The 56,352-nt window shown below is 69.1% G+C and carries 53 protein-coding genes, 1 tRNA gene and 3 pseudogenes (1 of these 57 only partly in view); 36 read left to right on the forward strand and 21 right to left on the reverse strand.

The features are described from left to right. From AN215_RS06015 to AN215_RS06025, 3 genes are all read left to right on the forward strand, one after another. The coding region (locus AN215_RS06015) for a glycosyltransferase family 4 protein (protein ID WP_070031117.1) at positions 1-1,122 on the forward strand (1,122 nt) is incomplete at its 5' end. A gap of 25 nt (positions 1,123-1,147) precedes the next feature. Next, on the forward strand, positions 1,148-2,119 hold the full coding sequence (locus tag AN215_RS06020; RefSeq protein WP_338057908.1) for a glycosyltransferase: 972 nt from the start codon (positions 1,148-1,150) through the stop codon (positions 2,117-2,119). After that, positions 2,116-3,084, forward strand: coding sequence for a hypothetical protein (locus tag AN215_RS06025; protein WP_245694272.1), 969 nt, complete (start codon positions 2,116-2,118; stop codon positions 3,082-3,084). The genes AN215_RS06020 and AN215_RS06025 overlap by 4 nt, the downstream gene beginning before the upstream one ends. A 105-nt stretch (positions 3,085-3,189) precedes the next feature. Here the strand turns inward: AN215_RS06025 and AN215_RS06030 are convergent, their stop codons facing one another. Then, positions 3,190-4,092, reverse strand: coding sequence for a cellulose binding domain-containing protein (locus AN215_RS06030; RefSeq protein ID WP_070009826.1), 903 nt, complete (start codon positions 4,090-4,092; stop codon positions 3,190-3,192). Between the two features lie 270 nt (positions 4,093-4,362). Continuing rightward, entirely contained in the window at positions 4,363-6,243 is a 1,881-nt protein-coding gene (locus AN215_RS06035; RefSeq protein ID WP_070009825.1) for a LamG domain-containing protein, read from the reverse strand. Between the two features lie 413 nt (positions 6,244-6,656). Between AN215_RS06035 and AN215_RS06040 the strand changes: the two genes are divergently transcribed. The 6 genes from AN215_RS06040 (at position 6,657) to AN215_RS06065 (ending at position 12,911) form a co-directional block, all read left to right on the forward strand. Continuing rightward, complete coding sequence (locus AN215_RS06040; RefSeq protein WP_070009824.1) at positions 6,657-8,000, forward strand: MFS transporter; 1,344 nt, start codon at positions 6,657-6,659, stop codon at positions 7,998-8,000. Positions 8,001-8,067: 67 nt separating this feature from the next. After that, on the forward strand, positions 8,068-8,979 hold the full coding sequence (locus AN215_RS06045; RefSeq protein WP_070009823.1) for a LysR family transcriptional regulator: 912 nt from the start codon (positions 8,068-8,070) through the stop codon (positions 8,977-8,979). A 304-nt stretch (positions 8,980-9,283) separates the two neighbouring features. After that, positions 9,284-10,549, forward strand: a complete 1,266-nt coding sequence (locus AN215_RS06050; protein WP_070009870.1) for a flavin-containing monooxygenase — start codon at positions 9,284-9,286, stop codon at positions 10,547-10,549. 148 nt (positions 10,550-10,697) lie between these two features. Continuing rightward, positions 10,698-11,114, forward strand: coding sequence for a RidA family protein (locus AN215_RS06055; RefSeq protein ID WP_070009822.1), 417 nt, complete (start codon positions 10,698-10,700; stop codon positions 11,112-11,114). Beyond that, positions 11,111-11,782 (forward strand): DUF1028 domain-containing protein, encoded by a 672-nt coding sequence (locus AN215_RS06060; RefSeq protein WP_070009821.1) that lies wholly within the window; start codon positions 11,111-11,113, stop codon positions 11,780-11,782. Before AN215_RS06055 ends, AN215_RS06060 begins: the two co-directional genes overlap by 4 nt. Then, entirely contained in the window at positions 11,775-12,911 is a 1,137-nt protein-coding gene (locus AN215_RS06065; protein ID WP_070009820.1) for a M20 family metallopeptidase, read from the forward strand. The genes AN215_RS06060 and AN215_RS06065 overlap by 8 nt, the downstream gene beginning before the upstream one ends. Positions 12,912-12,940: 29 nt before the next feature. Here the strand turns inward: AN215_RS06065 and AN215_RS30740 are convergent. Continuing rightward, a pseudogene (locus tag AN215_RS30740) lies at positions 12,941-13,216 on the reverse strand (putative immunity protein); the annotation flags it as partial. Positions 13,217-13,331: 115 nt separating this feature from the next. On the opposite strand from AN215_RS30740, the gene AN215_RS06070 reads away from it, so the two are divergent. Beyond that, a complete protein-coding gene (locus AN215_RS06070; protein ID WP_216093810.1) occupies positions 13,332-13,817 on the forward strand; it encodes an SRPBCC family protein in 486 nt (161 codons plus the stop codon). A gap of 50 nt (positions 13,818-13,867) precedes the next feature. Here the strand turns inward: AN215_RS06070 and AN215_RS06075 are convergent, their stop codons facing one another. The 6 genes and pseudogenes from AN215_RS06075 to AN215_RS06100 form a co-directional block, all read right to left on the reverse strand. After that, positions 13,868-14,989, reverse strand: a complete 1,122-nt coding sequence (locus tag AN215_RS06075; RefSeq protein WP_070009818.1) for a M20 family metallopeptidase — start codon at positions 14,987-14,989, stop codon at positions 13,868-13,870. Then, on the reverse strand, positions 14,986-16,299 hold the full coding sequence (locus AN215_RS06080; protein ID WP_070009817.1) for an MFS transporter: 1,314 nt from the start codon (positions 16,297-16,299) through the stop codon (positions 14,986-14,988). The genes AN215_RS06075 and AN215_RS06080 overlap by 4 nt, the downstream gene beginning before the upstream one ends. A gap of 173 nt (positions 16,300-16,472) precedes the next feature. Then, a complete protein-coding gene (locus tag AN215_RS06085) occupies positions 16,473-18,194 on the reverse strand; it encodes an alkaline phosphatase D family protein (protein ID WP_070009816.1) in 1,722 nt (573 codons plus the stop codon). A gap of 214 nt (positions 18,195-18,408) precedes the next feature. After that, positions 18,409-18,858: pseudogene (locus AN215_RS06090) on the reverse strand (LuxR C-terminal-related transcriptional regulator); the annotation flags it as partial. 193 nt (positions 18,859-19,051) lie between these two features. Continuing rightward, a complete protein-coding gene (locus AN215_RS06095) occupies positions 19,052-19,318 on the reverse strand; it encodes a hypothetical protein (protein WP_420856115.1) in 267 nt (88 codons plus the stop codon). A 160-nt stretch (positions 19,319-19,478) separates the two neighbouring features. After that, on the reverse strand, positions 19,479-19,886 hold the full coding sequence (locus AN215_RS06100) for a DUF5997 family protein (RefSeq protein ID WP_070009814.1): 408 nt from the start codon (positions 19,884-19,886) through the stop codon (positions 19,479-19,481). A 58-nt stretch (positions 19,887-19,944) separates the two neighbouring features. Between AN215_RS06100 and AN215_RS06105 the strand changes: the two genes are divergently transcribed. The 3 genes from AN215_RS06105 to AN215_RS30825 all read left to right on the forward strand — a co-directional run bounded on the left by AN215_RS06105 (position 19,945) and on the right by AN215_RS30825 (position 23,067). After that, positions 19,945-20,694, forward strand: a complete 750-nt coding sequence (locus AN215_RS06105) for a LysR family transcriptional regulator substrate-binding protein (RefSeq protein ID WP_079122733.1) — start codon at positions 19,945-19,947, stop codon at positions 20,692-20,694. 383 nt (positions 20,695-21,077) lie between these two features. Then, the gene (locus AN215_RS06110) at positions 21,078-22,382 is read left to right on the forward strand and encodes a phospholipase D-like domain-containing protein (RefSeq protein ID WP_070009812.1); all 1,305 of its coding nucleotides are present in this window, start codon (positions 21,078-21,080) and stop codon (positions 22,380-22,382) included. Positions 22,383-22,740: 358 nt separating this feature from the next. Then, the gene (locus AN215_RS30825) at positions 22,741-23,067 is read left to right on the forward strand and encodes an EF-hand domain-containing protein (RefSeq protein WP_420856117.1); all 327 of its coding nucleotides are present in this window, start codon (positions 22,741-22,743) and stop codon (positions 23,065-23,067) included. 22 nt (positions 23,068-23,089) lie between these two features. Here AN215_RS30825 and AN215_RS06120 read toward each other — a convergent pair whose 3' ends face one another. Further along, on the reverse strand, positions 23,090-23,401 hold the full coding sequence (locus tag AN215_RS06120) for an Imm50 family immunity protein (protein ID WP_070009811.1): 312 nt from the start codon (positions 23,399-23,401) through the stop codon (positions 23,090-23,092). A gap of 321 nt (positions 23,402-23,722) precedes the next feature. Further along, positions 23,723-23,872, reverse strand: a pseudogene (locus AN215_RS06125) (IS5/IS1182 family transposase); the annotation flags it as partial. 73 nt (positions 23,873-23,945) lie between these two features. Between AN215_RS06125 and AN215_RS06130 the strand changes: the two are divergent. From AN215_RS06130 to AN215_RS06140, 4 genes are all read left to right on the forward strand, one after another. Beyond that, on the forward strand, positions 23,946-24,755 hold the full coding sequence (locus AN215_RS06130) for a hypothetical protein (protein WP_070009810.1): 810 nt from the start codon (positions 23,946-23,948) through the stop codon (positions 24,753-24,755). Positions 24,756-25,454: 699 nt separating this feature from the next. Further along, on the forward strand, positions 25,455-25,772 hold the full coding sequence (locus tag AN215_RS06135; protein WP_070009809.1) for a hypothetical protein: 318 nt from the start codon (positions 25,455-25,457) through the stop codon (positions 25,770-25,772). Between the two features lie 2,003 nt (positions 25,773-27,775). Beyond that, positions 27,776-29,041 carry a PIN-like domain-containing protein gene (locus AN215_RS29485; RefSeq protein ID WP_141743618.1) on the forward strand — a complete coding sequence of 422 codons (1,266 nt, stop codon included), beginning with the start codon at positions 27,776-27,778 and terminating at the stop codon, positions 29,039-29,041. A gap of 389 nt (positions 29,042-29,430) precedes the next feature. Beyond that, positions 29,431-29,991: an HD domain-containing protein gene (locus tag AN215_RS06140; protein WP_070009808.1), complete on the forward strand. Its 561-nt coding sequence runs from the start codon at positions 29,431-29,433 to the stop codon at positions 29,989-29,991. A gap of 6 nt (positions 29,992-29,997) precedes the next feature. Here the strand turns inward: AN215_RS06140 and AN215_RS06145 are convergent, their stop codons facing one another. Together AN215_RS06145 and AN215_RS06150 are read right to left on the reverse strand one after the other, a co-directional pair. Further along, positions 29,998-30,468 (reverse strand): NUDIX hydrolase, encoded by a 471-nt coding sequence (locus AN215_RS06145; protein WP_070009807.1) that lies wholly within the window; start codon positions 30,466-30,468, stop codon positions 29,998-30,000. A gap of 31 nt (positions 30,469-30,499) precedes the next feature. Then, positions 30,500-31,231 (reverse strand): helix-turn-helix domain-containing protein, encoded by a 732-nt coding sequence (locus AN215_RS06150; RefSeq protein ID WP_070009806.1) that lies wholly within the window; start codon positions 31,229-31,231, stop codon positions 30,500-30,502. Positions 31,232-31,390: 159 nt separating this feature from the next. Here AN215_RS06150 and AN215_RS06155 point away from each other — a divergent pair, with 159 nt between their 5' ends. The 10 genes from AN215_RS06155 (at position 31,391) to AN215_RS06200 (ending at position 37,593) form a co-directional block, all read left to right on the forward strand. Next, entirely contained in the window at positions 31,391-31,741 is a 351-nt protein-coding gene (locus AN215_RS06155; protein ID WP_070009804.1) for an SCO3933 family regulatory protein, read from the forward strand. Positions 31,742-31,743: 2 nt separating this feature from the next. Next, complete coding sequence (locus AN215_RS06160) at positions 31,744-33,096, forward strand: FtsK/SpoIIIE domain-containing protein (protein WP_079122736.1); 1,353 nt, start codon at positions 31,744-31,746, stop codon at positions 33,094-33,096. A gap of 37 nt (positions 33,097-33,133) precedes the next feature. Next, entirely contained in the window at positions 33,134-33,808 is a 675-nt protein-coding gene (locus AN215_RS06165; protein WP_070009800.1) for a DUF2637 domain-containing protein, read from the forward strand. A 12-nt stretch (positions 33,809-33,820) separates the two neighbouring features. Further along, complete coding sequence (locus AN215_RS06170) at positions 33,821-34,015, forward strand: mobile element transfer protein (RefSeq protein WP_070009798.1); 195 nt, start codon at positions 33,821-33,823, stop codon at positions 34,013-34,015. A gap of 12 nt (positions 34,016-34,027) precedes the next feature. Beyond that, a complete protein-coding gene (locus AN215_RS06175) occupies positions 34,028-34,222 on the forward strand; it encodes a hypothetical protein (protein WP_070009797.1) in 195 nt (64 codons plus the stop codon). 15 nt (positions 34,223-34,237) lie between these two features. Then, positions 34,238-34,576, forward strand: a complete 339-nt coding sequence (locus AN215_RS06180; RefSeq protein WP_070009796.1) for a hypothetical protein — start codon at positions 34,238-34,240, stop codon at positions 34,574-34,576. 92 nt (positions 34,577-34,668) lie between these two features. After that, the gene (locus tag AN215_RS06185) at positions 34,669-34,854 is read left to right on the forward strand and encodes a hypothetical protein (protein WP_070009793.1); all 186 of its coding nucleotides are present in this window, start codon (positions 34,669-34,671) and stop codon (positions 34,852-34,854) included. Beyond that, on the forward strand, positions 34,851-36,242 hold the full coding sequence (repSA, locus tag AN215_RS06190) for a replication initiator protein RepSA (protein WP_070009791.1): 1,392 nt from the start codon (positions 34,851-34,853) through the stop codon (positions 36,240-36,242). Before AN215_RS06185 ends, repSA begins: the two co-directional genes overlap by 4 nt. Beyond that, positions 36,239-36,427, forward strand: a complete 189-nt coding sequence (locus AN215_RS06195) for a helix-turn-helix domain-containing protein (RefSeq protein ID WP_070009789.1) — start codon at positions 36,239-36,241, stop codon at positions 36,425-36,427. Before repSA ends, AN215_RS06195 begins: the two co-directional genes overlap by 4 nt. Then, a complete protein-coding gene (locus tag AN215_RS06200; protein ID WP_070009787.1) occupies positions 36,427-37,593 on the forward strand; it encodes a tyrosine-type recombinase/integrase in 1,167 nt (388 codons plus the stop codon). The genes AN215_RS06195 and AN215_RS06200 overlap by 1 nt, the downstream gene beginning before the upstream one ends. Positions 37,594-37,648: 55 nt before the next feature. Here the strand turns inward: AN215_RS06200 and AN215_RS06205 are convergent. Next, positions 37,649-37,722, reverse strand: a tRNA-Pro gene (locus AN215_RS06205). Between the two features lie 209 nt (positions 37,723-37,931). On the opposite strand from AN215_RS06205, the gene AN215_RS06210 reads away from it, so the two are divergent. Further along, positions 37,932-39,320, forward strand: a complete 1,389-nt coding sequence (locus tag AN215_RS06210) for an NAD(P)/FAD-dependent oxidoreductase (RefSeq protein WP_171904134.1) — start codon at positions 37,932-37,934, stop codon at positions 39,318-39,320. A gap of 299 nt (positions 39,321-39,619) precedes the next feature. Further along, on the forward strand, positions 39,620-40,687 hold the full coding sequence (locus tag AN215_RS06215) for a glycosyltransferase family 2 protein (RefSeq protein ID WP_070009786.1): 1,068 nt from the start codon (positions 39,620-39,622) through the stop codon (positions 40,685-40,687). Between the two features lie 109 nt (positions 40,688-40,796). Here AN215_RS06215 and AN215_RS06220 read toward each other — a convergent pair whose 3' ends face one another. Beyond that, positions 40,797-42,074, reverse strand: a complete 1,278-nt coding sequence (locus tag AN215_RS06220; RefSeq protein WP_070009785.1) for a 4-hydroxybenzoate 3-monooxygenase — start codon at positions 42,072-42,074, stop codon at positions 40,797-40,799. A gap of 166 nt (positions 42,075-42,240) precedes the next feature. Here AN215_RS06220 and AN215_RS06225 point away from each other — a divergent pair, with 166 nt between their 5' ends. After that, positions 42,241-43,281: an NAD-dependent epimerase/dehydratase family protein gene (locus AN215_RS06225; RefSeq protein ID WP_070009783.1), complete on the forward strand. Its 1,041-nt coding sequence runs from the start codon at positions 42,241-42,243 to the stop codon at positions 43,279-43,281. A 155-nt stretch (positions 43,282-43,436) separates the two neighbouring features. On the opposite strand, the gene AN215_RS30260 is transcribed toward AN215_RS06225, so the two are convergent. Then, on the reverse strand, positions 43,437-44,756 hold the full coding sequence (locus AN215_RS30260) for a sensor histidine kinase (protein ID WP_245694275.1): 1,320 nt from the start codon (positions 44,754-44,756) through the stop codon (positions 43,437-43,439). After that, positions 44,749-45,537, reverse strand: coding sequence for a response regulator transcription factor (locus tag AN215_RS06235; protein ID WP_070009782.1), 789 nt, complete (start codon positions 45,535-45,537; stop codon positions 44,749-44,751). Before AN215_RS06235 ends, AN215_RS30260 begins: the two co-directional genes overlap by 8 nt. Positions 45,538-45,661: 124 nt before the next feature. Between AN215_RS06235 and AN215_RS06240 the strand changes: the two genes are divergently transcribed. The 3 genes from AN215_RS06240 to AN215_RS06250 all read left to right on the forward strand — a co-directional run bounded on the left by AN215_RS06240 (position 45,662) and on the right by AN215_RS06250 (position 47,792). Beyond that, positions 45,662-46,336 carry a glycosyltransferase family 2 protein gene (locus AN215_RS06240; protein WP_070009781.1) on the forward strand — a complete coding sequence of 225 codons (675 nt, stop codon included), beginning with the start codon at positions 45,662-45,664 and terminating at the stop codon, positions 46,334-46,336. Positions 46,337-46,455: 119 nt separating this feature from the next. Then, the gene (locus AN215_RS06245) at positions 46,456-47,076 is read left to right on the forward strand and encodes a TIGR04282 family arsenosugar biosynthesis glycosyltransferase (protein WP_070009869.1); all 621 of its coding nucleotides are present in this window, start codon (positions 46,456-46,458) and stop codon (positions 47,074-47,076) included. After that, positions 47,073-47,792: a class I SAM-dependent methyltransferase gene (locus AN215_RS06250; RefSeq protein WP_070009780.1), complete on the forward strand. Its 720-nt coding sequence runs from the start codon at positions 47,073-47,075 to the stop codon at positions 47,790-47,792. Before AN215_RS06245 ends, AN215_RS06250 begins: the two co-directional genes overlap by 4 nt. Here AN215_RS06250 and AN215_RS06255 read toward each other — a convergent pair. Together AN215_RS06255 and AN215_RS06260 are read right to left on the reverse strand one after the other, a co-directional pair. Next, positions 47,779-49,302 (reverse strand): hypothetical protein, encoded by a 1,524-nt coding sequence (locus tag AN215_RS06255; protein WP_420856113.1) that lies wholly within the window; start codon positions 49,300-49,302, stop codon positions 47,779-47,781. The genes AN215_RS06250 and AN215_RS06255 overlap by 14 nt on opposite strands. Positions 49,303-49,354: 52 nt before the next feature. Further along, entirely contained in the window at positions 49,355-50,269 is a 915-nt protein-coding gene (locus AN215_RS06260; RefSeq protein ID WP_070009779.1) for a LysR family transcriptional regulator, read from the reverse strand. 71 nt (positions 50,270-50,340) lie between these two features. On the opposite strand from AN215_RS06260, the gene AN215_RS06265 reads away from it, so the two are divergent. Further along, entirely contained in the window at positions 50,341-51,585 is a 1,245-nt protein-coding gene (locus AN215_RS06265; protein ID WP_079122738.1) for a M24 family metallopeptidase, read from the forward strand. Positions 51,586-51,695: 110 nt separating this feature from the next. Next, positions 51,696-52,883 (forward strand): mandelate racemase/muconate lactonizing enzyme family protein, encoded by a 1,188-nt coding sequence (locus AN215_RS06270; protein WP_070009778.1) that lies wholly within the window; start codon positions 51,696-51,698, stop codon positions 52,881-52,883. Positions 52,884-52,897: 14 nt separating this feature from the next. Here the strand turns inward: AN215_RS06270 and AN215_RS06275 are convergent, their stop codons facing one another. Beyond that, complete coding sequence (locus tag AN215_RS06275) at positions 52,898-54,334, reverse strand: lipase maturation factor family protein (protein WP_070009777.1); 1,437 nt, start codon at positions 54,332-54,334, stop codon at positions 52,898-52,900. Between the two features lie 143 nt (positions 54,335-54,477). On the opposite strand from AN215_RS06275, the gene AN215_RS06280 reads away from it, so the two are divergent. Further along, positions 54,478-55,485 (forward strand): acetylxylan esterase, encoded by a 1,008-nt coding sequence (locus tag AN215_RS06280; protein WP_070009776.1) that lies wholly within the window; start codon positions 54,478-54,480, stop codon positions 55,483-55,485. Positions 55,486-55,533: 48 nt separating this feature from the next. Here the strand turns inward: AN215_RS06280 and AN215_RS06285 are convergent, their stop codons facing one another. Next, positions 55,534-56,352 carry the 3' portion of an acyl-CoA synthetase gene (locus AN215_RS06285; RefSeq protein ID WP_070009775.1) on the reverse strand. 672 nt of this gene lie beyond the right edge of the window, so 819 of the gene's 1,491 nt are visible here — the last part of the coding sequence; its start codon lies beyond the right edge, outside the window; its stop codon occupies positions 55,534-55,536.

Here is a 56,352-nt window from a genome sequence, read left to right on the forward strand (position 1 = left end):
CAGCATGAGGTGGAGGTTGTGTCGGTCTTCCGGTACCGGGACCGGCCGTTCTTCGATCCGGGGCCGCGGGTGCGGCTGCGGTCGTTGGTGGATATGCGGCGGCACAGCTCCGGCTTTGAGGGGGGCGATCCGGAACATGCCCTGCCGGCGCGGGTGTTCCCGCGTGGTGACGGGCGGTTTCCGCAGTACAGTCCGCTGACCGACCGGCGTATCGGTGAGGATCTGCGGACCACGGCTGCCGATGTGGTCATCGGCACGCGTCCGGGGCTCAACGCGCACATCGCCCGGCAGACCCGCCGGGGTCCGGCGCGTGTGGGGCAGGAGCATTTGACGCTTGCCACGCATCCGGCGCGGCTGAAGCTGATGCTCCGTGGTACGTATCCGCGGCTGGATGCGGTCACGACGGTGACGGAGGCCGACGCGCGTGATTACCGCAGGCTTCTGCGGCTGCCGGGGGTGCGGATCGAGGCGCTGCCCAACAGCGTTCCCGAACCGGACGTCCGTCCTGCGGACGGCACGGGGAAGTGGGTTGTGGCGGCGGGGCGGCTTGCTCCGGCGAAGCGGTATGACGTGTTGATACGTGCTTTCGCCAGGGTTGTGGCCGAGCGGCCCGACTGGGGTCTGCGTATCTACGGCAGCGGGCGTGAGCGGGAGAAGCTGCGTTTGCTGATCGGTGAACTGGGTCTCTACAACCATGTGTTCCTGATGGGGCCGGCGCATCCGATCGAGGCGGAGTGGGCCAAGGGGGCGATCGGGGCGGTCACGTCGAGTCTGGAGTCCTTCGGGATGACCATTGTCGAGGCGATGCGGTGCGGGTTGCCGGTCGTGGCGACCGATTGTCCGCACGGGCCGGGTGAGATCATCCGTGACGGTGTCGACGGGCTTCTGGCGCCGGTGGGGGATGAGTCCGCGATCGCGGGCGCGCTGCTGCGGCTGATGAACGACGACGCGCTGCGGCAGCGTATGAGCCGGGCTGCGCTGGCGGCCTCGTCCCGGTTCGACCCGGCGCAAGTGGGCGCGCGTTACGAGGACTTGCTGACCGCCCTCGTCAACCGCCGCGGCGGCGCCGTGCACAGGGCACGCGGAGCACTGCTCGGCGGCGCCTACGCNCCCGCGTGGTGACGGGCGGTTTCCGCAGTACAGTCCGCTGACCGACCGGCGTATCGGTGAGGATCTGCGGACCACGGCTGCCGATGTGGTCATCGGCACGCGTCCGGGGCTCAACGCGCACATCGCCCGGCAGACCCGCCGGGGTCCGGCGCGTGTGGGGCAGGAGCATTTGACGCTTGCCACGCATCCGGCGCGGCTGAAGCTGATGCTCCGTGGTACGTATCCGCGGCTGGATGCGGTCACGACGGTGACGGAGGCCGACGCGCGTGATTACCGCAGGATTCTGCGGCTGCCGGGGGTGCGGATCGAGGCGCTGCCCAACAGCGTTCCCGAACCGGACGTCCGTCCTGCGGACGGCACGGGGAAGTGGGTTGTGGCGGCGGGGCGGCTTGCTCCGGCGAAGCGGTATGACGTGTTGATACGTGCTTTCGCCAGGGTTGTGGCCGAGCGGCCCGACTGGGGTCTGCGTATCTACGGCAGCGGGCGTGAGCGGGAGAAGCTGCGTTTGCTGATCGGTGAACTGGGTCTCTACAACCATGTGTTCCTGATGGGGCCGGCGCATCCGATCGAGGCGGAGTGGGCCAAGGGGGCGATCGGGGCGGTCACGTCGAGTCTGGAGTCCTTCGGGATGACCATTGTCGAGGCGATGCGGTGCGGGTTGCCGGTCGTGGCGACCGATTGTCCGCACGGGCCGGGTGAGATCATCCGTGACGGTGTCGACGGGCTTCTGGCGCCGGTGGGGGATGAGTCCGCGATCGCGGGCGCGCTGCTGCGGCTGATGAACGACGACGCGCTGCGGCAGCGTATGAGCCGGGCTGCGCTGGCGGCCTCGTCCCGGTTCGACCCGGCGCAAGTGGGCGCGCGTTACGAGGACTTGCTGACCGCCCTCGTCAACCGCCGCGGCGGCGCCGTGCACAGGGCACGCGGAGCACTGCTCGGCGGCGCCTACGCGAGCAAGGAAGCGGTCCGGCTGGGAACGGGATACGTCCTCAGAGGAGCACGGAGATGACCGGGCACTCCCCGGGCACCGCGTTGCGCGGTGCGACGGCGACCGCCACGCCGGCGGACGGTTCGCCTTCTCGCCGCGCACGTGCCGACTGCACCGCCGACCGCGCCGGAGGCCTCACCTTCGACGTGCGGCTGACCGGCAGGCAGGCGGCACGCCCGCCTGCCGACGCGGCGCTGCTGCTGCGCCTGCGCAAACGTCAGGGACCGGCGGACACCGTACGGCTGCCGCTCGCCCCCGCCGCTGCGGACGGCAGACTGCGTGCCGTGCTGCCCGGCACGATGTGGCTCCAGGAGGGGCGCTGGGACGCCTGCCTCGTCCTCGGCGACGGGAAGCCGCGGCGGCTGCTGCCCGGGGTCCACGATCTGCGTGCCCTCATCGACCGTGTGCCCTGCGGGGAGCGCACCTGGCTGGGTGTGCGCATTCCGTACGCCACCAAGTACGGGAATCTCACCGTCCGTTCCTGGCTGCGCGAGCCCCACGCGGAGTGCGGACCACTGCGCGTCGCCGACGGGAGCATGGTCCTGCGGGGCACGCTCCACGGCGCCCGGCTCTCGCCCGGCGCATGCCTGGAGGCGCACCCCCGCGACTCGGCGGCTCCGCCCGTGAGCGTGCCGGTGCCGCTGGACGGGCAGGACGCCGCAGCCGAGAGCGCGCCGTCACCGGGACGAGGCTCCGGCGAAGTCGTCACCGGCAAGCGGCGGCCGGCGTCGGTCTTCACCGCCCGGCTGCCGCTCGACGCGCTTCCCCCAGGGCGCCGGGTGTGGAACCTGTGGCTGCGTCCGTCCGCCGATGAGGGACCGGTCCGTCTCGCGCGGATACTCGACGACGTCGCGGACAAGAAGCGGATCTTCAGCTATCCGCCGCAGCACGTGACGGGGCCCGGGGGTTCCACCCGCTCGGTCAGGCCGTACTACACGCTCGACAACGACCTGTCGGTGCGCGTGAGTTGCGAGGACCAGGGATGAGTGTCCCCGGAAGCGGGCGCTGAGCGGGAAGGGGCCCGGGTTGTCCGGGGCCCGGCAGGAGCGCGTGCCCGGTCGCGATCCGGGCCAGTGTCCCGGTCCGCGTTCTCACAGGACGCGGCAGGTTAGCTGCGGCGGGGGAGTGCCGCTGCCGGTGGCCTCGAAACCGAACGAGGCCTCGCCGGTGGTGGCGATCTCCGCGTTGGTGTCCACGTTGCGGGCCGTGACGGACTTCCCCGACTCCCGCATCTCGGCGTTCCAGTGCTTGACCAGCCGCTGGTCGCCGTTCCAGGTCCAGCTCACCTCCCAGCCGTCGATGCGCTGCCCGGAGTGGTTCGTGATCCTCACCGTCGCGCTGAAGTTCTCCCACTGGCTGTCGACCTGCCAACTGGCCGCGCAGCCCGGGCTGCCCGTCTGCCCGCCGCCCGCCTCGCCGGGGGCGGGTGTGCCGGGGCGGGGCGGCGTGGCGCTCGGCCGCGGTTCACCGGTGTGTCCGGCCTCGCGCTTCTGCTCAGGGGACTTGGACGGCTCGGGCTTCTTCTTGTCGTCGGTGGCACGGCCGGACGGCGCCGCGTCGGTGCCGCCGTCCGGAGGCGGGAGGGGCAGCCTGGCGTCGGGAACGGGAGCGGCGGCGCCGGTGTCCCGGGCGAAGGGCCACGCTCCGGTCTGATGGAGGACGACCCCGGTGAGCAGGAGCACCGCCACCGCACCGCTCACCGGCACGACGAGAGCCGTGTGGCGGCGGCAGCGCTGCCCCATGCGGGCCGTCCAGCGCCGCAGCGGGGAGAACCGGGACAGTGGCTCGCTGCCCCCGCCCGGCCCGTCTGCCCCGGCCGGAGAATCCAGGACCTCGCGCACCGACCCCGTCAGGACGGCGGGTGCCTCCACCATGTGGGCCGGTATGTCGGCGTAGGGGCGCACGAGCGGCGGCTCGGACGCCTGGGGTGTCGTGTTCCCCTCGCCGTCCTTCCCGTTGGCGACGGCGGGGGTTTCGGAGTCTTCCGTGCTCAAGGGGTCTCCCTCCGATGACGTTCGCAGAAACACCGGCGAGGAACCATCCGCGGGTCGCGGGGAGACTCCCTTCGGGGTGGAGCAGATTACTCCGGGACTCCCCTTGACTGGCTGGTTACCGATCAGTGTCCACAGCACTGGAATTTCCGACCGGAAACTGAACACCGCAGCGGCGTGGCCGGGGAAGCCGTGACGATGAAGCCCGGCACTCGAATCCCTGACGCCCGGGGCTCTGACGCCCGAATCCCTGAACGCCGCCTGCGAGCCGTATCAGTCCTTTCCGTCTGCCAGTTCCTTGGCCTCCGCGCCCGTGAGCGCCCGGGGGTACGCCCGCACCTCGGCGATGGTCCCTTCGAAACCGCGGATGAACCGGTCACCCAACTGGGCTTTGCCCACGGCGAATTCGCCCTCCGAGCTGCTGTCGCCCTCGCGGGCGACGGAGCCTTCGAGGTCCCCGTCGACGTACAGGCGTATTCGCTCGTCGGCTGCGTCCCAGACGCCGGTCAGCGACGTCCAACGGCCCGCGCGGGGAGCGGAGTCGGACTCTGCCTCGTCGGCGGGGGAGGTCTGGGAGTCCGCCGTGTGCATGCGCATCTCCCAGCGGTCCTCCAGCGCGTCGTACTGGAGCTGGAAGGAGCTGATCTCGTCTCCGTCCTGGCTGGCGACGGTCTGGTACGCGTCCGTGTCCGCCAGCTTCACGCGAGCCGACACCGAGAAGCTCTTGTCGGTGTCGAGGACGGGCCCTGGCGAGGTCACCGACTGCTGCCCGAAGAACTCCAGCCCGCCGTCCTTTAGCGGCTTCGGCCGAGGGTCGCCGGCGGGTGTCCCGTCATGGCCGTTGCCCGAACGGTCCCCGGCCACACCGCCGTTGCCGTCCTTGCCGTCGTCGAAGAGCCACTCCAGGGCCGCGCCCCGTACGGAGGGCGAGGGGGCGGGGGAGGAGGGCTGCCGGTTCCCCTTCCCGTCGCGTGGCGGCCCGACGTCACCGTTCCCCGGCTCGGACGGGGACGGTGACGGGGAGTCCTCTCCGGAGCCCGACGGCCCGGGATCGCGGGGCTCGGAGGGGGACTGGGCGTCCTTCGAAGGCACGTCACCGGCGAGTTCCGACAGCTTCGGCCCGACCCCCTGCGCGTACGCGAACGCCACCGCCGCGGAACACACACCCACGGCGGCGACCGCCTTCGTGAGCCGGCGGCCCCGCATCCGGTCCCGGCTGCGCATCCGCTCCCGGCCGCGGACCCGCGCGGGAGCGACGGTCCCGGCCGTGGCTGACGCCGCGGACATGTCGACGCGGCGCCTGCCTGCCCGTCCGATCACCGGTATCTCGATGGTCGTGGACGCCCATTCGCCGCGCCGTGACTCGGCGTACTGCGGACCGCCCCAGGGCAGCAGCGCATGCGAGAGGAGGCCGCCGAAGTCCGTGTGCATACGCTTCAGATCGGCGACGGCCCGGGCGCAGTACCCACACCTGTCCAAGTGCTCGATCACATCGTCCGTGTTGCCGCCCCGCTGGTCGGCGTAGGCCATGACCATGCGGTGGAAGTGGCGGCAGTCGTCGGCCATTCCGGACAGATGGATCTGCTCGTATGCGTAGTAGAAGTCCCTGTGGGCCCGCCGGATCAATACGGGCACTTCCTGCGACTCCGAAGAGCCGGCGCCCAGCAGCCGGCCTGTCTCGTCGCCGCCGGCGCGCTCCACGAGGTGATGCCACAGCACCGTCTGCAGGCCGGCCGAGAGCGAGCTGAACGTGCGGGCGGTCGCGGAGCCGCGGTGGAGGAAGGGGACGGCACCGCCACGCCACGGGGGTTCATCGGGAGAGGGCTGCGCCTGCGCTGTCAGCCACACCGCCAACTCGGGGTCGAGCAGGCCACCTTGCCCTGCCTCCGCCATCCCGGCCGCGGCCCACAGCACCGTCGCGAGAACCTGTGGGCGTACCGCTCCGATCGAGATTCCGCCGGGAGAAGCCGCCAGATGCCAGGTGCGGCGCGCGAGTTCGTCCGCGAAACCGGAATCTCTCAGACACAAGCCCGCGAATTCGTGCACGGCGTCGAAGTGCCGCTCTTGCACTGCAGCAATCGCGGCGCCGGCCGGCTCCCCGCCGTAACGGGCGAGCTCCACGAGCTCAGCGTCAGAGAACCACTCGAATTCCATGCCGTCGATCCCCCATCGGCCAAGGCGCCACAACCGCGGCGGAACCCCGTGGCCTCACACAGACGAGTGGGTGAGGCTCCGGGTCCGAATCGACCGGCCCGGCGAGTCCTACCAGGCCGGCGGACCGCATCGTCCGCACGCTGCCCTCCCCACGCTAGTGCAGCCTTCCGCCTCCGGCCCGTCCCGGCAAAGGATTTGGCACACCCCGACAACTCCTCTCACCACGCACAGCGCCCCATACGGGCACGTACTGCCATTTCCCGGCCGGGGCCGAGCCGGCCCGGCTGCTCGCCGGCAAGGCATCGATAAGACCGTGGGCACCATCGATTTTTTCCTCTGGTTGGGACCGGAACGGCCACCTACGCTGCTGCGCACTCCCGGCTACCGGGATCCCCGCCGATGTAGGAGCACCGATGGCAGCCACGCTTGCGGATGACCGGACGACGCAAAAAGGTCTACGACGCAGTGTCATCGCCGGGTCCATCGGCGTCCTCGTCCACTGGTTCGACTGGGCGGTCTACGCCTACATGGCCACGACGATGGCGGACATCTTCTTCCCCAACCAGGACGGCACGGCCAGTCTTCTCTCCGTTTTCGCCGTCTTCGCCGTCGCATTCTTCGTCCGGCCTCTCGGATCGGTCATCTTCGGACACCTGGGCGATCGCTACGGCCGCAAGAAGACTCTTTCTCTGGTCATCATTTCCATGGCCGCCGGAACTCTGCTTCTCGGTCTGATTCCGAGCTACGACACGATCGGTCTGCTGGCACCGGTGCTCCTCGTCGTCGCCCGGATCATCCAGGGTCTCGCCGCCGGCGGTGAGTTCGGGTCCGCGGCCGCCTTCCTCGCGGAGTACGCGCCGGCGAAGCGCCGCGGTCTGGGGACCTCCTCCATCGAGATCGGCTCCGTCCTCGGCTTCCTGCTCGCGTCCTTCGTCGTGTGGGCGCTCCACACGACGATGAGCGAGGCGGCGATCCTCGACGACGGCTGGCGCATCCCCTTCCTCCTGACGGTTCCGCTGGCCCTCGTCGGCCTGTACATCCGCCTCAAGGTCGAGGACACCCCGGAGTACCGCGCTCTGGAGGAGCTCGACACCGTCCCGGCGTCGCCCGTCACCGAGGTCTTCAAGAGCAACCGCAGGCAGTTCTTCCAGACCATCGGCATCGAGACGTTCATGAACTGCACGTTCTACGTGGTGCTCGTCTACCTCCTCACGTACCAGGAGGAGATCGTGGGGCTGCACGCCGATCAGGCCGCCCTGCTGTCGACCGTCGCGTCACTGGTGGCCATCGCTCTCATCCCGCTGTCGGGCGCCGCCTCCGACCGCGTCGGGCGCAAGCCGGTCCTGCTGAGCGCCGCCGTGCTGCTCATGGCGGGGGCCGTACCCCTGTTCCTCCTCATGCGCCAAGGCTCCGGGTCCGCCGCCTTCGCGGCGACCGCCGGCCTCGCCGCCATCCTGGCGGTCATCCTCGGCACGCACTCCGCGACCGTCGCCGAACTCTTCCCCACGCGCACCCGGCAGAGCGGCCTGTCCATGGCGTACGCCATTGCCGGAGCCTTCTTCGCCGGCACCCTGCCGTACCTCAACACCTGGCTGATCTCGGTGACGGACGACCCGATGGTCCCGGCGTACACCCTCATCGTCGTCGGCATCGTGGGCCTCCTGACCGTTCTGACGATCCCGGAGACCAAGGGCACCGACCTCCTCCACGAGTCGGACAAACCATCAGGAGAGCGACTTTCCGCACCTCTAGACTGAGCAGCACCGACAGGCGGGCCGGCAGCCCGGCCCCCCGGCCGGTGCACCGTGACGGACGGGAGTGCCCATGCTCAGCGTGACCCTGCGACAGCTCGACTACCTGGTCGCAGTCGCCGAGCACGGAACGGTCACCGCCGCGGCGCAGGCACTCCATCTCTCGCAGTCGACGGTTTCGACGGCGATCGCCGACCTCGAGCACATCCTCAAGATCAGCCTCTTCGTGCGGCACCCGCGCGGACTCTCGCTCACCCGTGACGGCGAGATGGTCCTCGCCGAGGCCAGGCGCCTGCTGCGGGACGCGGCGAGCCTCGAACGGCGTGCGGCCGGCCTGAGCGGGGAGTTGGCGGGGGAGCTGCACATCGGGTGCTACTCGACGATCGCGCCCCTCCTCCTTCCCGCCGTCGTCACCGAGTTCATGCTCCATTACCCGGCCGTGGACGTGAACTTCTCGGAAGGGTCGCAGCACGTGCTCCTGGAACAGATGGACCAGGGCAGAAGCGACGTGGCGGTCATGTATGCGTACCGCTTCCGCAACCACCTGACGGATCTCGGCCACACCGCCACCAAGCTGACGGCGGTGCCTCCGTACGTCCTGCTGCATCCGGAGCACCGCCTCGCCCAGGCGGAGTCCATCGCCTTGCGTGATCTGGCCGAGGACCCCTACATCCTCTTCGACCTGGAGCCGGGCGGGCAGTACTTCCTGTCCGTCTTCGACGCGGAGGGCGTGAACCCCGATATCCGCTTCCGCACGCCCAATTCCGAGCTCGTGCGCTGCCTGGTCGCCAGGGGCGCGGGCTACTCGTTGCTGAGCCAGCGGCCGAAGACGACGGTCAGCTATGAGGGTCTGCCGTACGTGACCAAGGAACTCAGCGCCAGACACGAGGGACTGGACGTCGTCGCGGTCACGCCGGGAGACCGCGTGCGCAGCAAGCGGGTCGTGGCTTTCATCGAGATGGCCGTGGGTCTCCTCAGGCCGTAGGTATTGAGGTAACCGAAGGGACCTACGGAAATCCGTTCTGGATGACGGGACCCCTTCCTCCATACGGTGGTGAACGGCTCCCCGGGGCGACGTCTTCGAGGCGGAGAGGTGCCACGTGCTGCGCAAGCGGCAGAGCTCGTCGAGTTCCCGGGTGCCGGGACGTCCGCACCGCCGGGCAGGCCCGGACGGCAGGCGCCCCTCACTCCACCTCGCCTCTGCCGTCGCCGGTGGCGACACGAAGTGAGTTCCTCCCGTACGAGTCGCCGGCCGGCGGGTGCAACCGATGAACCGAGTGGAGGTACGGATGTCGAGCACAGCGACGGAAGTTCTCGTCGTGGGCGGAGGCCAGGCCGGGATCGCCATGAGCGAGCACCTCGGCAACCACGGCGTCCCGCACATCGTCGTGGAGCGGGACCGCGTCGCCGAGCGGTGGCGGACGTCCCGCTGGGACTCTCTCGTGGCCAACGGCCCTGCGTGGCACGACCGCTTCCCGAACCTGGAATTCCGGTGCGACCCCGACGCCTTCCCCACGAAGGACGAGGTGGCGGCCTACCTCACGGAGTACGCGGAGAAGATAGACGCTCCGATCCGCAGCGGGGTCGAGGTCACCTCCGTGACCAAGAACCCCGGCGAGCCCGGATTCCGCGCGGTGACGTCGGAGGGCACCATCGACGCCCGCTACGTGGTGGCGGCGACGGGTCCCTTCCAGAAGCCGGTGATCCCACCTGTCGTACCCGGCTCCGCGCCCGTCCACCAGATCCACTCCGACGCGTACCGCAACGCGCGGCAGCTGCCGGAAGGGGGCGTCCTCGTGATCGGGGCCGGGTCCTCCGGGGTGCAGATCGCCGACGAACTCCGCCGCTCGGGGCGCGAGGTCCACCTCGCCGTCGGCCCGCACGACCGGCCACCGCGCAGCTACCGCGGCCGTGACTTCGTCTGGTGGCTCGGAGTCCTCAACAAGTGGGAGGCGGCGACTCCGCCCCAGGGCGCCGAGCACGTGACCATCGCGGTCAGCGGCGCCCATGGCGGCCACACCGTCGACTTCCGCGACCTCGCCGAGGACGGCATCACGCTGGTCGGGAGCGCCGAGACCTACGAGGACGGGAAGATCCGGTTCGCTCCGGACCTCGGGCAGAACATCGCTCAGGGCGACGCCAACTACCTTTCACTGCTGCGGGAAGCCGACGCATACGTCGAGCGCAACGGCCTCGAACTGCCCGGGGAGCCGGAGGCCCACCGGCTCCGGCCCGACCCGGAGTGCGTGACGAATCCCCTGCCCGGGCTGGACCTCGCCGAGGCGGGCGTCGCCTCGATCGTGTGGGCAACCGGCTTCACACAGGACTACAGCTGGCTGAAAGTCGACGCGTTCGACGAGAAGGGGCGACCGCGGCACCGCCGTGGCATCTCGTCCGAGCCCGGCGTCTTCTTCCTCGGCCTGCCCTGGCAGTCACGGCGCGGATCAAGCTTCATCTGGGGCGTGTGGCACGACGCCGGATTCCTCGCCGACCACATCATGATCCGCCGGTCCTACCGCGCCTACGAACCGGCGGGGGCGCCGGCCACCGCGTAGCCGGGCCGCCCTGCGTCGCCGCCGGGGCGACTCCCTGGCCGCGCCGTCACCGTGACCCACCTGTCCGCTCACTTCGATTCCGATGTCCCTACGGCCGCTCGCAGCGCTCTGCAGACGGCGGCCGGAGCCTCGAAGACCGGGAACGCCCATGAAGCACACCAGAATCCGCCCGTTCAACACCAAGGACACCTACCCCGAGCAGAACCTCGACAACGACCTGTGCCAGGCCGTCGTCGCCGGTGGCGTCGTGTATCTGCGGGGCCAGATCGGTCAGGACCTCGAAACCCGCGAGAGCGTGGGCATCGGCGACGTGGAGGCCCAGGCGGAGAAGGCGATGTCGAACATCGCCATGCTGCTGGAGGAGGCCGGCGGTGAACTCGACGACATCGTCAAGGTCGTCGTCTACCTCACTGACATCCGCTACCGCGAGAGCGTGTACCGGGTCATGGGACGCCGGCTCAGGGGCGTCCACCCGGTGTCGACCGGCATCGTCGTCCAGGCGCTCGCCCGCCCGGAGTGGCTCGTGGAGATCGATGCCACGGCCGTTCTCGGGGAGCGCTCATGACGTTCTCCATCCTGGCCAGGGACGAGGACTCCGGCGCGTTCGGGATGGCGGTGACCTCCTCCTCGCCGTGCGTGGCGGCACGGTGCCTCCACCTTCGCTGCGGTGTCGGAGGCGTGGCCTCCCAGAACATCACCGACCCCCGCTTCGGCGACTGGCTCCTCGACAGGCTCGTCCAGGGGGACTCGGCCGACGAGGCCCTGGCAGGGCTCCGCGCCCACGACGACACGCTGGACTACCGACAGCTGGCCGTCATCGGGGCGCGGGGCGCCCCGGCCGTCCATTCCGGTGGGCGGACCCTCGGGGTCCACCACTCGCGGACGTCGGAGCACGCGGTGGCAGCCGGCAACCTGCTCGACAACACCGGTGTCGTCGACGCCGTACTGGACGGGTTCGAGTCCGCCACCGGGGAGTTCGAGCAGCGGCTGCTCGCAGCGCTGGAGGCCGGTCTGGCCGCCGGTGGCGAAGCCGGCGACCTCCGCTCGGCCGGCCTCGGAGTCGTCCGCGACGCCGGGTGGCGCGAGACCGACCTCCGCGTCGACTGGAGCCGGACTCCGGTCTCCGGTCTGCAGGATTTGCTGGAGGTGTGGCTGCCGCAGCGGCGGGACTACGTGACGCGCGGCATCGACCCCAGCACCGCCCCGGCGTACGGAGTGCCCGGCGATGAATGAGGCGAAGAAGCGCGTCCAGGCGGACGTCGGCAGTGTCCGCGACGAACTGATCGCGCTGTCGGAGAGTCTTCAGCGCAATCCCGAGACGGCGTGGAAGGAGTTCGAGTCCGCCAGGAAAGTGGCCGAAGTCCTGCGCCGCAACGGCTTCGAGGTCACGGAGAACTTCGCCGGTCTGCCCACCGCCTTCCACGCCAGGCTCGGATCAGGCACGAAGCGGATCGGGTACATGGCAGAGTACGACGCCTTGCCGGGCATCGGGCACGCGTGCGGCCACAACCTCATCTCGGCGATGTCCGTGGGTGCGGCCATCGCTCTGGCCCAGCGAGCCGGCGAACTCGGAATCACCGTCGAGGTCTTCGGCACCCCGGCCGAGGAGGGCGGTGGCGGCAAGATCGAGATGCTTGACCGCGGCGCGTTCGAGGGCCTCGACTTCGCGATGATGGCCCACCCGGCACCGGTCGACGTCGCCCGGGCCGTCCCCTTCGCCGTGTCGCACTCGGCGATCCGCTACACGGGCAGGGCGGCGCACGCCGCGGCATATCCGACCCATGGCAGGAACGCCGCCGACGCTTTCACGATCGCGCAGGTCGCGATCGGGATGCTGCGCCAGCAACTGCCCCCGAGCGTCCGCGTGCACGGCATCGTCACATCTGGCGGTGAGGCCCCGAACGCCATTCCGCAGACGACGGCAGGACGTTGGTATGTGCGTGCGAAGGACATGGCCGAACTTGCAGAAACCGAGGAGAAGGTGCGCCGCTGCTTCGAGGCCGGTGCGCTCGCCACCGGGTGCGACTTGGAGATCGAGCCGGAGTCGCAGCCGTATTCCGACTTCCGCACCCATGAGGCAGCGTTGAAGTCGTACGAGCAGAACGCCGTGGAGCTAGGGCGCGAACTCGTCACCGAGGGCCCCGAGACGGAGATGTGCCGCGCGTCGACAGACATGGGCAACGTCTCGCAGGTCGTCCCCGCCATTCACCCCTATATAGGTCTCGGCTGCTTTCCGGTGCTCAACCACCAGAAGGAGTTCGCGGATCACTGCACCGGCGAAGCCGCCGGTCGCACCGTCACCGACGGTGCGACGGCACTCGCCTGGACGGCGGTCGACCTAGCACAGGGGCGCATGACCTGACCGGAGCGGGTGGCTTCCTCGCAAGGGCAGCAGTCGAACACCGACCAGCATATGTCGTTCCGCAACCTCTGGTCGTCAAGAACGAGCTCGCGGATCGCCTCCGGGAGCCGGTCACGCTGCCACCGGCACTCGAGTCGCCCCGCGGCGTCGCCGTCGCCTTCCGGGGCGGCAGCACGTGCGGCCTTGATCGCATAGGAGGCCGCACCCAGCTCGTGCGCGGCGACGTGCGTGACCACCGCAGCCTGGCCCGCGGTGTACGCGGCATGCCGTGCTGCTCCACGCAGGTCTCTGGCCGCACCGGGTGCCGGTTCGGCCCACACGGCCGATGAGTTCCGCCTCCCCGCGTCGTCAGCATGATGGAAATGTCCCCTCTTCCGCGCCTGGGAGGCCCGGGGTGAGATGACAAGGAGCGTGCACATCGTGGCCGAGGAGAACGTGAGTGCCACACTGATCATTGCCGCCCCCGCCGCGAGGGTGTTCGCGGTGCTGGCGGACCCGACGACCCATTCCGCGATCGACGGCACCGGCTGGGTTCAGGAAGGTGTGGACCGTGCGCCGCTGACCGGGGTGGGACAGATTTTCCGGATGGACATGTATCACGCCGGCCATCCGGACGGTGACTACCAAGTGGCCAACAAGGTCGAGGTGTTCGACCCGCCGCGCGCCATCGGGTGGCTGCCGGGGGTGGAGAAGCGCGACGGCCGCCTGGAGTTCGGCGGCTGGATCTGGCGTTACGATCTCTCGCCGCGCGGTCCGTCCGAGACCGAGGTCACGCTCACCTATGACTGGTCGGCTGTGCCGCAGTTCATCCGGGAATACCTGAAGTTCCCGCCGTTCGGCCCCGGGCATCTCAGCGACTCGCTGCACCACCTGGCGGGGCTTGCCTCACCGACGTCCCAGGGCTGAACGTCCGGTCACGGGCAGGCAGTCACGGGCAGGCAGCCACCGGCAGGCAGTCACTCGGCGCGGCACCACCCGTCGAACAGCCGGCGGTAGATCTCCACGGCGGCCTCGACCTTGGACGCCGAGCACCACTCGTCGACGACGTGGCACTGGTCGGGCTCGCCCGGCCCGAGGACGACCGTGGGTGCCGGGCGACCGTCCCCGGACGGCGACAGCAGTCCCGCCAGCACCGAGGCGTCCGTGAAGTACCGGGCGGGGGACTGAAGTTCGTCATCCTCGCCGGCGGCGACCAGAGCCTCGCGCACGAGACCGACGAACGGATCGTGCGCGTCCGTGTCGACGACGGGCAGTACCACGTGGTCTTCGACCCGCACCCCGTCGCCGCCCAGCCCGGCGACGACGGAGCGCACGTCGTCGCCCTCCACGCCCGGGACGGTACGGACGTCGAGGAGCATCTCCGCGAAGTCGGGCACGACGTTGGGCTGGACGCCGCCGCGCAGCAGCCCCACGTTCGCAGTCACCGGGCCGAACGTCTCATGGGACGGCCAGGTGCCGTGGTCGTGCAGCGCGCCGGCGGCACGGGCCAGCCGCACGACGGCGTTGTCGCCGAGATGGGGCGCCGACCCGTGCGCGGCGCGGCCCGTGGCGGTCAGACGCATCCAGTGCGCGCCCTTGTGACCGGGGGTGAGGCGGTTGCCCGTCGGCTCGGCCACGAGAAGCGGTCCTCCCGGCGCGAGCGACGACCGCCGCAGGCGGAGGGCCCCGGTGCAGCCCGTCTCCTCTCCAGCGGTCAGGACCAGCTGCAGGCCGCGGCAGTCGTGCGGCCGCGCGGCGTGATCGACGGCCGCGACGACGGCGACGGCCACCCCCGACTTCATGTCACTCGTGCCGCGCCCGACCACGCGGTCGCCGTCCCGTTCCGCGGCCCACGGATCGACGGTCCACTGGGCCGGGTCGGCGGGCACCGTGTCGAGGTGCCCGGTCACCGTGAGCGGGGCGGAGCCCGAACCCGTGCGGGCGACGAGCTGCTCGCGCCCCTCCTCCCAGCCGGGCGTGGACACCTCGAAGCCGCCTTCGCGCAACGGGTCCGCGCACAGCTGCGCCAGCGCCCCCTCGCCGGACGCCACCGTCCGGTGGCGCACCAGCTCGGTGAGGAGGCCGAGGGCAGCGGTCACCGGAGCTCCTCGTGAGCGGTCTCGCGCAGTGTGAAGATCGTCAGGAAGGCGATGACCGCGCCGGCGGTGACGTAGACGAAGAACAGATCGGGGTGCCCCGCGTTGGCCATCCAGGTGATCACCAGCGGCGCGGTTCCGCCGAACGTCGCGACCGTGATGTTGTACCAGGCGCCGATTCCCACGCCGCGCAGCTCGGTCGGGAACAGCTCGCTCATGATGGCCGGCGCGATGGACGACATCAGCGCGTACAGGCCGAGGCCCGTGCAGAAGACCACCAGCAGCTGTGCCAGCCCGGCTTCGGGAGTGATGAGCTTGGACAGCGGAATCATGAGGCAGGCCAGCGCCGCGGACCAGATCAGCAGCTGCGGCCTGCGTCCGAACCGGTCCGACAGCTTGCCGCACGGGTACTGCAGCACGACGAAGAGCGCCGTTCCGACCGAGAGCGCGATGAACACGTCGTTGTCGTCGGCTCCTTGGGACTTAACGGCGTACGGCGTGAGCGCGCTGAAGAACACGTAGTAGTTGAGCGTGTTCAGCAGCGTGATGCCGACCAGCTGTCCCACTGCCTTGGGATGCTGCGTGATCGTGGTGAGCAGGGGCCGCTTCGTGCGCGCGGCCTTGTTCTTGTTCTGCTCGAACTGCTCGGTCTCCGAGATGGTGCGCCGCAGGTACACGCCCACGACGGCGAGGACGCCGCCCACGATGAACGGGATACGCCATCCGTAGTCGCGCAGCTGGTCGTCGGTGAGCACGGAGGAGAGGAACGCCCCCAGCAGCGAGGCGAGCAGCAGGGCGGAGCCGGTCGAGATGTAGAAGAACGACGAGTACCGGCCCCGGCGGCCGCGGGGGGCGATCTCGGCCAGATACGCGGAGGCGTTGGAGACTTCACCGCCCAGCGACATGCCCTGGGATATGCGGGCGAGCAGAAGCAGGATCGGGGCCAGCCAGCCGACCTGCTCGTAGGTGGGCAGCAGACCGATCGCCAGCGAGCCGCCGGCCATCATCAGGATGGTCAGGATCATGGCCGCCTTGCGGCCGCGGACGTCGGCCAGGCGGCCCAGCAGCCAACCGCCGACGGGGCGGAAGAAGAAGGCGACGGCGTACGTCGCCGTCGTGTTCACCAGAGCGAGCTCGGGGTTGTCCGAGGGAAAGAACTGCGTAGCGAAGTAAATGAGGAATGTCGCATATATGGTCCAGTCGTACCACTCGATGGCGTTGCCGATGCTGGCTGCGACGAGGGTCCTGACCGGCAGCTTGTGAGGGGCCGAGTCGGCGGTGGTCGCCGCCGTGTCCTGCCTGTTCTCGCTCATTGGCGCTCCGTGTATGTGAGAGCCCCCGATAAATTGGTCGAATGGCTGAGCCAAAGTAGCAGCGTGGGCACTTTCCGGCCAGAGTCGAAACCACTGGTGCTTTTCCCCACCGCATCCATCAAGAACGGGCCCTGGGGCGGGGGGAGCCGGGGTGGTCCCTGCCCCACGGGTCGCTAAGTGCGCACGGGGGCGTCCGCCTTCTCCAGCCGCTGCGTGCCGGACCGGGTGCGGTAGGAGGACCGGACCTCAGCGGTGGCGTGGCGGTCCGTCTTGTCGGACAGGACGAAGTAGTCCATCTGCACGCGCTCGGTGTCGACGTCGAGGACTCCGAATCCGTGGGAGTCCGTGTCGAGCCACCGCACATGGGGATTGCTGCGCCGGATGTCGGTCCTCGCCCTGGAGGAGACGTCGACGGAAGGGACCAACGAGATGTCGTCGAGGTTCGGGGAGGTGACGGACGCGACGACGAACTCCGTCGCCACCGGCGACGGCTGCGATGGCCCGGCCGCCCGCAGCGGCACGTCGTTGGCGAACGCCATGTGGATGTCGCCGGCGAGGAACACCGTGTTGGCGATCCGGTTGTCGCGGATGTGGGTCAGCAGTTCGCGGCGGTCGTCCGTGTAGCCGTCCCACTGGTCGAGCGTGAGGGTCAGGCCCAAGAGCTTCGCCAGGGACCTGAGCGTGTCGGTGGGCACGGCGTCGAAGGCGAGGGACGCGATCATGACTGAGGTGCCGACCATCCGCCACTGAGCTGTGGACCCGGACAGGCCGGACTTGAGCCAGTCCAGCTGCGCGCGTCCCGTGATGGTGCGGTCGGGGTCGTCGGCGACGTGGTGGCCGAGGATGCGGCGCGGCTGGTGGTCGCGGAAGGAACGCAGGTCGAGCATGTGCAGGTCGGCGAGCCGGCCGAACCGGATGCGGCGGTAAGTGGTGCCTTCGGTGGAGGGGCGCACCGGCATCCACTCGAAGTACGCCTGTTTCGCGGCCCGTACGCGCCCCGCCCAGTCTCCTTCTGCCCCGGCCCCTGCGCCTGCCGTCCCGGGAGATGCCTCCACCGCGGACGTGTGGTTCTCGGCATCCTTGGACCAGGCGTTGTTGGCGAATTCGTGGTCGTCCCACATGGCGACCACCGGGTGCGCGGCGTGCAGGGCCTGAAGATCGGGGTCGAGCTTGTAGTGGGCGTGCCGGACGCGGTAGTCGGCGAGGGTGACGGTCTCGTGCTCCGGCTGGGCCTTGCGGACGATCTTCCCCGTCACGGGGTACTCGCCGGTGGCGCACTCGTAGATGTAGTCGCCGAGATGCAGGACCGCGTCCAGGTCGGTACGGGATGCCAGATGCCGGTAGGCGGCGAAGTAGCCGGCCTCGTAGTGCGAGCACGAGACCACGCCGAATCGGAGGTTGCCGACCGCGGCGTTCTCGGCGCTGGTCGTACGCGTCCGGCCGGCGGGCGAGCGGACCGTGCCGGCGCTGAAGCGGAACCAGTACGTGGTGTCGGGGCGCAGTCCGCGGACGTCGGCCTTGACCGTGTGATCGGTCCTGGCGCGGGTCTTCGCCGTACCCCGTGCGGCGACGGTGCTGAACTCCTCGTCCTCGGCGACCTCCCAGGTCACCTCGACCGGGGCTCCCTTGCCGGAGCCCGGTACCGCCTCGGGGGACGGGGTGACGCGGGTCCACAGCAGAACGCCGTCGGGCAGCGGGTCACCGGAGGCGACACCGTGCAGGAACGCGGGTCCGCCGCCCGGCTGTGCGCTGAGGAGGCCGCTGCTGAGCGGCAGCAGGACGGCGGATGCGGCGGTGGCCGCAGCGACGGTGCGGCGCCGGGGCTTGCGAGCGGGTCTGCTTTCGGGAGCGGGGTCCTGGGGGGTGGCCCGGCTGTTGGTCACGGCACGGGACATTACCGTCGTAAAGCATTTAGTCCGCCATAATTCGACGCGATGTGCGCATGTGGATCTACCCGGCTCTCCCGGTGTCCCATTCGGCCCATCTGACGTACCAGCGGCAACCGGCTTGCGTGCCGAGTACGGCGCCGAGCCCCTCCCTGTGACCGGCCGGCAGCGCACCAGCCCGGAACAGCACTCGCCCGCGCGCCCGCGCGGCGTCCCTCCGCTCTCACCCGGGGCGGATGAGCCGGGCCTCATAGGCGAAGACCTCGGCCTGAACCCGGTCGCGCAGCTCCAACTTCGTGAGGATCCGGTTGAGATGGGTCTTGACGGTGGCCTCGGCGAGGTGGAGCGCGGCGGCGATCTCGGCGTTCGACAGCCCGCCAGCCACCTCGACGAGCACCTCACGCTCGCGTGCCGTAAGCCTCTCCAGCCGGTCGTCCTCCACCGAGCCGCGCTCGGCGGGCAGTTGGTGGGCGAAGTTCTCCAGCAGCCGGCGGGTGATCCGCGGGGAGACCACCGCGTCCCCGGCGGCGACGCTGCGGATCGCCGCGAGCAGCTCCTCGGGCAGTGCGTTCTTCAGCAGGAATCCCGATGCCCCGGACTTGAGTCCCGCGAAGGCGTGTTCGTCGAGGTCGAAGGTGGTGAGGATGAGCACCCGGGTCTGCCGGGAGGACGCGCGGCCAGACCTCGGCCTTCGACCAGCGGTCGAAGTTCTTGCAGATCGTGTTCCAGTTCTCCGAATCGCTCGGGCAGATCACGTCACGCGACACAAGTACAAGGCTGCGCCCGACGGCTTCGAAGCCCCCTGGCAACACGCTCCGAGGCTGACCGGAACTCGTTGCCCGCGTGCACCACGAAGCGTCTACGAGTCAGACGGGATCGGTGAACGAGATCGGCTTGCCGGTGGCGTGGGCGTATGCGATCTCCCTGCTCGTGGACTCGCCGATGTACCCGCCTGGGTTGACGACCAGAACCCGGTCAGCCAGGTCGATCTTGCGCAGGTGGAGGGCGCCCAGCGTGGCCTTCTGCTCGTTGGTGATCAACTCGTCTGCTTCGTGATCCTCGGCACGCAGGAAGACGCCTGGCGCGACGACGATGACACCTGCGAAGGTCAGATCACGGTTCGCCGCGCTCATCTCGTCCCCGAACCGGGTAGAGCCGCAGATACAGACAATCTCAGGTCGGTCGGGCACGGCTCAGTCCTTCAGGTCGAACGGGAAACCGTCAGCAACACGGCCTGGCCGGGAGGCAGACAACTCGGCCCGTGACCAGGGAAGTTGGGCGGGGCGTCTGCGGTCAGCGGGCGCGTTCGCCCCGTTCCGCCTGCTGCTTCGCCCTGTTCTTCTCCTTGATACGCACCGTTTCCCTCCGGACCTCGGCCTGGGTGGCGCGTTCCTGCCGTAGCCACTCGGGGAGTTCCCTCTTCAGCGCGTCGATCTGCTCGGTGGTGAGGGGTTCGGTCACACCCCCACGGGCGAGGCCCGAGGCGGAGACGCCCAGCTTCGCCGCTACGACCGGGCGGGGGTGCGGCCCGTTGCGGCGAAGTTCCACCAGCCACTCCGGCGGATCAGCCTGCAGCGCGTTCAGCTCGTGGCGCGAGACGACACCCTCCTGGAACTCGGGCGGCGTGGCCTCGAGGTACACACCCAGTTTCTTCGCCGCGGTCGCGGGCTTCATGGTCTGGGTGTTCTGGCGAGACGTCATGCTGCCCAGGGTATCGAGCGGGTGCCGGGCCTCGGACCACGGCCGGTATTCTGGCAGCGTGACCAGCTCCGAGGCATCCCCTTCATTCCGGGTCGCATACGTACCGGGTGTGACGCCGGCCAAGTGGGTGCGGATCTGGAACGAGCGGTTGCCCCACATTCCGCTGACGCTCGTTGCGGTGAGCGCCGTCGAGGCATCGGACGTGCTGCGGGACGGCGGCGCCGACGCGGGTTTCGTACGGCTGCCGGTCGACCGCACGTATTTCAGTGCGATCCCCCTCTACACCGAGACGACGGTGGTCGTGGTCCCCAAGGACCACGTCGTGACGGCGGCCGATGAGGTGACGACAGAAGATCTGGCCGACGACGTCGTGCTGCATCCCCTTGACGACACCCTCGACTGGGAGCGTCTGCCCGGTCGCCCGGCGATCGAGCGGCCCGCCTCGACGAAGGATGCGGTCGAACTCGTTGCGGCAGGAGTGGGAGTGCTCCTCGTACCGCAGTCGCTCGCCCGTCTGAACCACCGCAGGGACCTCACGTACCGGCCGGTCACCGACGCTCCGCAGTCACGTGTCGCACTGTCGTGGCCGGAAGAAATGACCACCGACATGGTGGAGGACTTCATCGGGGTCGTGCGGGGGCGGACCGTCAACAGCACGCGGGGGCGCGTAGCGACTCCGGCGCAGCCGAAGCGCGCCTCCGCAGGCGGTGCGCAGGGCAAGTCCGGCGGAAGGAAGCCAGGCAGGGCAACGGGAGCCCGCCGGGGCGGTGAGCGCGGAAGGCGCGGCAGGCCTCGCCGCCGGTCGTAGCCTCGTCGCTGCGCGCCTGAACCTGGCAGCCGGCATCGAGGGGAGGCCCCGCCTCTCCTGCGTCGCCGTCACACGCGTCCGCCCAACGCCCCGACCTCGGCGGCCTGTTCCGGAGCCACAACAGGCGCAAGGCAGCCCCCGTCAGCTGCCGTCTCCTGCTCGTTGCGGGCCAAAGTGTTATGTCACGGTCCGGCACCTCCTGCAACCAATCGAAGTCCTCACATGTCGCAAGTTGGTACATGGGTCCACCAACTTGATGTCATGGGAGATTTCTTGACGTTCCGCTTCAAATGGCCACATTCGTGGCGTCAGCCTGCGCAGTCCTGTGGGCCAGTTGCGACGGCCCGGCTCTTCATCGTCAACAGCCCGGCGAAAGGCCGCTCATGAAGCGAACGATCACGTTGATCACCGCGCTCGTCATCGGCATGCTGCCGCTGACGCCGGCGCATGCCGCGGTGAAGAAGGCCAAGGCCCCCCTCAGTTGCGAGTATCGGACGTTCACTTCCAGCCCGGGCCCGCGCTTCAACGACCCGGAGGACCCCGCCTCCCAGATGGAGATCATGGGTCCGGTCATCGAGTCGATCAACAGCGCCGGTTGCGGGCAGACCATACGCGTCGCCATGTACTCGATCAGCAACGCACAGCCGGGACCGGAATTCGCCCACGCCCTGATCGCCGCGCACCAGCGTGGCGTCATCGTCAAAGCACTGATGGACACCCACAGCGACAACGCGGTCTGGCAGTCGATGGTCACCGAGCTGGGCAACGACCCGCGAGCCTCCAGCTTCGCCGCGATGTGCCCGGGCGGCTGCCTGACCCACTACCCCGGCTCCTCCCTGCACGCGAAGTTCTACATGCTCAGCGGCGGGGGCGATGCGAACAGGACGGTGACCGTCAGCAGCGCCAACCCCACCTCCGCCCAGGCCAGTACCGCGTGGAACAGCAGCGCCACCGTCAAGGGCAACGTCGCCCTGTACAACTCCTACGTCAGCTTCTTCACGGCCATGTCCAAGGGGGCGCTCAACGGCCCGGGCCCGCTGGCACCCGACTACTACAGCTCCACCAAGGGCACAGCCGCCAGGAAGCTGTCTCCGCCCTCCTACCAGTGGCCCAAGGCGCGCTCCAAGAGCGACACCTGGGTGGACTTCCTGAACAACATCAAGGCGCCGGCCACGATCAACATCGCCATGTTCCAGTGGACGTCTCACGGGAAACCGGGCGACCGTAACTATCTGGAGCTGCCGAAGAAGCTGGTGAGCCTGGCGAAGACCGGCGTCAAGATCCACATCCTGATCACCGCAGGAATGGCCGACGACAGCGTGCAGAACCACCTGAAGAACCGGCCGAACATCTATGTTCACGACACCACCCGCGGCACCGACGCGAACGGCAACGCCCGGCACTACACGCACGACAAGTACATGATGGTCAGCGGCAACTACGCAGGTACGGCCAACTCCAAGCTCGTGTTCGTCGGTTCCTCGAACTGGACGAGCAACGGCGTCTGGCACAACGACGAGTCGAACCTGAAGCTGACCGGCCGGTCGAGCTACGACACGTTCATGGCCGACTGGCAGAACCAGTACGACCGCTGCTGCGGGACCGCGGGGCGGCAGTCGATCGCCGAGGAGCGCGCCGAGAACACGGCGCGAGAGATTCCGATCGATCCGAGTCAGGCCCGGGAATAGGCATCCTGGCCCTGGACAGCGGCCAGCGAGCAGGAGTCCGAAAGTGAACAAGCTCCTGGTGGACAGGCGATCTTGGTCTTGGCCGCCCACCAGGAGCTTCCGCGGGTTCGGGCACCGACCGCGACGCCAACCACGGGCTGGTCCACATCCGAGCCTTCGGGATCCGACCTGTTCCTCTCACCTGCTTCGGAGGCTGCGCCTTCACTGCTCGACCGTTGTCGCTGAGCTGAACCAGATGTGGACGGCCTGGCGGACGGATGCCCGCATCAGGAGATGTGGGGGTCGGTACTGCTGGTGATCGATGCGCAGTAGCATCCGCACAACATCCAACGAGGAAGGGCGAAATCACGTGGTGGACATGAAGGCGGCCGCGCGCAAGGTCTTCGATTCGTACGACCTCGACGGCGACGGGCAGATAAGCGCCAAGGAATACCAGCAGGTCGTCGCCGAGCTGCGCGGCGAGCACCTCACCGACGAGCAGGCGCAGCGATTCATCGACGTACTCGACACGGATGGCGACGGAGCGATGTCGTTCGAGGAGTTCTGGGCCCGCAGGGCGGCGCGGACTGACGACCGGCGTTTCGGCCACCCCGCGCGCGGCGCCGGCATGGTGTCGGAGGCCTCCGTTCAGACTCTCCGGCGGGAGGTTGCCGTCGCGGCCGGCGGGCTTGGCCGTCAGACGTGAGGCCAGGGAGTGTGCGGCACGCTCAGATGGCGGTCTCCGACACCAGGATCGTCTTCACGCCCTTGACGCGGACGCTCCCGGCGGTGAGGCGAAGCGAGCAGCTTCCCCCCTGGGCCACTACGCACACCCGGGCCGCTGCCGGAGTCAACTGGAGAGTCGGTGCCGGGAGTTGCCAGCCGTTCAGCGCGACCTCTGCGATCTCCTCGCACACGAGGTAGAAGGTGAGGCTGTTGAACGGCTTGGCTTCCCACTCCGGCAGGGGATGGCTCGGCAGGTCGCCGGTGCTGAGGCCGATGGTGGCGGAGGTGCCGCGCTCGTCGAAGTGCAGGTCCAAGGACGACTGAGAGCGTTGACCTGACGCGAGGACCGCGCCGGGGTGCGGGCCACACTCACGAACCTACGTACCGTCTAGCGCACTTGACCCCCGGACGATCGGAGTAGCCAAGCTCGCAGGTCAGGGGGAGGCGGTACACGCACGACCGTTCCGATGAGCTGCCAGTGTTCGGAGGTGTGCATGCCGTGTGGTCCCAGACTGGTCAGCACCTTCGACAGCTCAGGCCGCACCACAGGCCACTGGCGCGGGCGTTGGTCCAGAACAGTGCTGTCCAATGACGCGTGCCACTGTGCACCCTGTACGCCCCTCTTGGAACTCGTCTCATTTGGCGAGTCTGCGGTAGCAGATGAGGATGCAGGCGATGCTGGTGAAGGCGAGGACGTGGTCAGCTTTGCGTTCGAAGCGGCGGTGGAGGCGGCGGCAGCCGGCGAGCCAGGACATGCGGGCTCGGGTGCGCTTGACTTGTTGTCGAACTTCGGAAAAACAAAATACGGCTCCGACCAGCAGATTCGCCCAATAGCAGTCGAGACCCATGGAGCATTGAATGCCACGCCATGACACGTCGAACGCGCCGGTCTTCAGTCTGTACTACATCGCTATCGATACCGAGGCCGGGGTGACGCCGGAGCAATTCGAAGCCTTTGTTCGCCATAAAGGCGTGCACATACCCTGCTACCCCGGATGGCGCTGGACGATGCTGCGCGGCCTGCGTGGCGAACGAGCCGGCCAATACATGATGCTCTTCGAAATCGATGACGCCGGGCAGCGCGACCGCTACGTGACAGCTGACGGCAATCAAACAGAATTGGCACGCCAGTTCTGGCGCGATCGTCCCGAGGCCCGTGAGCTTGTCCGCGAATGGAGGAAATACGGCACATTCGGCGAATTGCCCACGATCTATACCGACTACCGCTTGCTGGCGGAGAACAAGAAAAGCACCGTCACCGATGGGCCGCGTTATCAGGAGCGCGGCCCGGGGGAAGAACCTCTCGCCCGGGTGATCGGCATCCACAATCTCGCGCTGCGCCCCGACGTCCGGGCAGATACCTTTGAAAGCTTCATCGCTGAGAATCATCATCGTATCGAGGACTATCCCGACTGGAAATTCCGCCTGCTGAAAGGCGAGCGCGGTAACCGGCTGGATCAGTATGTAGTGCTGATGGAGATTGCCAGCCTCGCGGCACTCCATGCGTTCTATCCTGATGCGGACATCGCGACTGCTGAGGCTGCTGCATTCGCCAAGGCCTATCGGGACACGAAGCAGATGTACGAGGAATGGAAGCAGCTGGCTTCGTTCTCCGGCTCACCGCAGATCTACACCGATTATCTGTCGGTGGCGGAAAGCTTGAGCTGACGCAAGTGAGGTGACCTCACCAACTTGCAGTTGGTCTTTCCGTGTTCGAAATGGGTGAGACAAGTGCGGCTTTGACGATGTGGCTGATCTTGCGGGGGCTGGTCGTGGCGTGTCGCAGGGCGCGCCGGCGGCCGGTGAGCAGGGCGAATCCGCGTTCGCCGGGACATCGCAGGCTGCGGAGTAGGGAGCTGTAGGTTCGCGTGTCCACGTCGAGCACCTGACCACCTGCTGGCTGCTTGATCGGTGTGAACACTCCGATGCCGGCTACGTCGTAGCCGTTGGGCCAGGGTGGGCAGGGCGAGTTGCGAGGCGGCTCAGTACAAGGTCGGCTCAGTGTCCGGACGGTGCGCGCCGTCAACTCCTGGTGCTGCCGCTCCAGTTCGCGCGTCAAGATCGTGTTCAGGTCCCCATGGTCGGTGTCTTTCTGTGCGGCGTGGCGTGCCGCGTGTGGTGGCCCTGAGAGGACCCGGGAGGCGGGGGAGGCACGCACGGGGAACCGCTCGGTCTGGACGGCAATACGCCCGGCTCTGGCGCACTTGCTTCGGCGAGCCCGAATCCTCCCGTGATGACCACGAATGCGGAGAACTCGGCGGTTTGAGGCGACCGGCGCCGGGTATGCGAACGAGGCCGCTCGGCCAAGTGTCGCGGCCCGGCCCATCGGTGGACGACGGGGCGCGAGGCCGCCGGAAGGGGCACGTCATGGGTGACATGGTGATCGTGGGCTACCGGCCCAAGCCGGGCGGCGAGGAGGAGCTGCTCGCCCTCACGCGCGAGCACGTGCCCATGCTGCGCCGGTTCGGCCTCGCGACCGACCGGCCTGTGCTCGTGATGCGGGCGAAGGGCCGCGTGATCGTCGAGGTGTTCGAGTGGCGGGACGGCGGGATCACAGCGGCGCACGAGCATCCGGATGTGCTGGCCATGTGGGACAGGTACGTGGCGGTCTGCGACTACGTGCCTCTGAGGGAACTGTCCGAGACGGGGGACATGTTCGCGCAGTTCGAACCGGTCGACCTCTGACGTACCGGTGAAGGCCGGGTCCACGTCGATGGCGCTCAGGCTGCAGCGATCTCTCGTTCACGAAGCGGATCTACGTCCACCCCGATCCGCAGAGCCTGAAGGCGGGTTCGGACAAGCTCGGAGAACTGCTCGGCTGAGCATGATCCAAGAGTGTCGTGTGAGAAATTGTGAGAGATCAGCTCCGGGAACGAAGAAGAGGCACCCCGTAGGATGCCTCTCACCTGCTATTTCTCTGTCGGGACGGCGGGATTTGAACCCACGACCCCTTGACCCCCAGACGGCGGCCAGGCCCTCAGAGCGACGTCCCGCTAGGCGTCGACCTGCTGTTGATGGCTGCTCAGTACCGCCACGGTACGGGGCCGTTGGCGTCAGAATGGGCGTCACCCTCGGCGGCAGACGCACACGCCCCTGAGTGGCGATCTCGCCATTTGCGGAATCAGTCCAGCCACGGACGCTGGCGTAGGCGTGACGTCAGTAGGCCGAGTGGAACGATGGTTCCCGTCGGCACTGGGGAGGGGCTCGATGGGCGGGCTGATCGTCACACTAGATGTCACATTGATCTTGGGTTTCGTGATCTTCTTGCGATTGCAGCGGCGCACTCAGGCTCGGAGCCGGGTAGACGAGAGAATGACCGTATTCATAGTCTTGGTTTTTGGAGTTCTCATCGCGCCTACGGAATTTGGCAAGTGGATTCTCTCCACTCTGAGTTCTATGATTACTTCAGTAAATGGTATGCGACTGTAACTCTCAAATGTGAGAACTCTACAAGACTGCGATGTCTCCCTGAATTCGAATCCCGTTGCCTCCGCGCTTCCTTGTAGGGTTGGCGGATTTCGATGGAATACTCGGCCCCTGGTCTATCGCAGGGTGACACGGTGCAGCTCCCTAGTTAGTCCACCCGCCACCAGGTCGCTCGCGTAGGTTGGTCTCCAGAGGTTTGCCAAGCCGAACCAACCTTGTGACTAAGTGAAGAAATTGCAGGATCTGCGACAAGTATCTTACGTCCCTGGGGCCGTATTCAACACAGAGCGGCCTATATTCGACCAGTCTTTGAGATCCTCCGACAGGACATGATTGAGCTTGTCAAGAATGTCACGCGAGAGTTCTCGTGGATCTTCCCCACGAGCGCGGCGATACTGCATCTCTCTCTTTAGCTCCTGTAGTCGAAATAGTGTCAGTGATCGCAGCTTCCAGAGTTCCTGATCCTGGAATAGGTCACTTCGCGCTGTCACCACCCAAGTGAGTCCCGCCAAAATGGTACTCAAGAGTCCAAACCAAGGCAGCTTCCAGGCAGCGCTAGCCACGCCTAAGACGGCAATTCCGGTATTGAGTAGAGCGATCTGCGTAACAGATTTGCCGACTCCGGACTTGGAGCTATTGCGTATCCTGGCATACTCCTCTTCGTACCAATTCACGTAATGTGAGACGACGCCGAGGGGGTCATCGCCATTCTCTGGAGTCGGAGGTACGCGCATTCCGTCCAGCTTCGGTGAGAGCAGGCTACGTCGCGCGTGCCCTGATCGTGTCATGATCTCACTCCGTCCGATAGTGACCTGGTGGCCGGTACAGATATTCCCCCATCTCGGGAAGCATGGATCAGTGTGAATTCTACTGCGTAATCAGAAGCCGAAGAAGTGATGCGCCAGTTCTCTGACCTGCGTGCGAACGAGAGGCCCACAGCCTGACCTGCGAGTTGGCTGTGGGCCTCTGTCGCCGTCTGTCACCGCTGGGCTACCTCGCACGGGCCCCACGACGGCCCGAACCCGGTCTGCCGGCCTCTCGTTGCGAACTATGGGCACGACGGTCGTTGAGGTCATCTGAGCCGGTCGATCAGCTGCGTGAAGCCACTTGCGTCCGTCTCCGCTCACGGAGGTTGCTGTACTTCGCTGCTGGACAGCAACCTCCTAGAGCCCCGGTAGCACAGAAGGAGTTGATGGTCGGTCAGGTCTGCCGTGGGGGTACCCTAACCCGAGAAGCGTCGACTCACCCCGAAGAGGAATGCTATGAACCTAGATAGTTCCTTTATCGCTCCTTTTGGCGCCCATTGGCGTGCACCCAAGTCATTCATTTCGCAGATGATGCAAGATTCGCTTATTGTGATTGATACCAGCGTACTCTTGGGTCTATATCGAGTCACAATTGACGCCCGATATGAAATGTTGCGGGCATTAAAGGCCGTGCAGCAAAGGGTGTGGGTTCCACATCAGGTAGCTTTGGAATTTCATCGGAACCGGATTTCCGCGGCAAAGGATCAGGCTGACTTTTACTCCACAACGCGCTCATCCCTTGAATCTCTAAGGGACCAGGCAATCCAGAAGATCGGTGAGTTTGCCAACAGGTGTGCGATCGACGCCAACGAAAAGGATGAAATTCAGACTGAATTGCGAAAGGCATTCCGGGGTGTCGAGAGCAGAGTTCGGCAGCATGAGAAGAAGTTTGACTTGTCCACTGATCGTGTGCTAAATGCTGACCCGATCCTCGCTGAGCTCGCACAATTACTGGATGGTCGAGTTGGTGAGCCACTTTCGCCAGAAGCAGATTCTAAGGCGCGGAAGGAGGCGGAACGGAGAAGAGAGGAAAAGCTCCCTCCAGGATACAAGGATCGCGGAAAGGGAAGGAATGCCGACGGCGATTACCTGTGGTGGGAGCAGACTCTGGTGATGGCCGGGGAGCGCGAGTTGCCGGTTCTCATCATCTCTAATGACGAGAAAGAGGATTGGATAAACAAGCAGCTAAATCTCTCGGTAGGCCCCCGAGAGGAGCTTATTTCTGAGATGCGTGAGCGTGCTGGCGTGTCGCTTCAAATAGTTACTTTTGCTGCTTTCCTGGAATCTGCCGGTTCTACGCTCTCGACGACTGTCAGTCCCGGAACTCTGACGCAGGCGAAAATGGCCAGCACGCGGCGATCAGAGATACACTCTTCACCGCTGATCGTCAGTTACGAGTTCTGCGACCGAATCACGGCGTATCTTAGCGAAATGGCCGCCTTCACCGAGGAGAGAATGAAAGAGGCCCTTACTAAGCGGCAACTGGCTGAAGAGTCTGACCCTATTGCGGTAGAGGCTCTTGATGGCGAACTCCGTGCAGCGGAACGTGGCCATGCCCTGTTTCGTAAGCATCAACGCGACTTCGAGATTGCCGTCACTGACGCCTCCCGTATTGGGGATGATCTCCGTCTTCCTTCATTGGACGGTCCGCTGCGAACCTTGGTCGTTCGTAAACTCGCCGACAATCGTGAAGCAGACCGTAATGCAGAGAGAGCCGATTAGTCGGACAAGGTCGGTGTAGCGGGTTTGGGCTGGAGCTGCCTTGGGGCGAGAGATCAGGGGCTCGTAAGCTTCCCGCGACTCGGGCAGTCTCCTGACCTGCCCGCAACAGCCCGAAGTGAGCCCCTGATCTTAGAGCCTCGCCCCAAGGTGGCTGCCTAAAGCCGTGGAGCCGACCGCCCCCGCCGGCACCCCCCTCTCTTGTGGCTAGCGTCCGCGCGCGGGTACGGCGGCCGGGCCGGAGCGGGGCGAAGACAGGAGCGTCGGCCCGGCGGCAAGCCGGGCCGCGCGGCGAGCGGAGCGAGCCCTTGATGAAGTAGGGAAAGTTTGACCGCGCTGGTTGGCTGGCTGCGGTCTCATGGTCGACCGTTCGCCTCGGCTACCGTGACGGCATGCCTTCCTTGCTGGACACACCTGTTGGCGCTGCCGAGCTGGCCGAGTCGCTGTTGCCCCCGCTCGGGAACCGGTGGTTGCACACTCAGGCTGTCGCAGAGCGCGCCCGTGAGGCAGCGCCCGCGGTCCCGGAAGGCGAACGAGACCTCCTGGTTGCTGCGGCCTGGCTGCACGACATCGGCTATGCGCCCGAGCTGAGGCAGACGGGCTTCCATCCGCTCGACGGCGCCCGGCACCTGGAAACTCTGGACGCGCCCCGCCGGCTGGTCTGCCTAGTCGCCCATCACTCCGGTGCGGTGTACGAGGCAGAACAGCGTGGCCTGGTCGAAGAGTTGAAGCCGTACGAACGCGAGGACACTGCGATCCTCGACGCTCTGATCTTCGCGGACATGACGACCGGTCCCGCGGGTGAGCGATTCGACTTCGACCGCCGCATGGACGAGATCCTTGTGCGCTACGAGCCGGGCAGCGAGGTGCATAACGCCATCAGCAACGCTCGTCCATACCTGGGGGCAGCAGTACAGCGAACGCTCGACCGTCTGTCGGCCCCCGCTGAGTAGGTCGACTCAGCCGATGTAGGGCTCTGCCCGTTGCTCAAGGCCCTGGTCGATCCGCAGCCGCATCGACGGATGGATGTTCAGCTCGTCTAGCCGTTCCGGCGCAACGAACGCGACCTCTTTGCTCTCGCTGCTTGTCCGTAGCCGGCCCCCGACGATTCGTGCCGCGAAGCAGATCGAGAACTGCTGTCGGACCTCGCCGTCGTCGTACGCCATGACGTGAGCCGGGTTGGTGAACAACCCAACCAGGCCCGTGACTTCGACATCGAACCCGGTCTCTTCTTTCGTCTCGCGTACGGCTGCGGCGGGCGCGGACTCGCCGACATCGACACCGCCCCCGGGCAGAGCCCAGAGATTGTTGTCGGTCTTGTGGATCAACAGCAGCTCTCCGGCTTCGTTCCTGGCGACAGCCGTGACTGATGGAACGATGCTGTTCGCCTGCGGTGCGTCCGGGTCGTTGAAGTAGTCCACGCGAGCCATGACCCCAGCGTGCCACGACCGCCGGAAGCGGTTACGCAGGCGTTCCGCGTTCCCACGCGTAGTCAAAGCTGCGCATGTAGTGCCGGAACGTCCTTGCCCCGGGCAGGTAGCGGAAGTGCAGCACTGGATTCTGTCCTGCAGGCGCGCCCAGGACGTGAGGGTTGACGAGCATGTCGTCATCGAACCGGTAGATCGAGTTGTAGAGGATTGTGTCGTGCAGCCGCAGCTCGACTCCGGGCGTGCTGGTCGCCGGCGCCATGTAGTGCTGGCTCAGCTTCGCGCGTGCGGCCAGGCTGTCCCCGATACCTTCCTCCTCGCCTCGCTGCTTGATCATCTCTGACTCCGTGTCGCCCAGCAGAACGCGAATGTGAGCGCCTGCCTTGGCCTTCTCGGCGAACTGGTCGGCGAGGTTCGGGTGGCTGTCGAAGAGGAACAGGCCCGCGTACACGAGGATTTCGATCTGGCTGGTCGACTTCTCGATCAGCGACTCCCACAGGTGCCCCGGCACGGCCCCGCGGTTCGGGTAGAAGGTGACGAGCTCGGACGAGCTTGCCGTCTCGGCCTGCTTCTCGACGCTCGGCCACACGTAGACCTCGTCCACTCCGAGGAAGCTCGCTGCCTTCCAGCGGTGGCTGCGGTGCGGTGTCCGCTCCAGCGTGATCCAGCGCTCGACGCTCTTGGGGTCCACTCCGACGTGCTCGGCCAGCGAAGCGACGGTCTCGCCCTTCGCTGAAATCGCCGCCCGCAGACGCTCGTTCGCCATGAGCCCGGACCTTCCCCTAGGACGTTGGGACGTTTTGACGTTACCTCAGACGTCCCTAAACGTCCATCAGGGCCGTGATGCGTCCACCCTTTCTCGCGGTTCTCTGATCGTGCCGACGCAGTTTCGGCTCAACCCAACAGAGATCAGGAGAACCAGACGATGCGTCAGATCCCCGTGGACACCACCACCGCCGCGATGATGGTTGCCCAGCCTCCGCAGCCCAAGGTCATCAATCGCCAGACCGGCGAGATCGCCACCGACCGCGACACCGGCGCGAAGCTCATGACGGTCAACGTCATGTTCGCCATGGACGGCAACGCCGAGGTCCTGAACGTCACTGTCCCGGAGACCGGCGTCGCCGACGAGCTGACCATGGGCACGCCCGTGGCCCTGACCGGGCTGATCGCCCGTCCCTGGGAGAACGAGTTCAACGGTCAGAAGCGGCACGGCATCAGCTTCCGCGCCGTGGCGGTCACGTCCCTCGCGCAGGCTCAGAACGCGGCGGCCTGACCATGAACACCATTCTGATCGCCGCTGTGATCGCTGGTGGGCTGGCGCTGCTCCGGTGGCTTCGCCCCGCCTGGTTCTGGCTGTGCCTCGGGCTCCCGCTCGCCGCTGCGCGAGTGCTGATCCGGTATGGCTCGGTCATGGAAGCCTGCGGGCTTACCGTCCCGCCGTCCCGCATGCGGCTCGCCGTGGCTCGGGCCACCCGCACCGAGGTTCCGTCCTCGCGGGTGCCGCGCATCATCCGCCTGACGCCGACCCGTACTGGTCTCGTCCTCCGGATCAAGATGCGGCCCGGACAGGACGCCTTCGACTTCATCGCCTCGTCCGACCGTCTCCGGCACTCCTTCAAGATGCAGGGCGTGACCGGCCGGGAGGTTAAGGCCGGTGTGGTCGAGCTGCGGATGACCGGCTACGACGTGCTCAAGCGGGTCCAGATGCCCGCCAAGACCGAGACGAAGACACTCCGCATCCCGGTCTCGCTCCGCGAGGACGGTGCGATCCACTACCGCGACTACCGGGAGGTCCCGCACTCGCTCAACATCGGGGCCACGCAGTCCGGGAAGTCCGTCTACCAGCGCCGCCTGGTGAGCGAACTCGCCCCGCAGCCGGTGGCCTTGGTGGGCATCGACTGCAAGAACGGCGTGGAGCTGGCACCGCTGGCGCGCCGCTTCTCCGCCCTCGCCTGCAATCCGGATGACGCGCTCGGGCTCCTGGACGGACTCCTCGATCGCATGGAAGTGATCTACGAGATCATCCGGCGCGAACAGCGCATCAGCTCAGACGTACCGGATGCGGAGATCACTGCCGACATCTGGGGGCTGCCCGAGCACCTGCAGCCCACTCCGGTCGTCCTGCTGGTGGACGAGGTCGCCGAACTCGCCCTCTTCGCCTCGAAGAAGGAAGAGAAGCGGCGCGACGCCATCGTGACTGCGCTCGTACGCCTCGCCCAGCTCGGTCGGGCCGCCGGCATCTACGTCGAGATCTGCGGACAGCGCTTCGGTGCTGACCTCGGCAACGGAATCACCCTGCTCCGCTCGCAGTTGACCGGCCGCGTCTCGCACCGCGTCAACGACGAAGCCTCCGCCCGGATGGTCTTCGGCGACATCTCGCCCGACGCGATGGGCGCCACGGTGCAGATCCCGACCGACCGTCCCGGTACGGCCGTTGCTGCCGAGTCCTCCGGTGGCTGGGTCCTCACACGCACCCCGTACACGACGCTCCGACAGGCCGTGAACACCTGCAACCGCCACGCGGACCTGACCCCGGAACTGCCCGAACTAGCCGACTGGCGCCCGGATCTGCGCATCTCCCTCGTCAAGACGGCCCCCGCCGACGAACTGATGAGCCGCGCCGCCTGACGCCCCACGAACCGACCGACGAAAGGAGGGATGAGACATGAACAGGATGCCTCGGGTCGACGCTGTGCTCGTCCAGGCCGTCATCGCCGGCGCCCTGTCGTTCGCGCACCTCCACGACATCGCCGCCGCTGCGGGACAGGACGGCTGGAAGGCGTGGGCCTACCCGGTCAGCGTGGACCTGCTGCTCGTCGCCGCATGGCGCCGCATCCGCAGCCTGAAAGCCGTTGGTGAACCATGCGGTCTCGCCTGGTGCTGGTTCGTTGTCGCGCTCGCAGCCTCGCTCGGAGCCAACGTGGCCACAGCTGGCCTGCTCGACCTGGACGCCGTTCCTGCCTGGCTGCGCATCCTCGTCGCTGGCTGGCCTGCGCTGGCCTTCTTCGGCGGAACGCTCCTGGCCCACTCACCCAACGGAGAGCGGGAGAGCGCACCGTCCACTGAAGTCGGACGCACTGAGACCGGGGACGAGTCGCCTGTCCTAGCGGATGCGCTTGACCGACCCGAACTGCCGGAAGCTGAAGCCACTCCGGCTCCGGTCGAGCCCGCACCGCCGGCACTGGCGCTGGACGTGCCTCCCGCGCTCATCACCCACGCCCGGAAGCTCGCCGACGCCCACCAGGCGCAGACCGGCGGCCCCATCGACACCGACACACTCCGCGCCCGACTCGGCGTCCCGGCCCCCATGGCCGACGCCATCGCAACCCAACTGACCTGAGAGGAACTGACCATGCCTGCCCGCGACTTCTTCCACTCCGTCGAACGCATCGGCCCCGTGCAGATCGGCACACACCGCAGCCGCCGATCCGGCGAGACCCGACACGCGGCCGTCTGCACCTCGGAGCGCTGCGGCTGGTCCGCCGACTACGCCAACCGGTCGGCCGCCCAACTCGCTGCCCGTACCCACCGCTGCCGCGTCCGCTGAGGAGGCATCCACATGACCGTGCACGTTCCGCTCGTCCTGCTCCTGGCCCTGGTCGGCTACTTCGGCATCCGCCTCTTCCGGCCGCCGACATGGCTCGTGGTCGTCCTGCTCCTGGGCGGCTTCCTGCTGGCAGACACCTTCCTCGCCCCCGCGATCGACTCCGGCGCCCGCACCGGCACCGAGATCGTCAACGGCACCAACGACTGAACAAGGAGACAGCCCATGTTCCAGCCCAAGTACCCGACCGCGCCGCTTCCGACAGCCACCAGCCCGGCCTCCGTCGTCACACCGACCGCGATCGACCAGTACCCGCAGCACCAGACAGCCACTGCCTACGCACAGCCGCAGTACGCCGTGCCCGCCCCGGCTGTCCCTCAGAGCCCGGCGCTCCTTACCCCCGGACGGGTCGGAACAGCCGTCGTCGGTGGAACCGCCGCCGTGCTCATTGTCGGCACGGTTCTCGTTTCGCTGCTCCTGGCCGTCGCCGTCACCGCGGCTGCTGTCGCCGTCTGCGCGGTGGTCATCCGTTCGCTCATCAACTCGCAGTACAAGCGCCTCTGACCGGCCCTCGGGGCGGCCCTGATACCGCCAAGCATCTGCCGCCCCGAGAGCGCTGCCCCTTCCCGACCAGAGATCGAAAAGGAGACACCATCATGACCCACCGCGCACCGGCACAGCAGCCGCTCTGCCGAGACTGCGACGGCTTCCCCGTCGTCGCCATCGACACGGGATCGCTCAACCCGGACGGCACCCGGAACACGCTCCACGTCACCTGCCGGGCATGCCAGGGAACCGGCCGCACCTCCTCCGCCCCCGTTCTCTCCGGAGGGCGCGCATGACGAAGCCCGCTACCTTCGCGGGCCTGGACCCGGTCACCTTCGGCGACGCGCTGAGGGTGGCCGGGTCCGCCGATTTCGCCCGCTGGGAAGACCAGATTCGCCGCACTGGAGGCTGCTCCAACCCTGTTCACCTCACCGGCTGGACACTGACCAGGGACAAGACAACCGGCGAGACGCTGCACCACTACAGCACCGAGCACGAACCGGGCGGACGCCTCCGCGTCGCATGCGGCAACCGCCGTGCCTCCCGCTGCCCGGCCTGCGCTCGCACGTACTCCGCCGACACCTACCACCTCATACGTGCCGGACTCGCGGGCGACGACACCAAGGACGTGCCGGCCTCCGTCCGGGACCATCCGCGCGTCTTCGCCACCCTGACGGCACCGAGCTTCGGGCGCGTGCACAACCGGCCCGACTCCGACCGCTGCCGGTGTGGCGTCCAGCATCGAGCGGGAGACCCGGACCTCGGGACACCGCTGGACCCGGAGTGCTACGACTACGCCGGAGCGGTGCTGTTCAACAACTACGCCGGACAGCTCTGGGCACGCTTCGCCAACCGACTCCGCCGTGAGATCGCAGGCCGCGCCGGACTATCCCAGCGAGAACTGCGGGAGGTCTGCCGCATCTCCTACGGCAAGGTCGCCGAGTTCCAGAAGCGCGGCGCCATCCACTTCCACGCCGTGATCCGCCTCGACGGCCCGGACGGTCCCGATGACCCGCCTCCCTCCTGGGCACGGACCAGCCTCCTCGATGACGCCATCCGTGCAGCCGCTCGACACAGCTACACGACCGTCAGCGTTCCAACTGCCGGCAACGAGCCTGCGCGTTCACTGCGTTGGGGCGACCAGCTCGACATCCGCCCCGTACGGGCCTTCGGCGACGGGACCGAACTCACCGAACAGGCAGTCGCCTCCTACGTCGCGAAGTACGCCACCAAGGCTGCGGAGAACACAGGCACGCTCGATCGCCGCATCGGCGAACTCGCCGAGCTGGAACGGCACGACGTACCCGAGCACACCCAACGGCTCATCCGGGCCTGCCGGGACCTCGACCGCGTGTATCCCGACCGGCGGCTGTGGGCCTGGGCACACATGCTCGGCTTCCGGGGCCACTTCTCCACCAAGTCCCGGCACTACTCCGTGACCCTCGGCTCGATCCGGCAGGAACGGGCCGACTACCGCGCCGCCGAACAAGCCGCCGCGCTGGACCTCGAGGACCTGGAGCCGGACACCGTGCTCGTCCTCGCCGACTGGCAGTACGCCGGGCACGGCTACACGCCGGGCGAATCAGCTCTCGCCGCCAGCATCGCCCGAGACCTCCAACTCAACCGCGACACCGCACGCGAAGCCCTGCAAGACCAGCGCGCCATGGAAGGAGCACTGCGATGACTGCCCCCAACGACGAGCTGCTGACCGTGCCCGACGTCATGGCCCGGCTCAAACTCGGCCGCTCCACGGTCTACGACCTGATCCGCTCACACCGGCTCGCCTCCATCACCATCGGCCGCTCCCGCCGCGTGCCGACCAGCTCCCTGTCCGACTTCATCGAACGCGAACTTGAGGAGGCCGCCTGATGGCACGACGTCGCCCCAACGGAACGGGCACTGTCACCAAGCGCAAGGACGGCCGCTATCACGGTCGTGCCTACGCCCTCACGCCGACCGGAGAGCGAGTTCGCGTATCGGTTTACGGCAAGACCTGGGACGAGGCGAACGACAAGCTCAACGAAGTGATGCGCGAGACCCGCGCCGGAAACCCGGTGAAGCGCGAAGTCGTCAAGCTTGGCGACTACCTCGACTACTGGTGTGGCCAGGTCGCTCCGTCCCAGGTGCGTCCGTCGACGCTGGCGAGCTACGAGACTTTCATCCGGCTGCACATCAAGCCGCGGCTTGGTTCCAAGCGGCTCGATCGGCTCACGCCTACGGACATCCGCGGCTTCCTCCGGGTGATGTCCACTGAACCGGGCCGCCATGGCAAGCCGCTCTCGCCTCGCTCCGTCCAATACCTGCACGCCATCCTGCGCAACGTCCTCCAGCACGCGATGCGGGAGGAACTGCTCGTCCGCAACGTCGCCCGCCTGGTGCAAGTCCCTACCGGCCAGCCGCGCGAGGTGCAGCCGCTGACGCAGCAGGAGGTCAGTGCACTGCTCACCGCGGCGCGGGGACGACGCCTCTACGCGGCCTACGTGCTGATGCTCGCGGTCGGATTGCGAAAGGGGGAAGCGCTGGGGCTGCGCTGGTCCGACGTCGACCTGGATGCACGGACGCTGCGGGTGCGGTCGACCTTGCAGCGGCTGAACGGAGAGCTGCACATCTCGGCCCCGAAGACCTCGCGATCCCGCCGGACCCTGGTCCTCCCGCGCGCCTGTGTCGTGGCCCTGCGATGGCAGCGGCTCCGCCTGCGTGATGAGCAGTCCGCTGCCGGCCGCGTCTGGGACTCGAACGGTCCGATCTTCGTAACCGGCGAGGGGCGTCCCACCGAGCCTCGGAACCTGAACCGGGACTTCTATGCGCTGTGCAAGAAGGCGGGGATCACGCGTCACGTGCGGGTGCACGACCTGCGGCACACCTGCGCGACGATCCTGCTTTCACAGGGCGTGGACCCTCGGGTGATCATGGATACGCTCGGTCACAGCACGATCGGGATGACGCTGAACACCTACGCTCACGTCCTGCCGGCCGCGAACCGGGCCGCCGCTGCCCAGATGGATTCGGCGCTGGACGGCTGGCGTCAAAGTTAGGCGTCAGACATGCAAAAGGGGCCTTCTCTCTTCGGAGAAAGGCCCCTGATCTGCGTCGGGACGGCGGGATTTGAACCCACGACCCCTTGACCCCCAGTCAAGTGCGCTACCAAACTGCGCCACGTCCCGGTGCTCGATCCGGCCCGGGACCTGTGCCCGTGCCGCTCGCGCACGAAGAACAATACATGACGTCCGGTGGTGTCCGCTCACCCCTTCCTGCCCCCCTTCCCGGCCCTCACCAGGCCGCCCGCCTGGGTGCTGTGCGGCGGGTTTGCGCCGGAGGGCCGGGGGAACCGCGGGCAGGGTCCGCGAAGGTCCCTAGGTCTGGAGTGCCAGCCGTGAGCCGGTCCCGCATTGTCATCGTCGGAGCTGGATTCGCCGGGTACAGGGCAGCGAGGACGCTCTCACGCAAGTTCCGCGGATCGGCGGAGATCGTGCTCGTCAACCCGAACGACTACTTCCTCTACGTGCCCCTGCTCCCCGAGGTCTCCGCCGGCGTACTGGAGCCACGCCGGGTCTCGGTGTCCCTGGCGGGCACGTTGCGTGGCGTACGGCTGGTGCTGGGCGAGGTCGACGGGGTCGACCTAGGGGCGAGGAAGATCACGTACGTGGACCCCGAGGGCAGTGCGGGAGAGCTGCGCTACGACCGGCTCGTGCTGACCGTGGGAAGCGTGAACAAGCTGCTGCCCATCCCCGGAGTCGCCGAGCACGCACATGGGTTCCGGGGCATGCCCGAAGCGCTGTATCTGCGTGATCACATCACGCGGCAGATCGCCATGGCCGCGTCGAGCGAGGACCCTGCCGAGAGCGACGCGCGCTGCACCTTCGTCGTCGTCGGCGCGGGCTACACGGGCACCGAAGTCGCCGCGCACGGAAAGCTGTTCACCGATTCTCTCGCCAAGCAGCACCGCCGCGCCGGCAACGGCTTGCGCGGTGACCGGCTGCCGCGCTGGCTGCTTCTGGACATCGCGCCGCGTGTGCTGCCGGAACTGGACAGGCGTCTGTCGCGGACTGCGCACCGGGTGCTGGCCAAGCGCGGCGTGGAGATACGTACGGGCATGTCGGTGAAGGAGGCCACCAAGGAAGGAGTCCTCCTGGACGACGGCGAGTTCGTCAGCACTCAGTCCCTGATCTGGTGCGTGGGCGTACGGCCGGATCCGCTGGTGGAGGAGACCGGACTTCCCTCGGAGAAGGGCCGGTTGTGCGTCGACGAGTATCTGCAGGTCCCGGGCCACCCGGAGGTGTACGCGTGCGGTGACGCGGCCGCGGTGCCGGACCTCACGCGGCCCGGCGAGTACACGCCGATGACCGGTCAGCACGCGGTGCGGCAGGGGAAGACGGTGGCGCACAACGTCGCCGCGTCGTACGGGTACGGCGAGCGGCGTCCGTACAAGCACAACGACTTGGGGTTCACCGTCGACCTGGGAGGACTGCAGGCGGCGGCGAATCCGCTGGGGGTGCCGCTGGCCGGGCCGCTCGCGAACGCGGTGATGCGGGCCTATCACCTGGCGGCGCTGCCGGGGAACCGCGTGCGCGTGGCGGCCGACTGGCTGCTGGACGCGGTACTGCCGCGGCAGGCCGTGCAGCTGGGGCTTGTGAGGTCGTGGTCGGTTCCTCTGGAGTCCTCGTCGCCGGAGCTGGCGCGCTCCCCGAGCGGGTCGGGTGCCCGCGGGGGCCGTGGCACTCCCGGCGCCGGGAGTGCGCGGGGCCCGCGTTCCGGCGACTGAGATTCGCTCTCCAGGGTGAGAGGCGTGTGCACAACTCCCGTGCTGTCCACAGAAAGTAGCGGATGCGCACCGTGAGTGACGAAGGCGGGCTAGCTTTTCCTCGTTCCCGGCGAGAGGCGCCGGGTGGGCTTGGAAGAGGAGGGGCCCATGCACGGGGGACTGCCGTTCATCGGTGTCAGCGTGCTGGTCTACGGGGTGGTCGGGGCCGTCGTCATAGCGCGTGAAGGCCTGCGGTGGTGCGGCCGGGGACGGCCTGCCGGGGATGTCCGGGCAGCCGCAGTGGACCGGGGGGTGAGGGCATGGCCGGCGGCGTCACGGTGATCATTCCCGCGCACGACGAGGAGGCGGGTCTGCCCGCCACCCTGGAGTCGGTCCTCGGCCAGACGGTTCCGCCGGAGCAGATCATCGTCGTGGACGACGCCTCGCGGGACCGAACGGGCGAAGTGGCGCGCGGCTACGGGGTGACGGTGCTGCGTCCGCCGGAGAATCTGGGCAGCAAGGCACGGGCGCAGAACCACGCGCTGCCGCACTGTTCGGGCGAGCTGGTGCTGGCGGTCGACGCCGACACCGTGCTGGCGAGGGACTACATCGAGCGGATCGTTCCGGCCTTCGACGACCCGGAAGTCGTCGTCGCCGCCGGCAATGTGCAGACGCGCTTCGCGCGGACGGTGTGGGAGCGCGGCCGCTCGGTGGAGTATCTCTTCGGTTTCCACTGGCACAGGCCGATCCAGCAGCGGGCCAACAGCCCCATGGTGTGCTCCGGTTGCTGCTCGGTCTTCCGCAGGCAGGTGCTGGTGGACTTCGGCGGCTTCCCCGAGCGCACCATCGTGGAGGACATGGACTTCACCTGGTCCCAGCAGATCGCGGGACGTCGGGCACGGTACGTCGGGGACGCGGTCGCCTGGGCCGCCGACCCGGAGACGCTGCTCTACATGCGCAAGCAGGTATGGCGCTGGATGGCCGGCTTCTGCCAGAACGTACGTCTGCACACTGGGCAGTTGATGCGCAGGAAACCGATGCTCGCGGTGTGGGTGCTGCTGGCGATACTGGAGATCCTCACCGCGCCCCTGTGGTGGAGTGCGCCGTTCGTTCTCACGCTCGGGCTGGGGCGGCCCGCGCTGCCCACCGCGCTGTGGTGGCTGGGTGCGGAACTGGTCTTCACTCTGCCGCCGCTGGTCTATGCGGCGCGCAGACGCCGACTGCCGTTGGGCCGCGTGCTGTTGAACATCCCGTGCGTCTACCCGGCCAAGGTCGTGAACCTGCTCTACGCCTGGAAGGCCGTCGTCGTGGAGCTGGTGCTCGTACCGCTGCGGCTCTCGCGGGGCCTGACCGTCTACGAGAAGGGGAGGGGGCCGGTGCTTGCGTGAGCCTGTGTGGCTGTGGGCGCTGAGGAGACGGTTCCGGTGGCGGCGTCCGTATTCCAGGACGGGACGCGCGGGCGCCTCGCCGGCACAGGGACGGCGACCGCCGGCAGCCCTAGTCGACGAGGGCAAGTCCCGCGTAGTTCTCGGCGAGTTCGGTGGCGGCGGTGCGAGACGAGGCGATGCGTTCGAGCTGGGCGAGTTGAAGACGGGTGTCGAACGGCGACTGATCGGGGGAGATGTGCAGCGTGGTGGTCATGAAGTACGAGAAGTGTTCGGCGCGCCAGACCCGCCGGAGACGGTCCGCGGAGTAGCTGTCGAGCGCACCGGTGTCGCCGGTGGCGTGATACCGGGCGAACGCGCGGGCCAGGACGGCGACATCGGCGACCGCGAGATTGAGGCCCTTCGCCCCGGTGGGCGGCACGATGTGGGCGGCGTCGCCCGCGAGGAACAGACGGCCGTGGCGCATGGGTTCGGTGACGCTGCTGCGCATGGGCAGTACCGCCTTCGCGGTGACCGGCCCTCGGTTCAGCCTCCAGTCGCTGTCGCCACCCAGGGCGAAGCGGGCGTCGAGTTCGTCCCAGATCCGCTCCTCCGGCCACTCGCCGGGGTCGGTTCCGTTCGGCACCTGCAGATAGAGGCGGCTGACGGACGGAGAGCGCATGCTGTGCAGGGCGAAACCGCGCGGCGAGTGGGCGTAGATCAACTCTTCGCAGGCCGGAGGCGCGTCGGCGAGTATGCCGAGCCAGGAGTAAGGATAGTCCCGCTCGTAGGTATGGGCCGCGGAAACGGGGAGCGCGTTGCGCGAGACGCCGTGGAAGCCGTCGCAACCCACGACGAAGGCGCAGCGCAGCACCCGCTCGCGGCCCTCGTAGGTGTACTGGAGCTCCGGCTTCTGCGGACCGGGGGAACCGGCACCGGTCCCGTCCTGTTCCGTACCCGGCGCGAACCCGGAGACGGAGCGGACCTCGGCACCGAAGAGCAGGGGCGCGCCGTCGGAGAGCCCGGAGAGCTGCAGGGCGATGAGGTCCTTGACGATCTCCGTCTGCGCGTAGATCGTCACGCGGCGGCCGTCGGCCAGGGTGGGGAAGTCGATGTGCCGGGACCGTCCGCCGAAGCGCAGCTCGATGCCGTCGTGCACCAGGCCCTCACTGGCGAGCCGCGCCCCGGCACCGCAGTCGCGGAGCACGTCGACCGTCGTCTGCTCCAGCATGCCCGCCCGCTGACGCTGCTCCACGTACGAGCGGTCGCGGCTCTCCAGCACGACGTTGTCGATGCCGGAGCGGTGCAGCAGCCGGGAGAGCAGCAGTCCGGCGGGGCCGCCTCCGATGATGCCGACGGTGGTCTCCTCCGGGACCTGCACGGCGGGCCGGCCGCTCGAATCGTCCGTCATCGCCGGGCTCCCACGAGGCGGAGGACCGGATCGGGGCAGATATCAGCGGCCTTGGCGCACATGCGGTGATCGTCTCAACGGCACGGCCGCGTGACCAGACCTTACGGAAGGCTGACATACGTCCCGGTTCCGCCGGACAGGGCCTTCACGACCGTAGCGTGGCGTCATGCGTGTACTTGTGACCGGCGGTTCGGGGTTCATCGGCTCTCACATCGTGACCGTGCTCGAGGACGCGGGGCACGAACCCGTCGTCCTCGACACGGCGGCCGCGGACCCGGCGAGCCGCGGTGACGTCCGGGACGCGACGGCGGTGCGTGAGGCATTGCGAGGGGCCGACGCCGTCTGTCACCAGTCCGCGATGGTCGGGCTGGGCAAGGGGTTCGCCGACGCGTCCGCATACGTCGCCAGCAACGACCTCGGCACCGCGGTGCTGCTGGAGCAGATGGCCGAGACAGGGGTGCACAGGCTCGTCCTCGCCGGCTCCATGGTGGTGTACGGGGAGGGGCGGTACAGCTGTCCGGCCCACGGGGTTGTGCGGCCCGGTCCGCGTTCCGTACGGGACCTGGACAGCGGCCGCTTCGAGCCCCCCTGCCCACAGTGCGGCGCGGCGCTCGTCCCCGAACTCGTCGGGGAGGACGCGCCCGCCGACCCGCGGAACGTCTACGCCACGACGAAGCTGGCACAGGAACATCTGGCGGCAGCGTGGGCGCGCGCCACGGACGGCCGCGCCGTCAGCCTCCGTTACCACAACGTCTACGGCGACGGGATGCCGCGCGACACCCCTTATGCGGGAGTGGCCTCGTTCTTCCGTTCGGCTCTGGAGCGCGGTGAGGCACCCCGGGTGTACGAGGACGGTGCTCAGCGCCGTGACTTCGTCCACGTCGACGATGTCGCGGCGGCGAACGTGCTCGCGCTGGAAGCCCTGGACGACCTGCCCCGCGGCGGGCTTCGCCCGTACAACACGGGGAGCGGGCAGCCCCACACGGTGGGGGAGATGGCCCATGAGCTGGCGGAGGCGTTCGGCGGGCCCGCGCCGGTCGTGACGGGGGAGTACCGCCTGGGGGACGTACGGCACATCACCGCTTCCTCCGAGCGGTTCCGCAGCGAGCTGGGGTGGAGCGCACGAGTGCCGTTCGCCGAGGGGATGACGCGCTTCGCGAAGGACGACCTGGCCGCAGCCGCAACTCGCCCCTCAACAGCCCCCTGAGCCGCCGGCGTCCACCGGCGTCCGCCGGCGTCCGGCAACGCCGGGCTTCCGCTCGGTGTTGCCGGTTGCAGCGGCCCGACTCTGCCGAGCGGCCCGGCCTGTTGGACCGGTCGGAGCGCAGCGAGTCAGTGGAGACGGGCCAGCGGGTACGGGCTTCAGCGGCATGCCGGAAGGGTGACTTCGAACCGGCAGCCTCCCGGCACATTGCGCACCGCGGCCCGCCCCTCGTGGGCCTCGACGATGCCCCGCACGATCGCGAGTCCGAGTCCGGCGCCCCCGGGCGGCGTGCGGGCATCGGTGCCGCGCCAGCCGGTATCGAACACACGCGGAAGGTCGTCGGCCGGGATGCCGCCGCAGCCGTCGGTGACCGACAGCACCACGGCGTTCTCCTCCCGCCTGGCGGCCACCGCGACGGTACCGTCGGCAGGGGTCCGGTGAATGGCGTTGACGAGGAGATTGGCCAGCACGCGGGACATCTCCCGGCCGTCCACCTCCAGCGGGACCTGCTCCACGCCCTCGTCGGCGAGCCGCACTCCCAGTTCGGAGGCGAGGGCGTCGGCTCCCGCGATGGCGTCGCTGACCAGGTCGTACGCTGAGATGCGGCTTGGGGAGAGGGCCAGCGACCCGGCCTGGATGCGGGAGAGTTCGAAGAGGTCGCCGACCATCCCCGAGAGGCGTTCGACCTCGCCGCGTATCTGCCGGTGATAGCGGGCCGGATCCTCGACCATGCCGTCCTCCAGCGCCTCCGCCATCGCGCGCAGCCCGGCGAGTGGGGACCGCAGGTCGTGCGAGATCCACGCCACCAGCTCCCGGCGTGAGGACTCCAGGGCTCGCTCGCGTTCCCGCGACATGGCGAGTCTGGCGCTGGTGTGTGCCAACTGGCGGGAGAGCGAGGCCAGTTCGGCCGGCATGGGGGTGTCGGGCTCCACGAATCCGCCTCCCGAGTACCCCACCGGACCCGTACGGGCCTCCCCTGCGGATGCCTCCCCGGCGGAGACGCCGGGCACGGTGAATGCGGGCCGGTCACCGCCGACTCCGACGGCGGCGGCCGATGCGGCTGCGCCCGTGACGCCGCCCGCCCGGCCCGGAACACCCGCCTCGCTGCCCCGGCCGACCGGGCTGCCCCCGCCGGTCCCGCCCGCGTCACCGACGTCGCCGAGTGCACGTGCCGCCTGCTCCAGGGCACGATGCCCGCCGATGACCCAGCGTCCGAGCAGCAGCGCGGTGGCCGTCGCCGTCACACCGGCCATCGCGCACACCGTCGTGACCACGCCCAGGTCGTGCTTGTTGAGAAGCATCGCCCACGCCACCGACAGCGTGCCCGCCAGTACGGACCCGACGGCCACGGCGGTCAGCACCGCCAGGGAGACCGCCACCGACCTGCGCCGCAGAGCCCGCAGGGCGAGCAGTCCGGCGAGTCCGACGGCCGCCGCCCCGAGCGCCGCGTAGAGCGCGATCAGCAGCAGGTCACGCATCACTGCCTCCTGCCTGGCCGCCGGTGCCGCTCCCGGCAGGGGGCACACCGCCGCCGGTGCCGCCCGCACCGCCGTCGCCGTTGTCGTCGAAGCGGTAGCCGACACCCCACACCGTCGTGATCAGCCGGGGGTGCGCGGGGTCGGCCTCGACCTTGTGACGCAGGCGCCGTACGTGCACGGTCACCGTCGACAGGTCGCCGAAGTCCCAGCCCCACACGTCCGCCATGAGCTCCTCCCGGCTGAAGGCATGGCCCGGATGGCGCAGGAAATGCGCGAGCAGGTCGAACTCGCGCAGCGTCAGTGCGAGTGAGCCGCGGGCGTCGGAGACCGTACGGGCCCCCGGGTCGAGCGTGATGCCGCCCCCCGTCAGCAGCGGGCCCCCTGGCGGCGGCGCCCCGGCGCGGCGCAGTACGGACTCGACACGGAGCACCAGTTCGCGCGGTGAGAAGGGCTTGGTGACGTAGTCGTCGGCGCCCACTTCGAGGCCGAGGATCCGGTCCTCTTCGTCGCCTCGTGCCGTCAGCATCACCACGGGCACCGGCCCGTGCTCGCGCAGCCGCCTGCACACCTGGAGGCCGTCGAGCCCCGGCAGCATCAGATCCAGTACGACGAGGTCGGGCGGCTCGGCCTGTGCGCGGGAGAGGGCGTCCATTCCGTCCGCCGCACGGTCGACGGCGAAGCCGGAGCGGTCGAGATAGCCGGCCACCACTTCCGTGACGGTCGGATCGTCGTCCACGACCAGGACACGTCGGCGGACCGGTGCCGAAGGCTGCGTTCGCATACGGGGAGTCTGGCACCCGCCCCGGTCACAGGTCCCCGGTGAGACGGGCCCGCAGCGGGGACGTCAGGCTTCCGTAAGGTGCGTCGGTCCCTTATGTCCGTTCTGGGTTCGTAGGGTGAGGCAGATGCAGACGACCACCAACTCGCAGTCCTGGCACGGGGACCTGGTGCTTCCGTGCCTCAACGAGGCCGATGCGCTGCCATGGGTGCTGGAGAGGATTCCGGCCGGCTGGCGGGCGATCGTCGTCGACAACGGCTCGACGGACGGCTCCGCCGACGTCGCACGGCACCTCGGCGCCACGGTGGTGCACGAGGAGCGCCGCGGATTCGGGGCCGCCTGCCACGCGGGGCTGCTCGCGGCGGAGGCCGAGTTCGTCGCGTTCTGCGACTGCGACGCCACGCTCGACCCGGGCATGCTGCCGCGGATCTCGGCTCCCGTACGTACGGGAGAGGCGGACCTCGTACTGGCACGGCGACGGCCCACGGGGCGCGGAGCCTGGCCCCTGCACGCCCGTCTCGGAAACCGGGCGCTGGCGCGGATGGTGCGGCGCCGCACAGGTGTCCGGCTGCGCGACCTGGGGCCGCTGCGGGCGGCCCGCCGGACGGCGCTGCTGGAGCTGGGCCTGACGGACCGGCGCAGCGGATACCCCTTGCAGATGGTGGTACGCGCCGCCGACGCGGGCTGGCGCATCACCGAGACGGAGGTCGACTACCGGCCCCGTACGGGCAAGTCGAAGGTGACCGGCACCTGGCTCGGCACGTGGCACGCCGTGCGTGACATGCAGGCGGTGCTGCGATGAAGGGCAGCCGGCCGGCGACTCCCAGAGCGCCGGAATCCGCACACGCACCCGCGCCCGTACCCGTACCCGCGCCCGCACCGGAACCCGCGTCCGCGTCGCCGTCGCCGTCACCCACGACCGTGCTCGTGATCGCCAAGGAGCCCGTGCCCGGCCGTGCCAAGACACGTCTGACGCCGCCCTACCGCCCCGAGGAGGCGGCTCGGCTCGCCGAGGCGGCCCTCGCGGACACCCTGGAGACGGTCGCGCGGACGCCGGCGCGCCGGCGCGTGCTGGTGCTCGCCGGCCGTCCGGGACCGTGGCTGCCCGCCGGCTTCGAGGTGGTCCCGCAGTGCGGCGGCGGCCTCGACGACCGGATCGCTGCCGCGTTCGGCGGATGCGACGGACCGGCGCTGCTCATCGGCATGGACACCCCGCAGATCACGGCCGGCCTGCTCGCCCCCGCCACCGGGCCCGGCGCATGGGACGGTTGCGACGCCTGGTTCGGCCCGGCGGCGGACGGCGGCTTCTGGGCCCTGGGCATGGCGCGTCCGCGGCCCGAACTCGTGCTCGGCGTACCGATGTCCAGGCAGGACACGGGTGCGCTCCAGCGGCGCCGGCTCGTCGAGGCGGGCCTGTCCGTGCGGGACCTGCCGGTGCTCCGCGACATGGACAGCGCGGCCGACGCCGCAGAGATCGCGGCGCTTACCTCCGGACGCTTCGCCTCCGTACACGCGGACCTCGCAGGGGCGGTGTCGCGGTGAGCGCACCCGCACTTCCCTGGTGTACGGAGCGGGACCCGTATGCCGACGCGCTGCGCGCCGGGCGAGGACCGCTGTTCCTGCGGCGGCCCGACGGCTGGCTGCTGCCACTGGAGGTGGAGCGGTGGTGTGCGCGCGCCGACCAGGCGGACATGAGCGTCCTCCAGCGCTGCACGGGCGCCGTTCTCGACATCGGCTGCGGCCCGGGACGCCTGGTCGCGGCGCTTGCCGGGCTGGGCGTTCCCGCGCTCGGCGTCGACACCTCCCCTGCCGCGGTCTCCCGTACGCGCGCAGCGGGCGGTGCGGCCCTGCAGCGGTCCGTCTTCGATCCGCTTCCCGGCGAGGGCCGCTGGCAGAGCGCACTCCTCCTGGACGGCAACATCGGCATCGGCGGTGACCCGTCCGGTCTGCTCGCACGCATACGTGAGCTCCTCGCGCCCGAAGGGCTGTTGTACGTCGAGGCGTCGCCCGCTGAGGTGGAGGAGCGGACAGAGGTGTGGCTGGACGACGGCACCGGCGGTCAGGGGCCGGTCTTCCTGTGGGCGAGGCTCGGCCGCGAAGCACTGCGCGGCAGCGCCGTCGCGGCGGGATGGACCGTCGTCGAGGAATGGCAGTGCCTGGGGCGGCCGTTCGTATCGCTCAGACCCGGCCGCACGTCGGGCCCGTCGCGGATGCCGGAGGGCGGATCAGCACGCCCCGCACTGCTCACCAGCCCGTGATCAGCAGGTGGTTGACGGTCAGCGCGAGCGCCGCCTGTGCCGCGAGCCACCAGCGGCGCGCGCCGGGCGGCAGCAGCGCCGTCGCCGGCAGCAGCCACAGGGTGAACGGCAGCCAGATGCGTTCCGTCTCGCCCTTGCTCATCCCCGACAGGTCGGCTGCGAGCACACAGCACACGCCTCCCGCGACGAGCAGGAGCAGCGCCCGGTGCTCCTGCCGGAACAGGGGCGCCCCCCGGGCACGCCCGTTCCCGCCTGCATCGCCGCCTCGGCTGTCTCCGCCCGGCCGGCTGCCCGCGAGCGCACCGGCGCCGGCCGCCGCCCTGCGCAGGGACGCGACGACGGCGGGGCCAACGACGGCGGTCTGCGCCGCCAGGTTGGCCCACACGAAGTAGGTGTACGGACGGACCCGTGCCGCCCCCTGGTAGTAGCGCTCGACGAGCGTCGACCAGCCCTCGAACCACCAGAACCCTGCTGCGGTGAAGAGGACGAACCACGGCGCCATGCCCAGCAGTACGAGCGGAACCGGACGCACCGTGCGCGCCGCGGTCAGCACCGCGAGTGCGAGAAACCCCGTCAGGATCAACCCGTACGACAGATAGCAGGCCAGCCCGAACAGCACTCCGGAGCCGAGCGCCGTACAGGCGGGTGCCCGCACCTTCCCGGTCGCCGCCAGCGCGAGCAGCGCCAGCGCCCACGCGGCGACGGCCGTGAAGTAGCCGTCGGCCGAGACGCCCGTCCACACGGCGGCAGGGGCGAGCACCACGTACGGCGTGCAGCGGCGGGCCGCCTCCTCGGACACCAGGGCACGCACCGTCACCAGCACCGCCGCCACCGCCGAGGTCCCGGCGGTGATGACGAACGCCGAGGCCCACACGCCGCCGCCGAGTCCGATCCGGTCGAGCCCCACGAAGGTCAGCAGCGCCGCGGGCGGGTGCCCGGCGACGTGCGGGGGCCAGTTGTCCGGGGCGTCCATGAGGATGCGGCCGGTGAAGCCGCGCAGCGTGGCACCGACGTCATGCACGTCGCCGACGGACTGCAGATACTCGTACGCCGTCGTCAGGCGCGTGGCGACCCCGCGGTGCCAGCCGTCGACGAGGGTCAGCGACCAGCTCCACGCCATCGCGCCGCCCCACGCCGCGGGCAGGAGGGCCCGCCAGGGCAATGTGCGGGCGAGGCGCGGACCGTAGGCGATCACCAGCACCGCCACGGCGGACGCGGCGACGGTGCCGGGGCCCCAGTGCGGCATCCAGTACGCGTAGAGAGGAGGCATGCGCAGCCGCAGAGTCTGCGAGCTGTCGTCGTAAGCCCGGCCCACCACGGCGGCGGCGGCGAACAGCAGCGCCGCACCGGCCACGGCGGCCAGGTCGTGGATCAGGGAGCGGCCGCCGGTGCGGGAAGCGCCGCCGTCCGTGCCGTCGCCGCCGTCCGTGCCTGTCGTGCCGCTCGCTTCTGGCGTCGGGGTGCCTGGGCCGCGCTCCGGCGGTCCGGGCCTGTGGGTCGAAGTGGTCACAGGGCCACGGTAGGTCGCTGACCAGCGTCGTCGCGGTTCCGGGGAGCAGACGTCACTGAGCTGTCAGATCGGCCGCGTCACGCAGAGCGGCTGTCAGCGCGGCGACCGCCGGATCGCGTGCCGCCCCGGCCCGTACCGCCATGGAGATCGTGCGCGTCAGCTCCAGCCCGGCAACTTCGCACAGCCTTACACCGGTTGAGAGCGGTTCGGCGACGAGCCGCGGAACCAGGGACACACCGAGCCCCGCCTCGACGAGCGACATGATGACGGTGTAATCGTCGCTGGTGTAGTCGAGGCGGGGCTCGAACCCCGCTTGCTGGCAGGCGCGTTCGAGCACGGCCCGCAGGGCGTTGTCGCTGTGCGGCGCGATCCACGGCTCCTGGCGCAGATCCGCCAGCGCTAGCGGCCCGCCGTCCGCCGGGAGGACGTGCCCGGGCGGCAGCGCGGCGACCAGCGGCTCCTGCAGCAACTGCCGCAGCCGCACACCTTCGTCGGGCAGCCTCGGCAGCAGGTTGTACTCGTAGACCAGCGCCACGTCGCACGCGTGCTGGCGCAGACCGCGCACGGAGTCCTCCGGTTCCCGCTCGTCCAGCTGCACCCGCAGATCCGGGTGCGCCGCCCGGCAGGCGGCGATCGCGGGTGCGGCGAGCGCCACGGCGGCGCTGGGGAAGCTGCTGAGCCGCACCGTTCCGCGCACGCTGCTGCTGAGAGCCGACACCTCGGCACGCGCACGTTCCAACTCCGCCAGCACCCGCTCGGTGGAGGCGACCAGTACGCGGGCGGCCTCGGTGAGGACCACTCGCCGGCCGTCGCGCACCAGCAGCGGAGTGCCTGCCTCCCGCTCCAGCAGCGACAGTTGCTGTGAGACCGCTGACGGCGTCAGTGAGCACGCCTCGGCAGTGGCGGCGATCGTCCCGTGAGTGGCCAGTTCCCTCAGCAGACGCAGCCGCCGCACCTCGTAGAACATGTAGTCACGCTAACGGCCGCCATCGGAAATCGTCGCTGGTCGGGCAGGGACGGGACGCTCACACTGGCGCCATGACAGCCCGTCTCCTGGCCCACGGGGCCCAAGCCGGTGCCGGTTCCGGCTCCGTCCCCGGCACCGGCACGCCTCCCGTCTCGCCGTCCGAGTACGCGGACCGCGTCGCCGCGCTGCGCGCCGCTATGCGGCGACGTGGTCTGTCGGCACTGGCCCTCGCCAGCCCGGAGAACGTCCACTATCTGCTGGGGCTCGACCACTTGGGCCACTTCGCCTTCACGCTGCTGGTGCTGCCCCGCAGCGGCCCCCCGGTCCTCGTGGCCCGCCGGATGGAGCGCCGCACGCTGCGGGACCAGGTGCCGCACGTACGTCATGCGCTGTACGGCGACGGCCGTGACCCCGCGCGAGTGGCGGCCCAGGAGCTGGCGCGAGCCTGCACGGGCGGCGCGACCGTGGGCGTCGAGGAGCAGTCGATGGCCTTCCCGCCGGCCGTGCTGGCCCGTATCCGCGGGCTCCTGCCGGAGCTGCGCTGGACGGACTGCTCCGCGCTCCCCGCACGGCTGCGGCGCATCAAGTCGCCCGCGGAGACGGCTCTTGTGCGGCGCGCCGCGGAGATCTCAGGGATCGCCATGCGCGCCGCGCTGGCCACCGCGGACGTGGGAGTCAGCGAACGGGTCGTCGCCGCGCAGGCCCAGCGGGCCATGACGGAGGCCGGCGGTCAGCAGCCCGGCTTCGTACCGCTGATCCGCTCCACCAGCAGGCTCGGGCAGGAGCACGTCACCTGGGGCGACCACACAATCGCCCCGGGGGAGGGGCTGTTCGTCGAACTGTCCGGCTGCGTGCACCGCTATCACGCGCCCATGAGCCGGACCGTCCACTGCTCAGCTCCGCCCGCGGGTGCGCGCGAGGCCGCCGCGGCGGCGTTCGCTGGGCTCGCGGCGGCGCGGGGCGCGCTCGTGCCAGGCGTGCGTACTGGCGAGGTGTACGCGGCCTGGGCCGGTGCCGTCGCGGGGGTCACGGGACGGCGTCCGCGCCGTCACCACTGCGGCTATCTCACCGGGGCGGGGTTCCCGCCGAGCTGGGTGGGCGGGGGACCGGTGCTGGGAATCCGCGCCGGAGGCGGCACCCGCGTACGGGCCGGGATGGTCTTCCACCTCATGTCGTGGGTCGAACTCCCCGCCGGATACGTCGTCTCGGACACGGCCCTCGTCGGCGAGAGCGGGTGCGAACTGCTCACCGGCACACCGGACGGCCCGCCCGGCCTCCTCGCGCCACGGCCGGGCGATGCGGTTCCGGACCACTGACCGCCGCCCGCGAGCCGCAAGCGCAAGCCCCGACCCACAAGCCCCGACCCACAAGCCGCAAGCCACAAGTCACGAAGCCCAAGAAGCCCGGAAGCCCGGAGGAGGCCCCCATGCGCATCACACGTGTGCGCGCCACACCCGTCGCCGTTCCCTACCGCAGGGACGAGGTGTGGGCGTTCGGACGCCGCAGCGGACTGGTCGCCCTGCTCGTCGAGGTCGACACCGACGAAGGGCTCACGGGGCTGGGCGAGGCCGCTGCCTACCCGTCCGCGGACGCCGTTCTCGGTGCGCTGCGCAGCATGGAGCCTCTCGTCGTGGGCTCCGACCCGCTCCGCATCGAAGCGCTCATCCAGCGCATCGACGTCGTCGGCACCTACCACCACACCGGGCACTCCAGCCCGGCCGCCGCGGCACTGGAGACCGCCTGCTGGGACCTGCTCGGCAAGTCCTGCGGAATGCCCGTCAGCAGCCTGCTCGGCGGGCCCTTCCGCGACCGCGTGGAGTTCTTCCACTACGTCGCCGCCGGTGACCCGGACGAAGTGCGCGCGGAGGGCGCCCGCGCCGCCGGGGCCGGCGCGCGGACCTGCTATCTCAAGGTCGGCTCCGACGACCTGGACACCGACCTCGCACGGGTGGCCGCCCTGCGTGAGGGAGCGGGCCGGGACGTCGGCATCCGGGTCGACGCCAACGAAGCCTGGTCTGCGGGGGCGGCCGTGCGTGCCGTCGCCGCGATGGAGGAGTACGGGCTCGAACTCGTCGAACAGCCGGTGTCGGGGCGGAATCTGCCCGAGATGGCTTACGTGCGCTCCCGTATCAGCACACCCCTGCTTGCCAACGAGGCGTCCTGGACACGCTCCGACCAGTTCGCGCTGCTGCGTGCAGGCGCCGCCGACGTCGTCTCCGCCGACCAGCAGATGGACGGGGGCCTGCTCAACCTCAAGCGCTCGGCGGGAATCTGCGCGGCAGCAGGGGTGCCCGTGGTGAAGCACTCCCTCGGCGAACTCGGAGTCGCCGTCGCCGCATCCGTGCATGTCATCGCCTCGACGCCCAACTTCCGCCACGCGAACCAGGGTTACGGCGCGCTGCTGACCGACGACATCGTGGCCGGGGGATTCGCGGGCCCGCTGGAGAACTACAGCGGCGGCTGCCTCGACGTACCGCGGGGTCCGGGACTGGGCGTCGAGCTCGATGCGGAAAAGGCCGGCCTGTACGCCGAGTTGTACCGGGAGTCGGGCGGCGCGTTCTCCTTCCACGACCCCGACGCGCTCAGCCGTGCACCGGCACTGCCCAAGCGGTAGGCAGCCGGGACCGGCTACCGGTCCGACCGCTCCTCGTGCGTCGCGGCGGGTACCGGCGGCATGAACTCCCGTACCAGCGTGCGGTGCCACCAGTCGCCCGTCTCCCGGCGTTCCTCGCGTGTGGTGAAGCGGTAGCGGTACAGCAGCGCCCGTACGTGAGTGGGCGGACCGCCGGGAAAGGGGTTGCGCCGCAGGAGGCGCAGCGTGTCACGGTCGCCCTCCAGCAGCCGCGTCACGAACGGCTCGAACCAGCCGGCCGCGTAGGCGGGCGAGAGGGCGGCGAACCACATCTGCCAGTCCAGGCGCAGATGGTACGGAGCGAACTGGCGTGGCATGCGGCTCACATCGCCGGGCTTTCCCCGGAAGTCGTACTCCCGCCACACGGTCCGCTCGCCGGGCTCCTCCTCGTCCGTGCCCTCGACGACGATCTCGTGCCGTACCCGGGTGACGCTGCCGAAAGCGCCGTAAGTGTTCACCAGGTGGAGGGAGTTGAAGGACGCGTTCATCTGCTGGCCCCGGCTGATCATGTTGCGTACGGGCCAGAAGCTCAGGGCGATCACCAGGGCCGCCACCGCACAGACGAGCACCACATACCACAGCGGCGCCGCGGCCGGGGACGGCGTTGGCGTCCCCGCGACGAGTGAACTGTCCACGGCGGCAAGGGCGATGACGATCGTCAGCCAGTTCAGCCACGAGAAGTTGCCCGACAGCACCAGCCACAGCTGGGTGACGATGACGACCGCCGCCGCGAACGTGGCGACCGGCTGCGGCATCAGCAGCCCGAAGGGCACCACGAGTTGCGCCACATGGTTGGCAGCCACCTCGACGCGGTGCAGAGGCTTCGGAAGACGGTGGAAGAACCGGCTGAGCGGACCCGGCATCGGCTGTGTCTCGTGGTGGTGGTCCAGGCACGTCAGCTCGCGCCAGCAGCGGTCACCCCGCCACTTGATCAGACCCGCCCCGAACTCCAGCCGGAAGGCCAGCCAGCGCAGCAGCCACAGCACGAGCACCGGAGGGTCCGTCTCGTCGTTGCCGAGGAAGACGGCGAGGAATCCCGCCTCCAGCAGCAGCGACTCCCAGCCGAAGCTGTACCAGATCTGCCCCACGTTGACGATCGAGAGATAGGCCAGCCACAGCAGCGCCCACATCAGCATCGACGCCCACAGCGGCACGGCGTCCGCGGCACCCGCCACGACCGCCGCCGACAGGGCGGCACCACCCCAGCTGACACTGGCGAACAGCCAGTCGGAGTAGCGCCACTGGAAGAGACTCGGAAAGGCACGGAACGGCACGCGCCGCACGAACCGGGGGACCGGCGTCAGACCGCGCTCACCGATGAGCGCCCGGAACTGCAGCGCCGCAGAGACGAAGGCGACCAGATAGACGCCGGCCAGCGCCCGCTGCAGCACGAGCCGGGTCAGCCAGTAGTCGGATGCCGCGAACCAGTCCATGAGGCACGGATACCACCGTCACGTCCCGCCATGGGTGGCGGCGCGAGCGAACGGCGGCCCCCGGGCGCCCTCCGGCGGCCGTGCGATGCTGTGGCTCCCCGGCCTGGGCAGACGGAAGGCCGGAGCGTTCGCCGAGGAGAGACATGCCGCTGACCGACATGCCGCTGGAACAACTCCGCGCCTACCGGCCCGAGACCGAGGCGCCGGAGGACTTCGAGGACTTCTGGGCCACGACCCTCGGCACGGCCCGCGAAGCGGCACGCTCGGCTCCGCCCGCCGAATTCCCACGGGTGACGGACTCGCCGCTGCGCACGGTGGACGTCCACGACGTCCGCTTCCCCGGCTGGGACGGCCAGCCCGTCGCGGCCTGGCTGCTGCTGCCCCGCGGCGCGGACGAGCCGCTGCCCGCCGTCGTCAACTACATCGGCTACAGCGGCGGCAGAGGGCTGCACACCGAGCACCTGCTGTGGAGCGCCGCGGGCTACGCGCACCTCGTGGTCGACAGCCGCGGCCAGGGCCACACCACTCCCGACCCGGACCCGGTGCCGGGACCGCAGTACGTCGGGGGCTTCATGACCCGCGGCATCAAAGGGCCCGAACACCACTACTACCGCCGCCTGATCACGGACGCGGTGCGCGCCGTGGACGCCGTGCGCACCCATCCCGCGGTCGATCCCGCACGCGTCACCGTCACCGGTCACAGCCAGGGCGGCGCCCTGGCGCTGGCCGTCGCCGCCCTGGCGGGGAGTGAGGTCGCGGCGGCCCTCGTCGACGTACCGTTCCTGTGCCACATCAGGCGCGGCGCGGAGCTCGCCGCTGCCGGCCCGTACTCGGAGATCGCGCACTATCTCGGCGTGCACACGCGCGACGACCCGGAGAGCGTCTTCTCCACGCTGGACTACTTCGACGGCCTGCACTTCGCCCGGCGCGCCGCCGCGGTGCCCGCGCTGTTCAGCGTGGCGCTCATGGACCCGGTCTGCCCTCCGTCCACCGGCTTCGCCGCGTACAACCACTACGCCCACCCCGACAAGGACGTCGTCGTGTGGCAGTTCGGCGACCACGGAGGAGGTCGGGGCTCGCAGACGCCCAGGCAGCTGCGGTGGCTCACCGCCCGAGGACTCGGACCTGACGGCGCGGAGCCGGACGCCTGAGACGGGCAGCCGCGCAGAGGGTCCGCGCGATGGGCGAGGCCCCGCGGTTCAACCTCCCGGCGCCGGCGTCTCCTCCGGCGGGTCGGTCAGCGCCCGCTTGAGCACCTTGCCCATGTCGTTGCGGGGCAGGTCCTCACGGAAGTGCACCGTGCGGGGCCGCTTGTGAGGGGCGAGCTGTCGCGCCACGAAATCCGCCAGCTCCTCCGGCAGCGGTGGCGCCGCGGGATCGGAGGGCACGACCCAGGCGACGACGCGTTCGCCCAGATCCGGGTCGGGAGCGGCGGTGACGGCCGCCTCCGCGACACCCGGGTGGGACAGGAGCACGTTCTCGATCTCGCCGGCGCCGATCTTGTAGCCGCCGCTCTTGATGAGGTCGGTCGCCTTCCGCCCCACCAGCCGCAGGTGGCCGTCCGCGTCCTGGGTCGCGATGTCGCCCGTACGGAACCAGCCGCCGTCGAACGCGCCGGCCGTCGCGTCCGGACGGTTGAGGTACTCGGTGAAGAGATTCGGCCCCCGCACCTGCACCTCCCCGATCGCCTCCGCGTCGGCGCCGTTGTCGGTGCTGATCCGGTTCCCCGCCTCGTCCACGAGGCGCAGGTCCACATCGCGCAGCGGCACCCCGACCGTGCCGGGGCGCGGGTCCCCGTCGGCGCGCACGCTGGTGTTCATCAGCGTCTCCGTCATTCCGTACCGCTCGATGACGTGACGGCCCGTCGCCGCATGAATGCGCCGGTGGTCGGCCGGAAGGAGCGGCGCCGAGCCGGAGACCAGCAGCCGGGCGCCGGAGAGCGCACGGGCCGGTTCCGGTCCGGAGCCGAGCGCCTCGGCCAGGCGGTGGTACATCGTGGGCACCCCGAAGAGCATCGT

This window comes from Streptomyces abyssalis (genome assembly GCF_001751365.1).
Lineage (GTDB): Bacteria > Actinomycetota > Actinomycetes > Streptomycetales > Streptomycetaceae > Streptomyces > Streptomyces abyssalis.

Bases quoted from the DNA above. Each gene is read 5' to 3' on its own strand.
- AN215_RS06025 (WP_245694272.1), top strand. From the start codon at position 2,116: ATGACCGGGCACTCCCCGGGCACCGCGTTGCGCGGTGCGACGGCGACC.
- AN215_RS06035 (WP_070009825.1), bottom strand. From the start codon at position 6,243: ATGGAATTCGAGTGGTTCTCTGACGCTGAGCTCGTGGAGCTCGCCCGT.
- AN215_RS06040 (WP_070009824.1), top strand. From the start codon at position 6,657: ATGGCAGCCACGCTTGCGGATGACCGGACGACGCAAAAAGGTCTACGA.
- AN215_RS06045 (WP_070009823.1), top strand. From the start codon at position 8,068: ATGCTCAGCGTGACCCTGCGACAGCTCGACTACCTGGTCGCAGTCGCC.
- AN215_RS06050 (WP_070009870.1), top strand. From the start codon at position 9,284: ATGTCGAGCACAGCGACGGAAGTTCTCGTCGTGGGCGGAGGCCAGGCC.
- AN215_RS06055 (WP_070009822.1), top strand. From the start codon at position 10,698: ATGAAGCACACCAGAATCCGCCCGTTCAACACCAAGGACACCTACCCC.
- AN215_RS06060 (WP_070009821.1), top strand. From the start codon at position 11,111: ATGACGTTCTCCATCCTGGCCAGGGACGAGGACTCCGGCGCGTTCGGG.
- AN215_RS06065 (WP_070009820.1), top strand. From the start codon at position 11,775: ATGAATGAGGCGAAGAAGCGCGTCCAGGCGGACGTCGGCAGTGTCCGC.
- AN215_RS06080 (WP_070009817.1), bottom strand. From the start codon at position 16,299: ATGAGCGAGAACAGGCAGGACACGGCGGCGACCACCGCCGACTCGGCC.
- AN215_RS06085 (WP_070009816.1), bottom strand. From the start codon at position 18,194: ATGTCCCGTGCCGTGACCAACAGCCGGGCCACCCCCCAGGACCCCGCT.
- AN215_RS06095 (WP_420856115.1), bottom strand. From the start codon at position 19,318: ATGAGCGCGGCGAACCGTGATCTGACCTTCGCAGGTGTCATCGTCGTC.
- AN215_RS06100 (WP_070009814.1), bottom strand. From the start codon at position 19,886: ATGACGTCTCGCCAGAACACCCAGACCATGAAGCCCGCGACCGCGGCG.
- AN215_RS06110 (WP_070009812.1), top strand. From the start codon at position 21,078: ATGAAGCGAACGATCACGTTGATCACCGCGCTCGTCATCGGCATGCTG.
- AN215_RS30825 (WP_420856117.1), top strand. From the start codon at position 22,741: ATGAAGGCGGCCGCGCGCAAGGTCTTCGATTCGTACGACCTCGACGGC.
- AN215_RS06130 (WP_070009810.1), top strand. From the start codon at position 23,946: ATGCCACGCCATGACACGTCGAACGCGCCGGTCTTCAGTCTGTACTAC.
- AN215_RS06135 (WP_070009809.1), top strand. From the start codon at position 25,455: ATGGGTGACATGGTGATCGTGGGCTACCGGCCCAAGCCGGGCGGCGAG.
- AN215_RS29485 (WP_141743618.1), top strand. From the start codon at position 27,776: ATGAACCTAGATAGTTCCTTTATCGCTCCTTTTGGCGCCCATTGGCGT.
- AN215_RS06140 (WP_070009808.1), top strand. From the start codon at position 29,431: ATGCCTTCCTTGCTGGACACACCTGTTGGCGCTGCCGAGCTGGCCGAG.
- AN215_RS06145 (WP_070009807.1), bottom strand. From the start codon at position 30,468: ATGGCTCGCGTGGACTACTTCAACGACCCGGACGCACCGCAGGCGAAC.
- AN215_RS06150 (WP_070009806.1), bottom strand. From the start codon at position 31,231: ATGGCGAACGAGCGTCTGCGGGCGGCGATTTCAGCGAAGGGCGAGACC.
- AN215_RS06155 (WP_070009804.1), top strand. From the start codon at position 31,391: ATGCGTCAGATCCCCGTGGACACCACCACCGCCGCGATGATGGTTGCC.
- AN215_RS06160 (WP_079122736.1), top strand. From the start codon at position 31,744: ATGAACACCATTCTGATCGCCGCTGTGATCGCTGGTGGGCTGGCGCTG.
- AN215_RS06165 (WP_070009800.1), top strand. From the start codon at position 33,134: ATGAACAGGATGCCTCGGGTCGACGCTGTGCTCGTCCAGGCCGTCATC.
- AN215_RS06170 (WP_070009798.1), top strand. From the start codon at position 33,821: ATGCCTGCCCGCGACTTCTTCCACTCCGTCGAACGCATCGGCCCCGTG.
- AN215_RS06175 (WP_070009797.1), top strand. From the start codon at position 34,028: ATGACCGTGCACGTTCCGCTCGTCCTGCTCCTGGCCCTGGTCGGCTAC.
- AN215_RS06180 (WP_070009796.1), top strand. From the start codon at position 34,238: ATGTTCCAGCCCAAGTACCCGACCGCGCCGCTTCCGACAGCCACCAGC.
- AN215_RS06185 (WP_070009793.1), top strand. From the start codon at position 34,669: ATGACCCACCGCGCACCGGCACAGCAGCCGCTCTGCCGAGACTGCGAC.
- repSA (WP_070009791.1), top strand. From the start codon at position 34,851: ATGACGAAGCCCGCTACCTTCGCGGGCCTGGACCCGGTCACCTTCGGC.
- AN215_RS06195 (WP_070009789.1), top strand. From the start codon at position 36,239: ATGACTGCCCCCAACGACGAGCTGCTGACCGTGCCCGACGTCATGGCC.
- AN215_RS06200 (WP_070009787.1), top strand. From the start codon at position 36,427: ATGGCACGACGTCGCCCCAACGGAACGGGCACTGTCACCAAGCGCAAG.
- AN215_RS06215 (WP_070009786.1), top strand. From the start codon at position 39,620: ATGGCCGGCGGCGTCACGGTGATCATTCCCGCGCACGACGAGGAGGCG.
- AN215_RS06220 (WP_070009785.1), bottom strand. From the start codon at position 42,074: ATGACGGACGATTCGAGCGGCCGGCCCGCCGTGCAGGTCCCGGAGGAG.
- AN215_RS06225 (WP_070009783.1), top strand. From the start codon at position 42,241: ATGCGTGTACTTGTGACCGGCGGTTCGGGGTTCATCGGCTCTCACATC.
- AN215_RS30260 (WP_245694275.1), bottom strand. From the start codon at position 44,756: ATGCGTGACCTGCTGCTGATCGCGCTCTACGCGGCGCTCGGGGCGGCG.
- AN215_RS06235 (WP_070009782.1), bottom strand. From the start codon at position 45,537: ATGCGAACGCAGCCTTCGGCACCGGTCCGCCGACGTGTCCTGGTCGTG.
- AN215_RS06240 (WP_070009781.1), top strand. From the start codon at position 45,662: ATGCAGACGACCACCAACTCGCAGTCCTGGCACGGGGACCTGGTGCTT.
- AN215_RS06260 (WP_070009779.1), bottom strand. From the start codon at position 50,269: ATGTTCTACGAGGTGCGGCGGCTGCGTCTGCTGAGGGAACTGGCCACT.
- AN215_RS06265 (WP_079122738.1), top strand. From the start codon at position 50,341: ATGACAGCCCGTCTCCTGGCCCACGGGGCCCAAGCCGGTGCCGGTTCC.
- AN215_RS06270 (WP_070009778.1), top strand. From the start codon at position 51,696: ATGCGCATCACACGTGTGCGCGCCACACCCGTCGCCGTTCCCTACCGC.
- AN215_RS06275 (WP_070009777.1), bottom strand. From the start codon at position 54,334: ATGGACTGGTTCGCGGCATCCGACTACTGGCTGACCCGGCTCGTGCTG.
- AN215_RS06280 (WP_070009776.1), top strand. From the start codon at position 54,478: ATGCCGCTGACCGACATGCCGCTGGAACAACTCCGCGCCTACCGGCCC.